The sequence below is a fragment of the Ruminococcus sp. AF31-8BH genome (assembly GCF_003460605.1).
GTDB lineage: Bacteria > Bacillota > Clostridia > Lachnospirales > Lachnospiraceae > Blautia_A > Blautia_A acetigignens.
Genome location: NZ_QTVN01000024.1, coordinates 1 through 48,352, shown reverse-complemented (window position 1 = coordinate 48,352; position 48,352 = coordinate 1). Strand labels below are relative to the sequence as shown.

Below are 48,352 nucleotides of genomic sequence, written 5' to 3'. Positions count from 1 at the left end.
GCCACACGGTTCATAATTACATTGGCAATCAGTACCTTGCCCTTAATATCCTCGGTTCCTGCCTCTGCCTCCACAATATGGAGCAGATTGTCGTAGTCCGAATCGGACATCATCTTGGCACTTGAGGAAACAGACACGGCTGCGTCAAAGCTGTCCACGGTGTCCGCCATGGAATCTCCTACATCCAGCTCGTCCGCATTTCCTGTTACCTTTTTCACACGCTGACCTACCATTACGTTCTCACAGGAGGTTCCGATCCGTGTTACAGCAGATCCGGCCAGAGGGGTATCTGCAACACTTGTCACCATACCTGCAATTCCTGTAGGCAGGGTATACTCCAAAGTTCCCGAAACGATCCCGGCAAGCTCGGTCTCGTTCTCTGCATCCGAAGCTGCGTATACCTGGCTTCGTTCCCCGGACCCTGCTGCCTTTGATCCAACTGCCAAAATCATCGCCAACGCGGCACAGGCACTAAGAGCTACAAAATTATGTATGGGAGAATGATCCGGCTTTTCCAAAGGAATCTTATTATCCTCATCAGTTGTTACATCATGTAAACTTCTTTTTAATTTCATATTCTTCTTTCCTTGCACTTTTGTTATGTTTTGATTTCTTTAATTATTTATTTCGTAACATTTTTGTAATGTATGAGAAAATTATATTTAATAAAGGCTAAAATGTCAAGGTTTTTTTATTACAAATGTATTATACCCTGTGATTTTCTTTCTGGTCAACGCTTTTCCATCGTATTATTCAGACAAAAAAAGCCACCGCAGCTTCCTTTTTCGGGAAAATCTGCGATGGCTTTTCTTCTTATTATAATAATACGACAGCGTCCGTCAATATTTTCAGCGATTGTTGATGGCTGTTACAAGTGCGTCAATGGAGGCACGGATGATATCCGGGTCTACGCCTGCGCCCCATGCCATGGTGCCGTCTGGCTTCTTGATTCCAACATAGGCAATGGCCTTGGAACTGGAGCTGCGCTCTAAGGCATGCTCCTGATATACTTCCAGGGTATATTTCAGCTCGTATGCTTTCTTCAGTGCGTTGCTTACCGCGTCAAGACGGCCGTTTCCAGTGGCTTCTGTTGTAATGGTCCTGCCGTTAAATGTGGAGGTAACCTTAGTTGTGATTCCAACCTCTTTCTGCTGGAAATGAACCTCGTTGATGCTGTACGGCTGTGCCACGTTCTCGAAGGTTTTCTTAAACAGGTCAAAAATCTCATCCGGGTGAAGCTCTTTGTGAAGGTGATCGGAAACACCTTTGGCTGTGTAGCCCATTGCCTCACGCATTTTCGGAGGAAGGTTCAGGCCGTATTTGGTCTCCAGAATGTAGCCTACGCCGCCTTTACCGGACTGGCTGTTGATACGGATAACGTCTGCATCGTAGTTGCGGCCAACATCGGTCGGGTCGATCGGCAGATAAGGAACGGTCCAGCGGTTCGGGTCTTTTTCCTCGATCCAGTGCATGCCTTTTGCGATGGCATCCTGATGGGAGCCGGAGAAGGCTGCAAATACAAGAGCGCCGCTGTATGGGCTTCTCTCTCCTACTGACATTCCCGTGCAGTGCTCGTATACCTCGCAGATATGCGGCATGTCGGAGAAGTCAAGCTTCGGATCAACGCCCTGGGAATACATGTTCATGCCAAGGGTTACAATATCAACGTTACCGGTACGCTCGCCGTTTCCAAATAAGGTTCCCTCAATACGGTCTGCGCCTGCTAAGATTCCCATCTCGGAATCTGCTACGCCGCAGCCTCTGTCGTTGTGCGGATGCAGGGATACGATCACGTTCTCACGGTGCAGCATATGCTTGCACATGTACTCAACCTGGCTTGCGTATACATGAGGCATGGAATGCTCTACGGTTACCGGAAGGTTGATGATGCATTTGTTCTCCGGGGTCGGCTGCCATACATCGATGACTGCGTTGCACACTTCGAGAGCATATTCCGGCTCGGTTCCGGTGAAGCTCTCCGGGCTGTACTCAAACTGGAAGTTTCCTTCTGTCTGCTCAGCCAGCTCTTTTAATAATTTGGCACCGTCTACAGCGATCTTTAAGATTTCTTCTTTGGATTTTTTGAATACCTGTTCACGCTGTGCAACAGATGTGGAGTTGTATACGTGGACAATGGCTTTTGGAGCACCTTTGACTGCCTCAAAGGTCTTGCGGATGATGTGCTCTCTGGCCTGAGTCAGTACCTGGATGGTAACATCCTCCGGGATCAGGTCGCGGTCGATCAGGGTACGAAGGAAGGTATACTCTGTCTCGGAAGCTGCCGGGAAACCAACCTCGATTTCTTTGAAGCCAATTTTTACAAGAAGTTTAAAAAACTCAACCTTCTGCTCCAGGCTCATTGGGATTACAAGTGCCTGGTTGCCGTCACGAAGGTCTACGGAACACCATGTTGGTGCTTTGTCAATGTAGTCCTTCTTTGCCCAGTCCATGCAGGTTTCCGGTGGAAGGTAATACTGTCTTTTGTACTTGCTTGCGTTCATCATTTTTCTGTTCCTCCATATTGTAAATTTAAGATCTGGCTTTTGCGGATTTTTCGTGAATGTCAAATATAATCTGCTTACTTGGGAAAAATATTCTCGTCTTACAGGAAAGCAGTTTCTGTAAACAAAAAAGTCTTCCGCCCCGCACATATCTGTGCAAGAGACGGAAGACATTATGTCCTACGCGGTACCACTCTTATTTCATGAAAAATCATACACTCAACGGATACGGGATCACTCCTTATATCCTCTCCTGGTAACGGTGGAAGCCGTCTGCGTCTACTCTTGCCGACAACCGAAATATGTACGGGCAATTTCAAGCAGCTGCTCCAAGGCGAGTTCTACAGATTCCTTCCGCTGTCTTACACCGACCGACAGCTCTCTGCGCTCTGGTTCCTGTATACTATTCCTTATCAAAGCATTTCTCTTATTATCCTGTGGTTAATACATTAACATTTTTGCCGCATTTTGTCAATGAGAAATTTAAGCGGCCGGTTGGCAGTCAGGGCGATTCTTTTTTCCCTGACGCTGGCGTAGGTAGCTTCCATGACAAACAGCTTGATGATGCTGGCCGGGTACATGCTGGTGTCGTTGATGGTGAATGAAGTGTTGGTCTTTAAGTCTTTTACATAGACAGACCAGCCGCTGCCGTAGCTGTTCAGTACGGACTGAACGTTTTTCTTCAGGGTGCCAAGGTAGTTTTCCAGTTGGTCCAATTCCGTAGTTCACACCGCCGACCCGATACCATCCGTACTGCTGATGAAGTCTTCCATTCACTTCCCCGAAACAGTAAGTTCCCTTGAAACGTGTGCTGCCAATTCTGGTATTCAGGTCATGAAAGGTTCTTCTTCTGTCAAGCCTTCCCTGGGTATTAAAGTAATAGTATCCAGTGGTGATTTTACATCCCTTCGGAGTCTGCAGATGAACAATTCGTCTCAAATAATTGAGTCTCTTGAAATTCACTTTACTGCAGTTAAGATACCATTGTGTTCCATCCAAAGTCAGGGTTCCGCTATATTTCTCATTTACCTTGACTTTCCAGGTGGTCGTGTTCTTGGTGGCTGCCTGCGGTGTTGCTGTTGGCATGAAAAACAGAACCGTAAGCAGCGCAGCCAGACCCACAAACCACTTTTTCCATTCCTCTCCTGTAAAATATGTATACGAACCATATTTTACCGCAAAGAAATAGAAATTTTAATTTTTCTCGAGAATTTTCGACATTTTTAGTAATTTTTCGTTACGATCTACTGACAGCATTTTTGTTTTATGTAATTTTAGAAAATAAAAAAGAACCTGAAGTCAACTGCTCCAAGTTCTTACATCTCTGCTTCTAATCGGGGCAACAGGATTTGAACCTGCGACCTCACGGCCCCCAGCCGTGCGCGCTACCAAGCTACGCCATACCCCGAAACGATTAATAGTATATCAAATTCCAAATAAGATTGCAACTATTTTTTTCAAAACATTAAATATTTTTACATAAAACGTGAAGCCCATTCCTGGAACTTCACGTTTTATAGTTGATGTCATGGGACAAACCGCCACATTCTCAAAAAGGGGCAAAACGCCCATCCTCCAACCATGCATCAATTCAATTATCAAGGAGAATTTCAAAATCAATAAAACTACAATTTTATTCAGTCAAAAGCCGCATTTTTTCGCTCCATATATCTGTTTCTTAATTCCTGAAATTCTTTTCCGTCAATCCCTTTCCAATCACCTCCATCATTCTGCCATGTCAATAAACTGCTATTGGCAGCTTAAATGGCTGTGGCAATTCCGCCTACCATATTTGCAGCTGCCTTTGTTACAAGTCACTAATCAATTTCATCAAATAATTCGTCAAAAGTAATCTTTATCTTGGGAAAATGTAATAATTGTAACTCGTCTTTGTTTTCTTCCGTAATCGTTTTTAAAAGGTAGTATTTTGGAGTCTCTCCCTCATAGTCCAGCTCATAAATTTCAACTGTTCTTTTACGCCAGTCAACAATCCAATATTCTTCAATCTCCTGCTCACAATACAACTGCATTTTCTCTGTTCGGTCATAATTTTCTGTTGATGGTGACAAAACCTCCATAACAAAACGCGGCGCATCTGTAAATGTATTTCCACGCCTTGATTTTGTACGGCAATTTATGGAAGCATCAGGCATTACAATCTTGTCCCTACCCTGATTATCTTTGAAACGATATTGAACATTATCCGAATATACATAACATGTACTGTTTCTTAACTGGTGTCTGACTGCTGCAACAAAGTTTACAATTACAGAAGAATGTTCTGGCGAAGCTCCTGCCATATCTGTTATTTTAAGATTCCAATCCATATTTCCACATCCCTTTTCGTTTTTGATAACATAAATATTTATTTGTGTCTGTTTTATTGTATTGAAGTTTCTACATTTCAGGAATATCCGGGACGATTGGACATTCAAAAATTGTCATGGGATCAATATCAATACACTCATACTCATTCCGCTTTCCAGCTATGTCCCACGCAACTGTCCCATTCAATACGGTCAGCGTATTTTTAAATACTGTTTCATCCTCGATCTTCTTGAAAATACCGCCTTGCTTTATCAGCGGCTTAACATCAAATTCTCTTACGCTTCCATCATTCATATAGGCATAGACTGTATAGTTTTCTCCTGCCACTGCCTGGTAAACTTCTGGATAGAATCGTTGATCAAGTTTATTATCACCCATTCCATTCACCCCTTTTAGATTAACGGATTTATTCTGTTTAATGGCTTGCCATCCTTTGACAATTCCCAGTTCTGCATTAATTCGTCTTTATGGATTTCCGTCCATGCCAGAACAAATTTCAGCTGACGGCTGGGTAAATAACCTTCACTGATTACTCCATCTTCTATCAATACCACAGCTTTATTATTTCCGTATTGTGCATGAAAATGTGGCGGATTGTGATCGTTCCAATCCATCGTAATGCGTATTCCATAAAATAAACTAATCTCAGGCATTGGATAATCCCCCCTTATATTGAATGCAATTATTTATTTTAGTCTACTCTATTATAACATCATTCCCATTGATTAGAAAAGTAATTTTTATCCGCCTCCTGTATTGGTATAATTTACTATCGATTTTGCCCGGTTTGCGGTATAATTAGGGTACTGCCACTAATTCTTATACCATTACAGGAGGTTTATTATGGACGCTAATTCAGTACTTATTGACGCATTAGATTCATATTCACTGAATCTTGGAGATTACAAAGGGGACACTGCTGCTATAGCCAATGCCATTTCTAAATGTAAGGATTATCTATCACATAATACTGTCACTACCGATTGGGTAAAAAGGAACTGGGGTAACAGGCTGAATATTATATTTTATCCCCTTATATAGAGCTATTTAAAACGTTTCCTAATTTCCTCCATTGAGTTAAAAACATGGAAATCTGTGCCGTTTCGGATTCGCTCCACAACACGTTTTTGTCTGTCTGTTAATGGCTCTTTATAGCCGTGGTCTTTGATTGTAAATGCCGCCATCTTTCTTGCTTCCTTCGCAGCATCTACTTTATAATCCCTGACTGTCCACTCTTTTCTTGGTTTAGGGTTGCGGAAATTCCGTATGATGTAACCGAAATACTCCGTAAACGGCACATCCTTTGGGATTTCCTCACCTATGTGTTTATACTTTTGGAGGCAATCTAAATGCCGCCACATGTCTTTATCATATTGCTCAAGCTCTTTTTCCAGTTCTTTTAACTCGGCATCTGATAAATCGTCTATTTCTCTTCGGTTGTCGATTATTTGGATGGGTGGTTCTGCCACGACTTCTGTGTTACTTGTTTCTAATTTCTTATTTTCTTTCATTGGTTGATCCTCTCTTTTCTGTTTTTGCCTTTTATGTTTTGTCCAAGAGAATCGTTTTTCCTATTATTTTCTTTCACCAAAAACTCGAATCACTTAAATTATTTCAATCTTAAATGGGTACGAGAAAATAATTTTTAATTTTTCTTCTGAGGTCAAATTTTTGCACTCAGGCATTGCTTTTATCTTGTCCGCAAATTTGTAAATTTCTTCTATGTTTGCGATTATTGCTTTTTTCGTTTCCGCCATTTTTCTCCTTATAGAAAAAGACCTTGCACCTAGTAAAACTAGGTACAAGGTCAATATGTGAGGCTGTGGAATTTGCCCCTTAACAGGATATTTTACTTTGCCTGTTGACAAAATATTAGTGCTGTGCATTAATATAATTTACAAGTCCCTCTGCCTTAATAATCTTCTGCATAAATTCCGGGAAGGCCTGACCCTTGAACTGGGTTCCTTTGGTACGATTGTAGATCATACCAGAGTCGAAATCCACTTCCACCTGATCTCCGTCATCAATTCCCTTGCTCGCTTCCGGGCACTCGATGATCGGAAGTCCGATATTGATGGCATTTCGGTAAAAAATTCTGGCAAATGTCTCAGCGATTACACAGCTTACACCAGCTGCCTTGATAGCGATAGGCGCATGCTCACGGGAGGAGCCACAGCCAAAATTCTTGCTTGCTACGATAATGTCACCCTTCTGCACTCTCTTCACGAAAGTGTTGTCGATGTCTTCCATACAATGGGTTGCCAGTTCAGCCGGATCTGAGGAATTCAGATAACGGGCCGGGATAATAACGTCTGTATCTACATTGTCTCCATATTTAAATACTCTGCCTTTTGCCTGCATGATGGGTACTCCTCCTTATAATCCTAATTCTTCCGGTGCACAAATATATCCGGTTACAGCACTTGCAGCGGCTACTGCCGGGCTTGCAAGATAAACTTCAGAATCCACATGTCCCATGCGGCCTACAAAGTTACGGTTGGTAGTGGAAATGCAGCGCTCTCCTGCCGCAAGAATTCCCATGTATCCGCCAAGACACGGTCCGCAGGTCGGTGTGCTTACCACTGCGCCAGCCTCAATAAAGATCTTCAGAAGACCCTCTTCCATTGCCTGCAGGTAAATAGCCTGAGTAGCCGGGATCACGATGCAGCGAAGTCCTTTCTTCACTTTGCGTCCCTTCAGAATCTCTGCGGCAACACGAAGGTCATCAATACGGCCGTTTGTACAGGAACCAATCACAGACTGATCCACAACAACCGGCTCTTTGATCTCGGAAATGGTCTTGGTATTCTCCGGTAAATGCGGGAACGCAACTGTCGGCTCAAGTGTACTGAGGTCGATGGTATACTCAGCCTCATAAACAGCATCCTCATCTGCTTCATATGCAGAAAACGGACGTTTGGAATGCTCTTTCATGTATTCAATGGCAAGGTCGTCAACCGGAAAAATTCCGTTCTTTCCGCCTGCCTCGATAGCCATGTTGGCAATTGTGAAACGGTCATCCATAGACAGGTTCTTAATGCCCTCGCCTACGAACTCCATAGATTTGTAAAGGGCTCCGTCTACACCGATCATTCCGATAATATGAAGGATCACATCCTTACCGCTTACCCATTTCTTAGGTTTGCCCACAATATTGAATTTGATTGCGGACGGAACCTTGAACCATGCTTTACCGGTAGCCATTCCAGCTGCCATATCAGTACTTCCAACACCTGTGGAAAATGCTCCGAGAGCTCCGTATGTACAGGTATGGGAGTCTGCTCCGATGATCACATCGCCAGCTACCGTCAGGCCTTTCTCCGGAAGAAGGGCATGCTCGATTCCCATCTGTCCTACATCAAAATAATTGGTAATATCGTGACGACAGGCAAATTCACGGACACATTTGCAGTGTTCTGCAGACTTGATATCTTTATTTGGAATAAAATGATCCATAACAAGTGCAATTTTATCTTTATCAAATACAGTATCTACGGTCATCTTATCCATCTCATGGATTGCAACCGGAGAAGTAATATCATTTCCAAGAACAAGGTCAAGCTGTGCCTCTATAAGCTGTCCTGCTTCTACATGATCCAGGCCTGCATGAGCCGCCAGAATCTTCTGAGTCATTGTCATTCCCATTTTTATATTCCTCCTAGTTATTGTATAATGGTATGATACCAAGGGCAAAAGGTCAAAAAGCCTTTTGACCCCAACATCATGGTATTTTTCAGCAAATATATACCGCGAGGTGATTCTTTCCTTCTTTATCACTGTATGTTGCTATTTTAGCACATTCTCTGTTATAATAACAATACATATTAATCATATTTATTATAACCAGTAGTTATATTAATATGAATAAAAAAGGGAGAATCACATATGCAGGAAAATCTATCGCTTTATCATATTTTCTATATAGTCAGCCGCACAGGAAATATTTCCCAGGCTGCCAAAGAGCTATACATCAGCCAGCCGGCTATCAGCCGCGCCATCAAAAAATTAGAAGATAATCTGGACACTATTCTTTTTAAGCGCAGCTCCAGAGGTGTCACTCTCACTCCGGACGGACAGCTTCTGTATGAAAAAGTAAAAGCAGCCTTCGAGCTTCTTTCGGAAGGAGAAGACTCCATTTTGCACAATCGTTCCAGGGAAATTCCAAGACTGCGTATTGGTGCCAGCACCACACTGTGTAAATATGTGCTGATGCCAAGGCTGAAAAATTTTATTTCTGCAAATCCGCAGATGCGCATTACTATTTCCTGTCAGTCTACTTACCAGACACTGCGCCTTCTGGAGGAAGACAGAATTGATATTGGTCTTATTGGACGTCCCGGAAAATTATCCGGATATGAATTTCTTCCTCTGCTGCAGATCCAGGATACCTTTGTAGCCACAAAGCAATATCTGGAAAATCAGCACAGGCTTTTCCCTTTGGAGCCTCTGTCCCATACTGCAACGTTCATGCTTCTTGATGAACAGAATATTACAAGGCAGTCCGTAAATATCATGCTTCACGACCATCAGCTCCAGCTTGGGCATATTCTGGAGGTTTCATCTATGGATCTTCTGATCCAGTTCGCCCAGGTAGGTCTTGGAATCGCATGCGTAATCAAGGAATTTGTGCAAAAAGAGCTGGATGAAGGCACCCTTGTTGAAGTACCGCTGGGACTTGTTTTCCCCTCCCGTGAAATCGGCTTTGTCTGCCGCAGTGGAGCAAAAGCACAGGAGCTGGTGACCTCCTCCCAAAGCCTGTTCATATAATTTGATGATACCAGGGTCAAAAGGTCAAAAAACCGATGCAATGTTTTGAATGTAACAGGAAATTACACCATGAAGCTTCTGTTATATAAAAAAATCCGGGTCGCCCCGGATTTCTTTATAGTTAAAATTAGTTGTTGATCAGCTTATCTTCGCCGTTCCAGCTGTAAAGCTTACGAATCTCTTCGCCAACCTTCTCTGATGGATGCTCAGCAGCTTTCTTTCTCATGGCTTTGAAGTGAACCTGACGTCCAGCTGGGCTCATGTCAAGCAGGAACTCTTTTGCAAAAGTACCGTCCTGAATGTCGGAAAGGATCTTCTTCATAGTCTTCTTGGTCTCTTCTGTGATAAGCTTCGGTCCTGTGATGTAATCGCCGTACTCAGCTGTGTTGGAGATAGAGTATCTCATTCCAGCGAAGCCTGACTGATAGATCAGGTCTACGATCAGTTTCATCTCATGGATGCACTCGAAGTAAGCGTTTCTTGGGTCGTAGCCAGCCTCGCAAAGAGTCTCAAAACCAGCCTGCATAAGTGCGCAAACACCGCCGCAAAGAACTGCCTGCTCACCGAAAAGGTCTGTCTCTGTCTCTGTACGGAAGGTTGTCTCAAGAACACCAGCTCTTGCTCCGCCAATACCAAGTGAATATGCAAGTGCAACGTCAAGAGCTTTTCCTGTATAATCCTGCTCAACAGCTACCAGACACGGAACACCTTTGCCTGCCTGATACTCGCTTCTTACTGTATGTCCAGGTCCCTTAGGAGCGATCATGGTAACATCTACGTTCTTTGGCGGAACGATACATCCGAAATGGATGTTAAAGCCATGAGCGAACATAAGCATGTTGCCTTCCTCAAGGTTTGGCTCGATATCTTTCTTGTACATATCAGCCTGTTTCTCATCATTGATCAGGATCATGATGATATCAGCTTTCTTTGCAGCCTCTGCTGCTGTATATACTTTAAATCCCTGCTCTTCAGCTCTCTTCCAGGATTTGCTGCCTTCGTAAAGACCGATAATGACATCGCATCCGGACTCCTTCAGGTTCAGTGCGTGAGCATGTCCCTGGCTGCCGTAGCCGATAATTGCGATTGTTTTTCCATCTAATAAAGAGAGATTACAATCTTCCTGGTAAAAAATTCTTGCTGACATTTTCGTTTCCTCCTACTGTATTAAAACTTAAAAATATATATCGTTAAGGGAATAGATATGCATATTCCGTGTATGTATATTCATTCTCCAAAATACGCACCCCTTAGCAAACTATAAGAACTTCACTCCGTGAGAGCCTCTCTCAAGTCCCATAACACCGGCTCTGGCCAGCTCTAAGATCTCGTAGTCTCCCATCAGATCAATAAATGCTTCCAGCTTGGTCTTGCTGCCTGTCATCTCTACGATCAGGGAATCCTTGCTTACATCCACAACCTTAGCGCGGAAAATATCTGCAATAGAAACAATTCCCTGGCGCTGCTCCGGTGCTGCCGCAACCTTCACAAGAACGGTCTCGCGGACTACGCTGTCTGCCGGGTCAAGGACCTTGATATCCCTTACATCCACAAGCTTGGCAAGCTGTCTCACGATCTGGTCGAGAATGGCATCATCCCCGCTGCACACCACAGTAATACGGGTGTAATTCACATCTGCTGTAACTCCAGCAGTGATACTGTCAATATTATAACCACGACGGCTGAACATTCCGGCAACCCGGCTGAGCACGCCTGAAGTGTTGTCAACTAATAATGATAAAATCTTATTCTGCATAAAATAATCCTGCTTTCGTGCTTCAGATTGATATGCTTACCATTATAACAATTTAATTTTTTTTGTCAATGCTACACACTAAAAAAATTTTAATGTTTTATTGTATTAAAGCATATTTATACATAATTATACCGTTCCAAAGAGGCTTCTGCAATTTTTCAGATCAGATATTTGTTCTGCATATCGGAAACGGTCTTTGGATTCAGGTACAATCCCCTGCGCAAAAAGCGCTCCACCTTGCCATACTCTGCATAGATGGCTGCAAACAGCCGGTCCAGATATTCTTCCTTTACCTTAAACAGCGCGGATACCTTGTTTACATTATCAATGCTGTCCAGCTTATTGGCCTCCAGGTAGCGGAGCATATAATCCAACTCTCCTGCCAGACAGATATTGGAGCGCATAAAATCCTCCCGGATCTCGTCCCTGTGCACCCCAAGAACGCATAGAAGAAGGGCTGTCATCACCCCTACCCGGTCTTTTCCAAGACTGCAGTGCCATAATACAGCACCGTTATCATGGTGGAAAAGCACATCCATAAATCTGGCGCACTGCTTCACGGAATACTGATCCTTCACGAAATTCTCGTACTGCTTCCCGATCAAAGCCTCAATGTCCCCGTCATATTCCAGGATCTGGCGAAGCCTTGTGCTTCCCTGTAAAATGCCAAGGGTACTTTCCGGCATGTCCGCAACAGTCTCCTCATCGATCATGGGGATGTGATAATATTCCACCCCCTTCATCACGGCATCCGGCTTTTCCTTTTTCTCCGTCTGGTCCCGAAGGTCGATCACAGTCTTCAGGCGATAATCCTCCAAAAGAAGGTTCTGATCCTGCAAAGAAGCGTGATACAGGTTTCCGCTTCGAAGAAGCCTGCGGGGAATAATATGCCGTCCGTCCTTTGTGGCAAGGGCGCCAAGGTCCCTTGTATTGGGCAGGTTCAGAAGCGGCAGCCTGCCCCCTCTTGGAAAGCCGGTGGCCATGTCCGGATTCAATATTTTCAAAAGGCGTAGGCAGTCCTGGGCCTCATGCTCTGTCATCTCAAAACGATATCGTTTCTTTCTTCTGGTTATGATCACAAGATAATTGGAAATCATCTGCTTCACAGCAGCTTCTGCGTTTTCGCCTTCCCGATGGATGTATGCCCAGACAATGTCCCTGCATGGGAGATTGTTCTGTATCATATGCCTGAGAAAGATCAGGTTGCCATCTTCTATGCGAATTTTACCGTATCTCATAATTTTCCTCCATTCGTCCCCCCGTTTGTTATAAGATACCACAGAAAACAATATTTGACAATTATAGGAAAGGGTTTATAATCAAAAAAGATATTTCGCAGTTACTGTTCATAGGTAATATTCCGCGAGGTGTTTTTTGTGAACAAAGTTCACAGAAAACCCGAGGATTGCGGCGCGAAATCATGTTTTGCATGATTTCTGTGCATCGCGAAGCGTGTTACTGGGCACGGAGTGAACAGTAACATTTCGCACTTTATTGCGGCAATTTCAGAAAGGTGTTTTTGATTATGGAAAATCTGGTTTTTTGTCTTAATGCTACTATCCCTATTTTTATAACTTTAATGCTGGGATATCTTTTTCGGAGAATTGGACTTTATGATGACTCCTTTGTGTCCCAGATGAACAAGTTCGCATTTAAGGTTGCCCTGCCTGCCATGTTGTTTCTGAACATTGCAGAGGCAGATTTCTATGAAGTGTGGGACACCAAAATGGTCGTCTTCTGCTTTGTGGCTACGTTTTGCAGCATCGCCATTTCCATTGGGCTTTCCTTCCTTTTGAAGCCCAGGGATATCCAGGGGGAATTCGTACAGTCCTCCTACAGAAGCAGCGCCGCCATTCTGGGAATGGCTATTATCCAGAACCTTTACGGGAACGTGGGAATGGCTCCGCTTATGATCATTGCCAGCGTGCCTCTTTACAACGTGATGGCAGTTGCGGTGCTTTCCTTTCTGAAGCCGGGAAGCCATGGGATGAGCCGGCAGATGGTTATGAGGACCCTGAAAGGAATTGCTGCCAACCCGATCATTCTGGGAATTGTGACAGGGCTTGTGTGGTCAATGCTTCGCCTGCCCCTTCCAACCATTCTTTACAATACAGTAAACAATCTGGGAAAAACAGCGACGCCTCTTGGTCTTATGGCAATGGGCGGTGCCCTTCATTTTGGAAAAGTATTTTCACGGCCGAAGGCGACCATTGCATGTACTTTCTTGAAGCTGGTTGGATTCTGCGCCATCTTCCTTCCTATTGCCATCCATCTTGGGTTCACCCATGACAAGCTGGTTTCCATTTTGATCATGCTTGGCTCTGCCACCACAGTGACCTGCTACATTATGGCGAAAAACATGGGACATGAGGGTTCCTTTTCTTCCAGCGTGATCATGCTCACCACCCTGCTCAGTTCTTTTACACTTACAGGATGGCTGTTTATCTGCAGAAGTCTGGGGCTGATTTAATAACATAGAAAACAGAATATTTTTAAATCTAGGTGTTATTTCATAACAATATTATCAAAAAGCCCGTGCATGTATCATTGAGCTATACATGCACAGGCTTTTCTTATCTCGATATTGACTTATCTGCATTTTCATATACCGCAAAACGGGGCGTGCAGATTGCTGGAATGATTTTGGGAGCACGCGCCAGAGCGTACTCCCACAGCTGCCGACCCCATTGGTTTCTCTTTGCCGAATCAGTTCTCTTCTTCCCTGGAAATTCCCGCAAGGATTTCGTACAAAGCTTCCAGACTATAAGGCAGCACCGCCTCGTCAATCTGGAATTTGGGATGGTGAAGGGGATAAGTTTTTCCTGGAAGCCCAGCGAGAAATACGCTGAAAAGTCCCCTGGATTTCTGGAAATACCTGTAGGCATTATCCCCGGACAAAAACAGCTGGTTCTCATCTTCCAGGATAAAATGTTCCCCAAATACCTTTTTCCCGGCGGCAGCGGCAATCCGGGTAAGGCTGGCATCATTGGCAAAAGGAAGCACCGCAGGCTTAGGATATTCGATCTCAATCCTGGTTCCGGTACGCTTCTCAATTTCCTGCAAAACTGCCTGCATTTTCTCATCCAAAGCCTGATAGTCCTCTTCATAGGCAGCCCGGATGTTTCCCCGCAGGGTCACAAGATCCGTGATAATATTGGAATACTCCCCGCCATGAAAGGTTCCGATTCCCACCAGACAGGGACCTTTTCCCTGATAGGTTTCGTTCAGGTCATGAAGCGCCTGCACCACCAGCGAGGCGGCATAAATGCTGTCGATTCCCTGGGATGCCTGGCACCAGTGGCTGGACTTTCCGTGAACCCGGATTTCCATGCCGTTGATCATGGCTGACGCCTGTCCTTCATGAACCGCCATTCCAAAGGGCATATCCACTGCATAGTGGAACATCAGAAAGGCATCCGGCTTCGGCTCAAGGGCCCCAGCAGACAACATTCTCTTCGCCCCTTCTCCAATCTCTTCCGCAGGCTCAAAAAGGAACCGCACCTTTACAGGAAACTGCTCTTTCTCCTTTGCAAGGATTTTCGCCAGGATCAGGGCCGTTGCCACAATCCCGTCATGGCCGCAGGCGTGCATGACGCCTTCTCGCTCAGATGCAAAGGGAAGTCCGGTCTGCTCCTGTATGGGAAGGGCATCCATCTCCGACCGGAGCACTACCTGCTTTTTGTCTGCAAAGGCGGCAGTGTCCTGGCAGGGGTGCTCTGCAATCCATCCTGTAGGTTCTACCTTAGTCAGTCGATAGCCCAGTTTTTCCAGATAATCACGGATAAACGCCGAGGTCTCAAATTCCTGCAGGCCCAGCTCCGGGTGTCTATGAAGATGGCGGCGTATTTCGATCAGTTCTTTCTCGTATGGTTCAAATCTGCGCTGGTACTTTGTATTTTCCGGCATTCTAAATCCTAAACCTTTCTTTTGAGTCGCGTACACTAGAGCGTGTTTGAAAAATCATGCAAAGCATAATTTCACGTCAAGCTTCTTGTGTTTTCTGTGAACTTTGTCCACTTAAAAACACCTCGCAAAATCTCATCATTAAACCTAATATTTTCTCAAATTAATTCCAAATGCTCTAACCCATTTCGGATTCCGTAGTGGAAAATATCGCTGGTCACATAATCTGCCAGTTCCTTGATCCCTGGCGCTGCATTTCCCATGGCAATCTTGGTCTGGGCAAATTCGAACATGGAAAGATCGTTGTTGCTGTCCCCGAACACGATGGTGTCCTCATGGGCAATGTCAAAAATCCGGCATACAGCAGCAATTCCCACTGCCTTGGAAAATCCCTTTGGAATCATCTCAATGGTATCTCCCGCCAGTCCTTCTCCCACATGTCCGATAAACTCATAGTAATCTGCCAGTTCTTCACATGCCTTCTCCGGGCTGCTTCCCGGAAGGATCTTGGAGCTGACCTTGTTGATATGAAGATCCTGCTCAAAGCCTTTGATAGGGCGCCATTTATTTCCAAGTGCTTTCGTGATCAGATCCGCATACCAGTTAACTCCTGTGTGATACTCGTCCTTATCATAGTACATAAAATCCGCGCCTTCCATCACCGGAACCATGCCGTATCTGCGCAGCACCTCCACAGAATGCCATGCCTGCTGCGGAGTCATCTCCTTGTTGAAAAGGCGCTCCCCGTTTTTCTCGATGGTGCAGCCGCATGCCGTGATCATCCCGGTAAAGGGGATTTTCTCCAGGTAATCCGGCACAAAGGAACGGCTTCTTCCTGTGCACAGCCATGCCTCATGTCCGTTGTTTACCAGCTTTGTAATGGCTTCCACCGCACTTGCGGGAGTCCCTTTCTCAATGTCGCAGATGGTTCCGTCTGCATCGAAGAAAACTGCTTTTTTATGGAAATCAGGCATAAAACACCTCCGCAAGCTTCACGAAATCACAGGTATCCTTCACACCTGCAGTCTCATAAGGAGAGTGCATAGCCAGCTGGGGAAGCCCGATATCCACGGTATTTAAGGCAACCTGCGTATTGGAAATATTTCCGAGGGTAGAGCCTCCTGCCACATCGGAACGGTTCACATAAACCTGGCACGCAACTCCCGCTTCCTTACAAAGATCCTTAAACATTGCTGCAGAAATTCCATCTGTACAGTACTTCTGATTTGCATTGTACTTCACCGCAATTCCTCCATTGATATGAGGACGGTTCACAGGATCTGCCTTCTCCGGATAATTAGGATGGATGGCATGTGCATTGTCCGCAGAGATCATAAAGCTCTTTGCCAGGGAAATCAGATAATCCTCATAGCTTCTGCCAAGTCCCAGATTAATGCGAAGCAGCGTATCCCGAAGGAAAGTAGAGGCAGCTCCCTGCTTGGTACCGCTTCCCACTTCCTCATTGTCCATTACCATATGTACGCAGATGCTCTTCTCATTTTTTCCTGCGATCAGGCCTTCCATAGAGGAAAAAGCACACTGCAGGTCATCCAGTCTGGGAGCAGAAACAAATTCCTCCTCGCCGCCCCAGATGGTACCAGGCATACGGTTGTAAAGGAACAGATCATGTCCCAGAATCTCCTCTTCTGCAACGCCAGCAGCTTCTGCCACAGTTTTAAAGAAGGTTCCCTTTGCGCTCTCCAGTCCGTAAAGAGGCAGCAGATCCTTCTGCACATTGTACTTGTATCCGCTGTTCGCCTCACGGTTCATATGAATGGCCAGATTGGGAATCATCAGCATATCCTTGTCCACTGTCACCAGCTTCTCGCAGATCTGTCCGTTCTCCTTCACGATCACACGTCCAGCCACAGAAAGGGGTCTGTCAAACCAGGGTGCCAGAAGGGCACCTCCATAAAGCTCCACATTCAGCTTCACATACCCGTTCTCCACCATCTCCGGATTCTCCTTGATCTTAAGGGACGGAGAATCACTGTGGCTTGCAATAATGTGAAATACATCGCTGGAAGCCTCCGGCACCGTAAACGCAATGACAGCAGAATGATTCCGGGTCACAAAATACTTCCCGCCATTTACCAGCTCCCAGTGCTCATCCTCCTTCAGCTCTGTAAATCCATTTTCCCCAAATCTTTTCTTCATCATCTCCACTGCCTGAAACGCAGTAGGACTCTCTTTAATAAATGTAAGTAATTTCTCAGCTGTACTGTTCATTTCCAAACTCCAATTCCTTCATTTCTATCTTATTTCAGTCTTTGATAATCAGTGCCATAAACACCAGATCGGTGTTTCCAGTATTTGCAAGGCCGTGGCCTCTTCCGTCTGGGGTAAAGGTAATGTCTCCAGCCTTCACATGTCTCCAGGAAGTGCCGTTGTCATTATACTCGCCCTCTCCGGTAAGAATATAGTAAGTCTCGCTCTCCCCATAATGCATATGGAATCCCAGAGAACATCCCGGCTCCAGAGTCACCTCCGCATAAAGCCCGCACTTTCCATTCAGCTGCTTCTCATCCAGCAGTTCCTTAATAATCACATGTCCGTTACCCTCACACATATGCTCAATCCGACTGATCTTCATAACCAAAATCCTCCTTTATCTTTCGCAAAGCCCCCGACAAGAAAGAATCCTGCTTTGCAGGATTCTCCGCCTGCGGCGGGTCGCCTCAAGCGACATCTACCTTTCCGCTGCAGTGCGATCCTGCCCGGTAGGGCTTTTATGTAATAGGAGATTCCAACGGAATTTCCTATTACATAAAAAGCGTACCCCCAGCCCCGGAACAGCGATCACATCCAATCCACTGTCCCAGCCAGAGATACGCCCTGTCAGCTTTCTTCAATTATAATTACAAACTCTTGATCCTGTCAATGGCTTTCCGTGTATTCTCATAAGTGCCAAAGGCAGTCAGACGGAAAAAGCCCTCTCCGTGAGCGCCAAAGCCGGAGCCTGGAGTGCCAACCACATTTGCCTCCTTCAGAAGATAGTCAAAAAACTGCCAGGAGGTCATTTTGTCCGGAGTTTCCAGCCAGATATACGGCGCATTCACACCCCCTGAAACAGAAAATCCTGCCTTTTCCAGTTCATCGTGGATCAGCTTTGCATTTCGCATATAATAGCCAACCTGCTCCTTCAGCTGTGCCTTTCCAGCCTCAGAATAAACGGCTTCCCCTGCCTTTTGCACAATGTAAGGAGCTCCGTTAAATTTGGTGCCGTGACGTCTTGCCCAGAGACTGTGAAGGGAAACACCATCTCTTACAAGCTCATCCGGAATCACGGTAAAGCCAAGACGAACTCCTGTAAAGCCTGCATTCTTGGAAAAGCTGCGAAGCTCAATGGCACAGGTTCTTGCACCCTCACACTCATAAATGCTGTGCGGCACATTGTCCTGGGAAATATACGCCTCGTAAGCAGCATCATAGATGATCACGCAGCCGTTTTTGTTTGCATAATCCACCCATTTCTGCAGCTCATCCCTTGTGATGGCAGAGCCTGTAGGATTGTTCGGGAAGCAAAGATAGATCAGATCCGGCACTTCCTTTGGAAGCTCCGGTAAAAATCCGTTTTCCTTGCTGCAGGGCATGTAAATCACGCCGTCAAAATTCTCACGGGCAGTATTATACTCTCCTGTGCGCCCAGCCATTACATTTGTATCCACATACACCGGGTAAACAGGATCACACACAGCCACTTTATTGTCTGTTCCGAAAATTTCCTGAATGTTCCCGGAATCACTTTTGGCACCATCAGAAACAAAAATCTCATCAGCCTTAATGTCACAGCCTCTGTCCTGATAATCGTTTTTTGCAATGGCATTTCTCAGAAATTCATAGCCAAGATCCGGAGCGTAGCCGTGGAAAGTCTCCGCATGGGCCATCTCCTCCACCGCATTGTGAAGCGCCTCGATAATCGCCGGAACCAGCGGCTGGGTTACATCTCCAATTCCAAGGCTGATCACTTCTTTATCCGGATTTAATTCTTTATATGCACGCACCTTTTTTCCAATGGTAGAAAAAAGATAGCTTCCCGGTAATCTCAGGTAATTATGATTTACGGTAACCATTTCATTATCCTCCTCGTATAGTTCGTCTTAACTAATTATTGTATATACTTTTTTCTTAATGTCAATCCCAAAACGCTTATAAGCCCCGGCGCGAAACCATGCCATTGCATAATTTCATTGCATCCGAAGCATAAGCATCTTTATTTTCTCTTTTCAACCTCTGCCAGCAGCGCCTCTCTCACGCTTGCCGGGTTGGCCTTGCCCTTCATTTCCTTCATGATCTGGCCTACGAAGAAGCCCATAACCTTCTCCTTGCCGCCAAGAAGTTCAGACAGCGGTCCCGGGTTCTCATCCAGGATCCGGCTGATGGTGCTGGTAAGAAGTCCGGTATCCTCCACGATCTTCAGACCATGCTCTTCGATATAGGCAACGGCATCAATATCTTCGTCAAATACTTTTTCAAATATTTTCTTCGCATTCTGAGGGCTGATCTGTTTCTTGTCCACCATTTCCAGAAGGTCTGCAAGGTGCTGCGGGGTAAATCTTACCTTCTCAGCTTCCACTCCTTTGTCCTTCATCAGGCGAAGCACTTCCACCATAAACCAGTTTGCCGCCTTCTTCGGATTGCCGCAAAGACCGGCAACCTCCTCAAACAAAGCAGCCAGATGTCTGGACTCTGTAAGGATTCTGGAATCATATTCCGGAAGGCCGAATTCCTCCTGGTAGCGGGCTGCTTTTTCCTCGCGGAACTCCGGCAGCTCTTCCCTGATCTTCTGAATCCACTCATCAGAAATATGGATTGGAGGAAGATCCGGGTCCGGGAAGTAACGGTAATCCTTGGCATCCTCTTTGGAACGCATTGCATGAGAGGATTCCTTGTTGTCATCCCATCTTCTGGTTTCCTGGACAACGCTTCTGCCCATTTCCAGAAGCTCGATCTGGCGCTCTCGTTCTCCCTCAATGGCATGTGCAATGGCCTTGAAGGAGTTCAGATTCTTCATCTCTGTTCTGGTTCCAAGCGTATCACTTCCTGCCACACGGACAGAAAGGTTGACATCGGCACGCATGGAGCCCTCCTGAAGCTTACAGTCAGAAACGCCCAGATACTGCATGGTGCAGCGAAGCTTTTCCAGATAAGCAATTACTTCATCTGCGCTTCTCATATCCGGCTCAGAAACGATCTCGATCAGCGGAACGCCGCTTCGGTTGTAATCCACCAGGGAGCAGTCCTCCCACTCATCATGAATCAGCTTACCTGCGTCCTCCTCCATATGCATCTCATGGATCCGCACCTTTTTCTTTCCTGCTTCTGTCTCAATTTCTACAAAGCCATCATGGCAGATTGGCAGATACAGCTGGGAAATCTGATAGTTCTGCGGGTTGTCCGGGTAAAAATAGTTTTTACGATCAAACTTGCAGTACTGGTTGATGCTGCAGTTTGTGGCAAGTCCTGCGCGAAGGGCAAACTCTACCACCTTTTTATTTAATACAGGAAGGGAGCCTGGCATACCGGTGCACACCGGACAGGTGTGGGTATTGGGTGCTCCTCCAAACGCAGTGGAACAGCCGCAGAAAATCTTGGTTCTGGTGGCAAGCTCTACATGGACTTCCAGTCCGATTATGGTCTCATACTGTTTCATGCTTCCCTGCCTCCTTCTTCTGGTGTTCCGAAATCTCCTCTTGCTTTTTCATAAGCGTGGGCTGCGCGGAGAATCTTTTTCTCCATAAAGCAGTCACCGATCATCTGGATTCCGATTGGAAGACCGATTTTATCTTTTCCGCAGGGAACGGTAATTCCCGGAAGGCCGCACAGGTTTACGGCAACGGTGTAAATATCGCCAAGATACATTGCCATAGGATCCTTTAAGCTTTCCCCAAGCTTCGGTGCTGTATACGGAGCAGCCGGCGCAAGAAGAACGTCATATTTCTCAAATGCCTCATCAAATTCTTTCTTGATCAGGGCTTTTGTGCGCAGTGCTTTCAGATAATAGGCATCATAGTAGCCGGAGCTTAAAACAAAGGAACCAAGCATGATACGGCGCTTTACCTCTTCACCGAAGCCCTCTGTCCTGGTGCGCTTGTACATGTCGTGAAGGCCGTCATACTCAGCAGCACGATAGCCGTATTTCACGCCGTCAAAACGCTCTAAGTTGGAGCTTGCTTCCGCACTGGCAATGATATAATAAGCAGGAATCATATACTCCATAGTCTTTACGGAGAAAAATTCCACAATAGCACCCATCTGGGTAAGCACCTTCAACGTCTCCATAAAAGCATCCTTTACATCCGGGGAAAGTCCCTCTGCCAGATATTCCTTGGGCACGCCGAATTTCATTCCTGCGATCTTGTCTGTCATTTCTTTTCCAAAGTCAAGATCATGTCTGTCTATGGAAGTACTGTCTTTTGGATCATGGCCTGCAATCACTTCCAGAAGCGCTGCACAGTCTGCCACATCCTTTCCCACAGGACCGATCTGATCTAAGGAGGAGGCGTAGGCAACCAGGCCGTAACGGGAAACGGTACCGTAGGTTGGCTTCAGGCCGGTAACGCCGCAGTAGGAGCTTGGCTGACGGATGGAACCGCCGGTATCAGAGCCAAGTGCCAGATAAGCCTCCCCTGCTGCCACAGCCGCACAGGAGCCGCCTGAGGAACCGCCAGGAACATGTTCTTTGTTCCACGGGTTTCTGGTGACACCGTAAGCAGAAGTTTCTGTGGTGCTTCCCATGGCAAACTCATCCATATTTGTTTTTCCAATAATGATCATTCCCGCCTTCTCAAGACGGTCGATAACCTCTGCCTGATACTGGGGAACAAAGCCCTCCAGGATCTTAGACGCGCAGGTGGTTGGCTTTCCCTGTACGCAGATGTTGTCCTTTACCGCAATGGGAACGCCGGCAAGAGGGCCTGTGTAGATTCCCTCGTCAATGCCTTTCTGCACCTCTTTTGCACGGGCATAGGCTTCTTTTTTGTAGGTGTCCAGGTAGGCGTGGATCTGTCCGTCCTTTTCCTCAATCTGGGAAAAGACCTCTTTTACCCCGTCCAGGACACTGATCTCATGTTTTTTTATTTTATCAGCCAGCTGCAAGGCTGTTAATTTCGATAATTCCATGTGAATGTCTCCTATCCTATGGTCTTTGGAACCTGATACTGTCCTTCTTTGGCTTTCGGCGCGTTTGCAAGCATCTCCTTACTGTTGTCGCCGTTTGTAACCACATCCTCACGGAATACGTTCTGATCCCCGAAAATATGGGACATGGGCTCTACGCCAGAGGTGTCCAGTTCATCCAGTTTATCTACATAATCCAGCATGTCCTGCATGTCCTTTTTGGCCTTTTCTTTCTCCTCTTCTGTCAGGGAAAGCTTTGCAAGAATGCAGACATTTTCCATGGTTTCGTCATCTATCTGTTTTGCCATTTCCTCATCCTCCTGAAATATTTGTTACGGCTCCAGACGGTTCAGATCTCTTGGGAACAGGCATGCTTCGCGGACATTTTCCTCACCAAGAAGCTGCATGGTGAGACGCTCCAGGCCGATTCCAAGACCGCCATGAGGCGGCATACCGTATTTGAAGGTATCCAGATACTGTTCCATTCCTTCTGTCTCCATGCCTCTGTCCTCGATCTTTTTCAGAAGGGCGTTGTAATCGTGGATTCGCTGTCCTCCTGTGGTGATCTCAAGGCCGTGGAAGAGAAGGTCAAAGCTTAAGGTAAATCTGGTGTCTTCCGGATCGTCCATTGCGTAGAAAGGACGCTTCTTGGAAGGATAATGGGTAACAAATACGAAGTCTGCGTCATACTCTTCCTTGAAGTACTGACCGATCAGGGCTTCCTCTTCCGGCTCTAAATCAAATGGGTTGCGGATCTGGCGGTTGTATTTCTTTGCCACCAGCTCCTTTGCCACATCAAAGCGGACTGCCGGGATTTTGGATGCATCGGGAAGCTGTACCTTCAGGATTTCCAGCTCCTTCCCATAGTTTTCCTTCAGAAGCTTCATGGCATACTGTAAAAATCCGGTTTCCATTGCCATGATCTCCTCGAAACTGTCAATATAGCCCATCTCGAAGTCAAGGCTTGTGTATTCGTTTAAGTGTCTCTTTGTGTTGTGCTTCTCTGCGCGGAAAACAGGTCCGGTCTCAAATACCCGGTCAAAAACACCCACCATCATCTGTTTGTAGAACTGGGGGCTCTGAGCCAGTACCGCCGGCTTGTGGAAATAGCTTAATTTAAACAGGTTTGCGCCGCCCTCTGCGCCTCTGGCACCGATCTTCGGGGTATGGATCTCGGTAAAGCCATTCTCATAGAGATAGTCGCGGAACACTCTTGTCAGGGCTTCCTGGATCTTGAATCTGGCGCGTTCCTGAATATTTCGGAGGGAAAGGGAACGGTAATTTAATTTGGCTTCCAGGGAAGTATTTAATTTCCATTTGTCAATGGCAAGAGGAAGAGGCTCTGCAGGTGCGGATAACACCTGGATTTCACGGATGCGGAGTTCTCTGCCATGAGGGGCTCTTTCTTCTTCATTTACAATTCCTTTTACTTTTACGGTCATGCCTTCCTTCAGGTCGTGAATGGAGAAATTTACTTCTTCATTTACAAATACTGTCTGGAACAGACCTTCTCTTTTTCTGATGATCACAAACGCAACATCACCCATGTTGCGGATACTGTGAATGGCACCTTCCAGGATGGCTTCCTGATTCAGAAGTTCCTCTCCCATCAGTGCATCCCAGCTGCTCACTTCTTTTTTCCAGCTTCCATCCAAAAACTCCATTTCCTCATCCTCCATTTCAAAATTCTTTCTATACTTCGTCATACAACAGCATCAGAACCATCTGTGCTGTCTCTGCCATATTGGTACCGGAATCCATACTGCATTTCTGAATATACCGATGCGCATCCTCTTCGCTTAAATGGTTTCGTTCCATGAGAAGAAGCTTCGCATTGGAAATATAATTCTGTTCCTTCCAGGAGCGGGCTTTGGGCTTCTTTTTCTCCCTGCGCAGCCGCCGTTCGATCTGGGAAAGCATCATGTCCACTGTGTTTACCAGATCACTTGCCTTCATAGGCATTTCCACAGTCAAAACGGAGGTTGGTGCTTCTGCGATCACCCTTCCGGATGCCAGCAGAAGCATTTCAAAGCAGGGAGGAAGATCGTCCAGCACATCCCGGTAATACCGATCCGGCAGCTTGTATCCGCAGATCAGGATACCGCTGTCCAGCTCACTCATGCTGGCAAGTGCTGTTGAAGCAGTTGAACATACCGCAGCTACCGGAAAACCGTGCCGATTCAATATGGTACGTATTTTCTTTGCGTCATCTATTTTCGGTAATGCAATTACAATGCTGCTGTTCATATGAGTGCCACTCTCTTCATCTTAAATCTTGTACAGGTATTCGCTGATTTCCCATTCACTTACCTGTCGCATATAATTCAGCCATTCTTCTTTCTTGGCTGCTGCATATTCTTCGCAGAACTTCTTTCCAAGAATGGACTGGATCCAGGTGCTGTTTTCAAAATGCACAAGTGCATCGTACAGGTTCTCCGGAAGATTTCCAATATTCATTGCCTTCTGATCGGACTCGGAAAAAGAACGGTCAGATGCTTTGGTTGGGTACAGCTTATGATGGATTCCATCCAGTCCTGCTGCCACGCACACTGCAAAAACAAGGTATGGATTTGCAGCTGCATCCGGGCTTCTCAGCTCAATGGCAAGGCTGTCTTTTCTTAAATTGGAAATACGGATCAGGGAGTTCTGGTTGTTCTTTGTCCAGGTCAGCTCCGTCGGCGCATCGTAGCCAGGTACCAGTCTCTTATAGGAATTTACAAGAGGATTGGTGATGGCTGCCATCTCCTGGCTGTGTGCCAGAAGTCCGCCGATAAAATGATAAGCATCCTCGCTGAGTCCGTTTACATCGGAAGGATCTGCAAAAATATTTTTGCCGTCTTTATATAAAGCGAAATGAATGTGCATACCGGAACCATTTACCTCTGCACGGGGCTTTGGCATAAAGGTTGCATGAAGACCGTGGCGCTTTGCGATGGTACGCACTGCCATCTTGAAGGTCATGACACAATCTGCCATCTCGTTTGCTCCTGTGAATTTGAAATCGATCTCATGCTGCGCCGGAGCAGTCTCATGATGGGAAGACTCTACCTCATATCCCATATCCTCCAGAGTCAGAACCATATCACGTCTTGCATTTTCTCCAAGATCAAGTGGGCTGATATCCAGATATCCGGCTTTTTCGTGTGTCAGTGTGGTCGGCACTCCGTTGTCATCTGTGTGGAACAGGAAAAACTCACATTCCGGGTCTACCTCGCAGATATAGCCTTCCTCTGCGGCCATATCAACCACCTGCTTCAGAATGTATCTCGGGCTTTTCTCAAGAGGGGTTCCGTCACAGCGGTAGATATCGCAGATCAGTCTGGCTACTTTTCCCTGCTGCGGACGCCACGGAAGAATGGTGAAGGTATCGTAGTCCGGATGCAGATACATATCCTGCTCCTTTTCTCCGGCGATTCCTGCAATGTAGGAGCTGTCTACCACATACTCATTGTCAAGTGCCCGGGGGAGCTCCCTCGCGGTAATCGCAATATTTTTTAAGGTACCGAACATGTCGGTAAACTGAAGGCGAATGAACTCTACATCTTCGTCTTCTGCCATCTGTAACACTTCGTCTCTGGTGTAATTCCCCATAATGTGCTCTCTCCTTTTCATTTTATTTCCTCATCCTGATTGAACATTGGGAAGATCTGTCCGGTAGGACAAATCCCTATAAAAACAAAAAAGGCGCACTTCAGAAAGATACCCTTCTGAAGAACGCCCTTGTTCATGCAGGTTATTATAGCAATCTGGGTTAGGTTTGTCAACTGGTTTTTTAACGCTTTACCATGGTTAAGTGAATATTATTGTCTTTTGCGGTCTGATTCGTGGCAGGCTTTGCTGTTGGCTCATAGGGAGGCAACTGCTTCATGGCTTAATTTGTTTAAATATTGCTTTGAGCCACTGTACGTCTTCTTTTGTTACTTCACGGAAACCGTAGCTGGCATTTAATATCAGGGCCTGCAGGTGGCTGATGGCCTCGTCTGGCACAGACGGACAATTTTTCTGCAGATAATCTGCCATGCTGTCGTCTGCATTGGAAGGGTAACCCATCTGAATACAGATGAGAAAACGGTCCAGCTGGGGCTCCGGGAGCATCTGGGTTCCGGCAGAGCCAATAGGGTTCTCAGTGGCAATGACCACGAAGGGATCCAGCACCTGGCGGGTGACGCCGTCTACGGTTACCGTGCCCTCTTCCATGACTTCCAGAAAGGCGGACTGGGTCTTGGCGGAGGTACGGTTGATCTCATCGGCAAGGAACAGGTTGCACATAACTGCACCGGGCTGGTATACGAAGGTATCCTTTTCTTTTATGTACATGGAAATACCTGTGATGTCGGATGGGAGAACGTCCGGGGTGAACTGGACACGGTTCTGGGTCAGGTTCATGGCACGGGCAAAGGCAAGAGCCATGGAGGTTTTGCCTACGCCGGGGATGTCCTCGATGAGGACGTGTCCGCCTGCCATCATAAACAGGAACCAGGGCCATACATCTACCAGTCTTCTGGCCATTGCAGCAGGCTGAAGCTGGGAAACGGTTTTGGACTTTTCTTCTCCTGTGTATTCCACTCTGCGGCCGCGCACCAGAAGCCTGTGGGTGTTCACCGCGTAAGGGGTGCAGGTCACAAGGGTCACATAGTCCTGCCATCTTCCCTTTCTTCACCTCATTTCGGTTGCCCATCGTCATACGGTTGCCGTACATAAAATATATCGGAATCATCAGTCTGCGCCAACTCGCAGAACGACCAAAAAAACTGCCCCAAAATCCACCTTCCCCTATGCGGTTTCCATAGCACAAAAAGACCGGCAGCCCCAAAAGACCACCGGCACACTCGATCACTTCCCCTGCCCAAGGAGTCCTGGTCTCTGATTTTTTGACTTTCCGGACAAAAAAATAGACCTGCTGTCATCTGCAGATCTCTCCACAGACAGCAACAGGTTTCCCCTAATGCATTTATTTACTTTACCATCCGTTCAGTACCATCGGTCATACGGATTCCCTCGCACCTTCTTTGTCTCTGGTGCTTTCTCAATACTCTTCTCAGCCTCTTCCCTCGTTGCAAACAGCCTGTGAACCTTCACCTGTATTCCGCCGCCCGTATCTGTAAAACGTACCAGGAACATCCCGCCGGAACACCTGCGGATCTCCACTTCTCTCACATACCTGTTTGATTCCACAATATATGCAGTATCCCCGACTTTCATAAAATCACACTCCTGCACTCAAAACATCCTTCATCCTCACCAGAACAGGAAGCACCTGCCCGTCAGCAAATCTCCGTTCAAAAGAACCATTGGAAAAATGATCTTCTCTCAGCAGCATTGTCAGCAATGCTGTACAAAGCTCATAATCCGCACCCGAAATTCGTTCCAATTCTTCATCACAGTCAATCGGCTCCGTAATCATATAATCCCCATAATTTGTTTTCAGATCTCCCATTGTCTTCAACAGATCCACATACAGATCTCCACGGGAATCCTTCAATTCCAGTATTCCCTGAATCTTTCTTATCTTCTCTGCTTTTGTCAATGCTATGCACCGCCTTCCATCAATCGTCCAAGAATCGAATATATGTTCTTTTATTTTAACATACCTTATATAATTATTCCAGTCCCCAAAAAACATAAGGATTTTCACAGCCTGCTTCTTCTAAGGAATAAAAAAACAGACCATATAACAACTCTATATGCTCTGTTTTCTATTCCTACAAATCTTCGTGCAGTTTTACATCGCTATTATCTGCCATGCATTTTTTTAAAGCAACAATCATTTTTTCCGCATCCAATGGCTTTGCAAGATGTGCGTTCATTCCTGCTTCCATACACCTTTCGGCATCTTCCCTAAATGCATTTGCAGTCATAGCAATGATAGGGATTGTTTTTGCATCCTGCCGTTCCAGGGATCTTATTGTTTTTGTGGCAGTAAGCCCATCCATAACCGGCATCATGACATCCATTAAAATAACATCGTATGTTCCCGGTTCGGAAGCTTCAAAATGCTGAACAGCTTCTAACCCATTTTTCACTGTTTCTACTTTAGCCCCATTTTCCGTCAGCATAAATTCTGCTATTTCCGCATTCAGCTCATTATCTTCAACCAATAATATCCGGACACCTGATATATCTGCATTGAAATCTTCTTTTTCTTCCGGCCGTGCATTCGTATCAATTTTAAATGGAAGTATTACAGTAAAACAGCTTCCTTCACCAAGCTTGCTTTCAACTGTTATGGTTCCACCCATCTTTTCTACAAGTTGTTTCACAATAGGCATTCCCAGACCTGTCCCATTATAATCAGAACGTGGGGAATTATCTGCCTGTACAAATGGAGTAAACAATTCATTTTTTATAAATTCTTCTGACATTCCAATTCCATTATCTTTTATTTTAAATTCACATGTCATGCGATCTTCTGATCTTTCAATCGTTCTCATACTCATGTAAATAAAACCATTCACCTTATTGTACTTCATACTGTTTGTAAACAAATTCATCAATATTTTTTTCAGATGAACTGCATTGCTCCAAACATATATACCACTGTAATCATCATGTTCTCCTATAACATGAAGTCCTTTTTCTTCTGCCTGAAAAGATAGTGACTCCGTGATTTCCTGACATACCTGATCCAGATTGATGGATTCATCACTAAAAACCACGGTATCTGATTCTAACTTTGCCATATCTAAAACATCATTTATCAATGATAGTAGCAGTTTCGATGACTCATGTATTTTATTCATGCAATCCTTTGCCCGCTCAGCATCATTTCCGCTTTTCTCAAGAATCGTAAGCATGCCCATAATGCCATTGATCGGTGTCCTGATGTCATGAGACATGTTGTTTAAAAAGGAAGTCTTAGCCTTATTGGCACTCTGTGCTTCTACAAGTGCATTTTGTAATTCCTGCTGTTTTTCTTCAAGCTCCTGATTCAGCTTCAATGCTTGCTCAGCAGACTTCTTGGATTTTTCTTCTGCACGTTTTGATTTTTTCAAAGAATCAAGAATTATACACAGGACAACCAAAATAGAGATTCCAACTATGAGTGAGACAGCCAGTAAATTGTCCTGAATAAAATCCTTCGCCGTAACTTTTCGTGAAGAAGCATTATACGAAACTACCGCACCTGAAAATTGAGTTGTAGGCATAGATGTCAGTGTTTTATTCAGAATGGACAAAAGAACCGGTTCTCCCTGCTGAACAGTAAATGAAACATCGGCTTCTTTTGTCAGGAAAACACTATGAAGCTTATTATTTTTCAAATAGTCAGAAACAGTACCTGAATTGCTTACAATACAATCTGCCTCCCCTTTCTGCATTGCTTTTACTGCTGCATCTGATGTCTCATATTCCATAACCTCCCATTGTGGATAATTGTATGAAAGATATGCTTTCAATACAAAATTATCTTTTTCAACGGCAACTATATTCTCTTTATTTTCATCAAAAGAATCCTTTGCCGTAATTGCTGCCATATTGAGAGTCAATAGCGTATCCGACAAAGCAAATCCATTTGTTTCTGCAAAGTATGGATTCTGGTTTGCATGAAAAATCAGGTCTATTTTTCCATCCTGCAATGCCTGAAGCAGTTCACTTCTTGTATCATATCCATTTAATTCAAATTCCAGAGTCTGACCTTGCAGACAATTTTCTGCAAGATCCACATAATCTGTAATAACACCTGTCAGTTTACCTGTTGATGGATCTACACTGCTGATACCTCCATCCTGATTCAGATACCCTATCCGGATTGCACCATGCTGCCCGATCCACTCGCTTTCTTCTTTTGAAAGAAACGAGCTGCTCTGTGCAGAAAGATAACGCCTGTAGAGATCATCTGTGTAAAATGGGTTGTCATCCTTGATTCTGCGCATAGCACTATCCAGTGCTTCTTTGATATCCGGACGTTCTGGATTTATAGCGAAATAGATTTCTGTCTCTCCAATACTTGTAAGCGGTGAAATATCCGATTCTTCCCAACGGGATTCTTCTACCGAAACGAAGCAGTCAATTTCATGTTTCGACAGTTTGTCCATAACTTCTGCGGTATTAGAAACATTGACATGCTGCATATGCAGACCATACTTTAACTCCCATTCGTTAAGCACATCCTCCGTTATATTATCTTTAAACACACCAATATTTTTTCCCTCAAAAGAATCCAGATTTCCTGCTGTAAGATCTATATTGGATGCATCCGTATAGATGTAATATTTCTCTTCCCCCATAGGCATATCGGAAAAAAGCATATTTTCAGCACGTTCGTCTGTATAGGAAATGCCACCAAGAATATCAATCTCTCCATTTTCCAACTGTGTAAAGCAGTTTTTCCAATCACTTGTTATGTATTTATATGTCCATCCTGCATAACCTGCAATATCTTGAAGATACTCATAACCATAGCCGCTTCTTTCTCCCTTTTCATTGACTACATTATAAGTTTCCTCAAAAGATCCTACCCGAATAACATGATCAGAATTTTCTTGGGCAGATGTGGAAACAGGAAAAACAACCAAACATATCATTGTGCAAAATATAAAATAACAAAATTTGAAATTTCTTATATTCTGTACTAATTTGCACTTCTTCATCTTTCTCCCACCCTCCAGGCTACAGTTGCTTGCTTGCTTGCTTGCTTGCTTGCTTGCTTGCTTGCTTGCTTGCTTCCAGATTTTAATTTTGCATTCATTAATGTTCAATACCCCCACAACATTTTTATAAATATCTTTGCGACAGCTTCTGCTGTACTTTTACTATAATTATACTCTACAGCCAACTTGTGTCAATTTACTGACAGAGTAATTACATTCTTTTACTCTTTATTATATAATTCAATTGTATGTTCACAAATCGTTTTTTTCACTTTTTCAATATCCAAAGGTTTAGCTAAATGTGCGTTCATTCCTGCATCTAAACATCTTTGTACATCTTCTGCAAAAGCATTGGCGGTCATTGCAATAATCGGAATTATTCCTGCATCTGGTCGATTTAATGCCCGGATTGCTTTAGTCGCTGTCAATCCATCCATTACCGGCATCATAATATCCATAAGTATTGCATCAAATGTACCCACCGGATTATTATTAAATAATTCGACAGCCTGCTGTCCATCATTAACCATTGTAATTATTGCACCTTCATCTTCTAAAAGTATTTCTGCAACCTCGGCATTCAACTCATTATCCTCTACTAACATGAGATTTAAACCGTGAATGCTATTCTCTTTATCCGCCTCTTCTTTCTTAGATTTTTCTGGTGCAGCTCCCATTTCAAAAGGCAATTCAACTACAAAAGTGGATCCCTTTCCCACTTCGCTGGTAACAGAAATCGTGCCTCCCATTTTATCAATCATTTTTTTCACAATAGCCATGCCAAGTCCGGTTCCATGATAATTGCTCCGGGCATCAGCTCTTTCTTGTGCAAACGGTTCAAAAATATGTTTCAGAAATTCTTTGCTCATGCCAATTCCTGTATCAGAAATTATCCATCGATAGGTAATTACATTATCCTTTTCTTCTATACATTCCTGTTTTGTCGAAATTTTCCCACCAGAATTTGTAAATTTAATGCTGTTGCCATATATATTCAAAAATATTTGTCGCAAATACAGCGGATTCGTTATAACGTACGGATGTACCCAAATACTATCTTCTGAAAAATCCACTGAAATTCCCTTATCCAGAGCACTTCCATCTATAATAGCTTTCATATCATAGAAAACATCAGGTAAACAGACTAATTCTGATGATAATTCTTCCCTGCCATCCTCCAATTTACTCATTTGTAGGACATCATTAATCAGAGATAACAGATGGTTTGCCGCCTTTTCCATTTCTTTGTAATTTTCACGTACAAGTTCCTCATCATCACTGTGTGCCATATTGATCTTTAGCAGACCCATGATTCCATTGAGTGGTGTGCGAATGTCATGACTCATATTAAGAAGAAATGTAGATTTTGCCCGATTCGCAGCGTCTGCTGCAATTAATGCTTTACGCAGCTCATCCTGCTGCTCAAGCTCTTTCTTCTTTTGTTTTTTCTCTGATTCAAGTTTGGCAATCTTATGCTCTGCCTGTCTATTTGCTTCTTGTAAATTTCCGACAAGAATAATATTAGAAATAACTCCCAACACAATCACGCACAGCTTGTCACGATTAATCGGCGTATAAAAGATCCAACTGTGATCTGTGGAAAAAAAGAATGCTGAATATAAAACAGCAATAACACCACTTATTATCCCTGCCAAATACCCGGATTGTACTATTGACGCTGAAAGCACAACAAATAACACAATATTCGGATTTGGAATATTAAATTTATATACAATAAGACAGGCAAAAATTTGTATTATCCCTGCCGATATACTTCCTTTTAGCTTTATAATTTTATTCATGAAATTATTTTTTCTCATCTATAATATCTCCCACTGATGCAACATACTTCTTATTTCGATATATCCCAAAATAATATCACCAATCAAGAGATATATCCAACAATTCCTATATATCCATCTTTCTTTAAAGGAGACCATAAGGTATGCAGTTTAAGATCATACATCTGCCTTTTATTTTCCACCTTTGCCATCAACTTCAATGAGATTTCTTTATTCTGTATTGATGTCTGCTCCAGTAACTCTCTGATATGTTGAATATCTTCATTGCTTACTTCAAACAATTTGAATATATCAAACTTCGAATCATCTCTTTGACACAGTATCTTCCGGTTACCGTTAATTATAGTCATCCGGCCTGAAATTGCATTATACTCAATGGAAATTTTGCCACTGTCCGTTTTAAAGAACTCTATCTTTTCCTGCATGAGCTCAATGACACGCTGCGAATAATTTTTACGGGGTAAAGACTTTTCCTTCAGTATTTCGTCAGAGAGCCTCTGTGCTTCATAGTACTGTTTATTATCATCCGTTTCATTCGTAAACATCTTGGAAAACTGAAGGCTTAGTTCTTTCAGGCACTTAAGAAGAATCGGATTGAACTGTCCGCATTGTCCTTCCAGGATCATTTTGACCGCTGTATCATGATCAAATGCTTTCTTATAACATCTTTCACTGGTAAGCGCATCATAAACATCAACAATGGATACTACCTGTGCGGAGATTGGTATCTCCTCACCTTTCAGACCATCTGGATAGCCCTTCCCATCCCATCTTTCATGGTGCCACCTGCAGATTTCCCATGCAGTATGAATCAATGGTTTACTTTCCGAGAAATTCATGTCCCTGATCAGTGATGCGCCTATTTCACTGTGTGTTTTCATGATCTTAAACTCTTCATCAGTCAACCTGCCCGGTTTGTTCAGTATTCCTTCCGGAATGCCAATTTTACCGATATCATGAAGGGAGGATGCCGTTGTGATCATAGCAATATCCGTCTCTGTCAGATGATAGACATCCGTTGTTTTTACCAACTTTCTCAACATCATTTCCGTTGCTGTACGAATATGTAAAATATGTTCGCTGCTTTCGCTGTTACGAAATCCCAGTACATTACTCAATATTCTGATCATAATACTACTATTTTCTTCTTTTTCATAAACCTGATCTACAACCACACTGATCAGACGCTTTTGATTCGCATAAAGTTCCAGGGTATTCTGAACCCTTTTCTTTACAATAACAGAATCAAAAGGACGTGTGATATAATCTGTAATTCCCATTTCATATGCTTTACGCATAGCATCAACAGATCCTTCGGAAGAAATCATAATAACAGGAGTTTCATCAATCCAATGGAGCTGGTTCATCCATTCCAGAACTTCAAAGCCGTTCATCTGCGGCATATTAACATCCAATAGCATCAGGTCAATTTCCGGATTTTCTTCTAAAATCCGGATTGCCTGAATTCCATTTTCCGCTTCTAAATAGCTATAGGCTTCTCCCAGAAATTCCTTCAATATCTCCCTGTTAAATTCTGCATCATCTACAATGAGTATTTTTTGTCTTTTATCCATTATGATTCCTTCCTCTTATACCTTCCTCTTATACCTTCCTCTTATACCTTCATCGATATAGTTTTAGTGAATATATCTTAAAATTGTTTTTATAACTTCATCAATCACAATCGGCTTTGACAAATGTGCGTTCATTCCTGCATCCAGTGATGCCTGAATATCTTCTGCAAATGAATTAGCTGTCATTGCTATAATAGGAATGTTTTTTCCATCCGGTCTGTCATTCATTGCCCTGATTGCTTTTGCTGCTTCATAACCATTCATTTCAGGCATCATGATATCCATCAGGATTACATCAAATGTGCCTTCCGGATGATTTCTGAAAATCTCAACAGCATTCTTTCCATCCACAGCTCTTTCTACATTCATCCCAAACTCTTCCAACTGCACGGCAGCAATCTCTGCATTCAGTTCATTATCCTCTGCAAGAAGGACATTCACACCTGTAAGATTTACCTTTTCAGAAAAACCTGTGTCTGACTTATTACATTCCTTATCTGTAATTTCCAAAGGAATATCCACAGTAAATGTGGTTCCCTCATGCTTTTTACTCTGCACGGAAATGGTTCCACCCATCATATCTACATACTTCTTTACGATAGCCATCCCCAGTCCAGCTCCATGGTACTGCGTTCTCACATCGGAATCTTCCTGTGCAAATTCCTCAAAAACTTCTTTTGTAAATTCCTCACTCATGCCAATACCAGTATCCGAAATGCGGTAATGCATATTTATATATCCATCCCCGCCCTTTTCCTGACACCGGGCTTCAAATGTAATCGTCCCTCCATCCGGAGTGAACTTCACGGCATTGCTCAGAATATTAACCAGCACATCTCGCAGACGTACAGGATCCACAAGTACATTTGGGATCTTTGCTTCTTCACGCTGGATCTTAAAGCTGATATCCCTGTTCGTAAGAAAGCCTTTTGTAATATCCAGTGCAGAATCTGTGATACTTTTCAAATCTGCCGGTACCGGATTGTATTTCACTTTTCCACTTTCCACGCGAGTCAGATCTAATACATCATTGATCAGCGACAGTAAATACTCTGAACTTTCATCAATCTTTTCCAGACAATTTTTCACTTCGTCTGAAGGATTTTTTTTCATTGCAATACCGGTAAATCCCATGATTGCATTCATCGGTGTTCTCATATCATGGGACATATGTGACAGAAATGCTGTTTTTGCCTTGTTTGCAGCCTGCGCATGCTCTGCCAGTTCCGCCATTTCCTCAGCCGTCTCCTGGGCTGCCTTCTGAGCTTTTTCTCTTGCACTGAGACGCATTGCTATCACAGCCATAGTAGTCAGCAGCCATCCGAAAATAAGAAGAACCCAAACAGTAACAACAGGATGCAGACGGATCCAGTCAACAAATGTCAGATCTGCTGCTTTGTATGTGGTATACCGGGCTGCAAGATCTTCGACAAGATTTTTTGGCATGGCATACATTGCTTTCGTCAGGATGCCAGCCAGTGCATGGTTCTCTGTTGATGAGATTACCATGCGGTAGGTGTATGTAGGCTGTTCCAGCAAAGTATATGCCATGGTGCCTGTGGTGTCACTATTCACAAACGCCTGTGCCATATAATAGTAGACGAAGGCAGCATCGGCTTTTCCCTTACGGACAGCCTCCATCATTTCCTGTCGGGTACTGCACATCAGTTTTTCTGCACCGGGTGCCATTGCATCTTCAATGGAATTTGATGCTGTCTGGTCAACAGTAGTAACAACATTAATTTTTCCATCAAAGTCACGCCGTGTCACCCTTGCCAGCTGCATCGTAATGAAAGGTGCAGTAATCCCCCATTTTTTCGTCTCAGCATAGTTATCTGTTTCCAGGCGTGCATCGATGCTCATATCTGTGGTTTCCGTATTTTTCTGATAAGCAATATACTCATCTCTGGTGGCAGGTGTAAGAAACTCATAGGAAATCCCGGCATAGTCTGCAATTTTCCGGAAGTAATCCGGGATAATCCCCTTCATCTCACCATTTTCATTATAAGAATATGGATAACGGGTCGGATCACACAGAACATGAAGCGGGTTGTCCTTGGAATACTGTGAAATAATACTTTTTTCTTTCTCCGTATATTCCAGATTCTTAGTTTCTATGCTTTCATAATTTTTATTGTAAAGCGTCGTTTTCCAGTCACCCTCAACCGCATTCATCTGATCGATCGCATAATTGATCTCATTCAGTAATTCTGTATTGCCCTTTTTAACAATGACATAGAAATCGCTGCTGCCAAATTTCTCCACGATTCGCTCATTGTTTGTTTTTCTCAGAGAACTGGTAACAATCGCATCAACTTTTTCGCTCTGAAGGGCTTCCTCCATCTCTGCGGTCGTATCAAAATAAGATGGAACATATGTAAATCCTTTGTTGTCTGCAAAATCCGCAAACTCTTCATTCCGGGTGTTTCCGTTCAAAAGCGCCACACGCATACCGTTGTAAGTGCTGTAATTGCCGTCCACAATCGTGCTGTTGTCACTGCGGACGGTCAGCATCCCATAATTGGTTCCGATCGGACGTGAAAAATCAAACTTTTCTTCTCTGTCCGGTGTTTTGCGGGCAGATGTTACCATGTCGATCTCGCCATCTTCAAGCATCTGCTGCATATCATCCCAGCTCTTATCATATCCGATATATTCGTAATCTACATCCCAATAACGGGCCATCAACCGAAGAAAATCATAGCCATACCCACTGCGGTTGCCTTCTTCATCCATCACATGATAACCATCCATGGCAAAGAAACCGACTTTGACAGTTTCATGCTGCGAACTGTCCTCGGCCGCATATGCAGTCAGGGGAGAAAATATCATACACACGCATACAAAAACCAGTAACACTGCCACATATTTCTTTGCTCTCGAAATCATATTAAATCTCCTGTTCGTCTGTCTGTCTGTCAAATATATTTCTCTATACATCTCTTTGTCAACCTTCTGATTTAATAAAATTACACTACTGTATCAAAACCATTTGTCACTGTTCAATGCCCTGCGGTTCGGTGCCCCCCCCCGCCGGATTTTATGCTTCTGATCGTCTTCTCCAGTACCGTCATCTCAACCGGTTTTGAAACATGTGCATTCATACCGGCTGCCAGAGAATGCTGGATATCCTCTGAAAATGCATTGGCGGTCATGGCAATGATCGGAATCTTCTTTGCCAGTTCATGGGAGCTTCTGCGGATTGCCTTTGTTGCCTCATAACCATTCATAACAGGCATCTGCACATCCATCAGGATCATGTCATAATCCCCCGGAGCAGACTGTTCAAATGCTTTCAAAACCTCTTCACCATTTTCACAGATGGTACATTCTGCACCTTCAATCTTTAACAGTTCCGTCAGGATCTCAGCATTCAGCTCATTATCCTCTGCACACAGGAACCTCATTCCCTGCAGAATATTACCATCCTGCTCATCTGTGTCTTCTTGTGCCGCCAGAGCAACTGTTCTATCCTCTGCAATTCTCAGCTCTATGAGAACCTCAAAACAACTTCCCTGTCCCAGTTCACTCTCCACATCAATGGTACCTCCCATTGCTTCAACCAGATTTCTGGTAATAGCCATTCCAAGACCGGTTCCCTGGATCTTATTCGTCACAGAATTTTCGGCACGGGTAAAAGCATCAAAGATTTTATCTTTGAAATCTGCTGACATTCCTATTCCATTATCCCTGACTAAGAAACGGTACTTTGCATAGACGGATGAATTTGTTTCACATTCTTCTACCAGAAACTGAATTTTTCCACCTTCCTGCGTATATTTTATGGCATTAGACAGCAGATTACTGAAAATCTGCATCAAATGAACCTGATCCCCATTCACCCACTCATGCTGAATATTTTCTTTTATAATTGTAAGTGTCTGCTTCTTTTCATATATTTGAGAATGAAATATAGTGTCAAGTTCCTGCACAAAATCCAGAATAGAAAAGTCAGAATACTTGAAGACTGTTTTTCCTGCCTCAATCTTGCTCATATCCAAAACATCATTGATAATTCCTAACAGGTGCTGTGATGAAATATCTATTTTTTCTGCATACTCTATAACTTTTGCTTTATTACCTGCATCATGTCTGATCAAAGATGTGATACCAATGATTGCATTCATAGGTGTGCGAATATCATGTGACATATTAGACAGGAAATCCGTTTTCGCCTTATTTGCATTTTCAGCTGTCTGTAAAGCCTCTGTTGCAACGTTCTTTGCCTTTTTCAGTTTTTGATTGACTACTTCCATTTCCTTCATTGTTTGTAAATGAAGTTCATTATTTCTTTTTTCATATTCTGCTCTTTGATCTGCAAGACTAAGTCTGGAAATACTGTAGAATAATCCGGCAAAAAGTAAAAGTATAAAACCTGCCATGAGTATTGTTGTAAACAGCACCGTTTTCTGGTAATCCATCAGCACATTGTCAACAACTCCCTTTGCCACAATGCATACCAAAATGGTGTTGTTGCTTTCTATCGGGCAATACCCCAGATAATAGGGGTTCTGTTTTCCCAAAAGTGCAACTCCGGATTCTCTGTTATCAAACTTCTTTTTGAACAAATCAGCCTCTTCTTCTGTAATAGCCTGTTCCCCTTTTAAATGTTTTAGCAAAGAATAATTACGCAGGTATTTATCACCACTCTGGTTCGTATACGTAATATTTCCGTCATCATCCAGCATGAACAAATATGCTTTCCCATCATAACCTTTCAGTTTTAACATGGAATCCAGTTTCGAATGATCATACACAGTTCCAATTGCCGTATAAGTTTCCCCATTGATCGTATATTCCTGACATGGAATCGCAACCAGATAACCGTCTTTTTTCTTCTGATCATAATCAAGACGCACCAGTTTTCCAATATTGTATCCATTCTTTAAGTCCAGCAGAAATTTACTTGGCATATCAATCCGCATTTTTGTTCCATCTGCGGATATTGCCTGACCATTCTCCTGAATGAATATAAGGGTGCTTTCCGATTCTTTTTCCCATGCTTCAAAGAAACTTTTGTTCGTATCCGTTTCAAGAGACAGCTCCCTCTCACGAAGTAAAAATTCCTCAACCAACTGCAACTGGCTGTAGTACCCACTCACTTGAAGATCATAGGTCTGCTGTATCTGTTCAACAACAGCTCCCATACTGCTTTTTCCATTTTCGCTGATATACTTATTAGACTTACTTATAAGATACTTTATAAAAACTAAGCTTAAAAGAATAATAAGTAGTATAAGCAACAGCCTTGTTATTTTTTTTCTTTTATTTACCGCTTGTTCTATCTCCACTTTTACTGTTCAACCTCTATATAGTCTTCCGGTGCTGACGGCTGCTGTCCTTTTGACATTGCTTCGGTCCATGCACTTGATAATGTTGTATCTTTAAGCTGCTCAATCTCACATTTCGGATTTATTTTTGTCAAAACAGACATTGTGGTGTCTGTAAGAAGAATAGAGTATTCCTTTTCTTTGTCTATTTTCTTATCATTAACTGTTAAGTCCTTTAACGAAAATCCACTTTCCTCTTGACTGACGATAATTTTCATACCGGATGCAATTGGTAATTCGTATTTATTGGTTACATAAAAATTCTCATCAGCATCAGCAAAATAATTTTCCACGAGTTCATAAACCTGTTTACCATTAATTTTTGTAACATATAATGCTGTATCTGAACTCTTCGCTGTCATCATGCCAACCCGGCTGCTGGTGCATTCTCCTTTATACATAGAGGAAGTGAAATAATAATATGGTGCCAGAGCCAGCTGTGCATCATTTTCTTCTCTGATCGTAGTTAAAATGGAAGATGCTGCATCACGGCCATTTCTATCGTTCAGTGAAATGGAATATTCATTTTCAAAATTCACCGTTGCTTTTTCTTCTGGATCTTTACGATTCATTACACTGCGCAAAGTATCATAAGCCTGTGTTTCATCCATTTCCCCTGACAGTAATCCGTGAACAGCCTCAAGACTTGCATCAAATGATTTTTGAGCGGAATATCGGATATAAACAGCATTATTGTTAATTTCCTCTTCCAGTCCAGGCACATCCTGCATCATGGTTGGAACATCTGTATTCAATGAAATAACACCGCTTCCATCCGCAATCAGTTTTTGCCCCTCTTCTGAAATCATACAATCCAGCACATCCAGTGCAGTATCCAGTTTCTCCCGGTCTTTTTCCAGGTTTTTGTTAAATGCAATGTTTAAGGACGGAGTCATGTACACATAGGATTCATCCGATGTCTGTGAAAAATAAGGAATACGGGTCAGCTCCGCATCCATCTGTTTCTGCAGCTGCTGCATAACCGTCGGATGTCCATGAAACATTGCTGATTTTCCCTCGACAAACATCTGGATTCCTGTATCGACGTCAATATTGATATCTTCTTTACCAAAGTGCGAGTCTTTCAGAAACTGGCTGGTTTCTGAAAAAATACGTTTCCATAATGCATCATCAAACTTTACTTCATCCGATGCAGTCTCTGCACCGTTTCGCCATTCAATACCATCCAGGCTTGTGAACTCACCGATTGCCGCCGCCTGGATGATCTCATTATTAGACCAGTCTTCACCAAGATCCATGGAATACGGTTTTATGCCATTATCATAAAACTGCTGACAGGCCTGTACATATTCCTCATAATTTTCTGGAATCTTTACGCCATACTGATCAAACAGTGTTTTGTTGGCAATGATCGTCTGCGGAATACCACAGATTGGCAGCCACTGGATTTCATCCTCCTCATTCTTATAATATTGCACCGCATAAGAATAGTACTTGGAAACAACATCATAAGAAGCAAAATCCATAAGATAAGGCTGTAAGTCCTGTGCATCTGTTCCAGAGAATCGACGTACTGTTATGATATCCGGTAATTCATCATGTTCTTTAAAATAACTGTATAAATCGGTATCATTGTTACCAATAATAAATTCAATATCCTGATCAGGAAACTGTTCATGGATATAGGGTGCAATATTTTTCATCAAACGATTTTCCCACAGATAAACGGTAAGATGATCATCATTTTTAGATACTTCTTTCTTTGACTGTCCACATCCAGACAAGACAGCAGATGCTACAAGTACACCTGACACCACTGCAATCAGACAACGTTTTGCCTTTTTCATACTTTTATTTTCCTCATTCTTTCCTGATAAAATCATTATTGTTACGCCTATGAAATAACACCGTAAAAAAGCACCGTCAGACAGACAGTGCACCTCATTTTATGCAACTGGCTGCCATTTTACAGGCCCTGTAGCTTTGCGTCCCAGACTTTCATCTGGTTTGCCGATTTCCTTATTATAGATATAGCTTTTAAACTTATGCAAAAAAACTAATTTTATTATACTTTAACGTTCTACTATGCACAAGAAAAACATTACCGTTTTAACGCCTAAAAACAAAAAAAAGAACAGCCGATACATATACTCGAACTGTTCTTCTACTTCCGAAGACCACGCAGCATTGACATCACTGTTTCCTGCTCATTTGTACTCAGATTGTTCCATATCCTTAAAACTTCTTTCTGTTTTTCTGTCAGATTCTCTGAATTACCTTCCTGAAAAAACTGCGATAATGTCACGCCCAAAGCTGTACATATTTTTTCAAGTGTAATCAGCGACGGCAGGTTTTCCTGCGCCATGATTCTTCCCAGTGATGACTGGGAAATTCCCGACAGCTGCGATAATCTATATTTACTGATATCACGCTTTTCACACAAAGATGTTATTTTATCCGCAATATACTTCTCTATCTGCAAGTAACTATACCTCATTTCCGCTATTACATGTTCTTATTGTACCTGTAATAATGAAAAAATATTAGTAATCAACTATGCAAGTATTCATTCCCATTATAGGAAGTATACGGATAAAAAAATATAAAGATACTTTCGTTTCCGAAAAAGTCATTTTCGCTTATATCGTTTTTATAATAGCACAGACAGTTATATTTGTCACATAAAAGTTTGAAACCTCAAACAAAAAAATAAGCCTGCCATCATCCGCAGATTTCTCCACAGATAACAGCAGGCTTCCTACTATCTCATCAACTCATTCACTTTTCTCTGCACTGCTCCATAATCATATCCCGCAGCCTGCAGTTTCTTCTTCCTATCCTCACCATTTCCCCACTTTCCGGCAATAACTTCCTTTGCCACAGCTTCCACACTCTTTTTCCCACTGCCTTTCACCAGCTCATTCACCTTCGCCTGCACTGCCCCATAATCACATCCCGCAGCCTGCAGTCTCTTCTTTCTGTCCTCGCCGTTCCCCCACTTTCCGGCAAGCACTTCCTTCACCACAGTTTCTACACTCTTCTTTCCGGTACCAGGCTTCCCTCCGGTTCCGTTCACAGCCTTCTCATACCGCGGAGCTGCATATCCACGGATATATCCCCATCCCAGGGGAATCACCCTTCTGTCAACCTTTTCACCCCGGTTACCTTCAATAGCAGTTACCTTTCCGCCGGAAACCTTCTCCACAAAACCAATATGATCACTGTACCCATCATTCGGCTGTGCTGCCTTATCCCAGTTATAGACAATCACGTACCCCGGCTCCGGCGTGATGGTACCATCCTCAATCCAGATCCCCAGCTTTTTAAAAATCTTCACATGCTCCTCAACGCCGCACTCCCTGCCGATCAGCTCACTGCATCCCGCCTTGATCCCTGCGGCAGACACACAGGTATCACACCATTCATCTGAATACTGCACTGCATATCCTCTGGGAAGCGGCTTCACACTGTTATACAAGTCAATAATCTCCTTAAACTTTCCATTGGCCTCACTGAACCCCAGCCAGCCCCTCATCACATCCAGAACACTCTCAGCAGTCTTTGCCATAGTCTCACATCCTCCTTCATCAAATCTTGTCAGTTCATACTGACGGATCACCTTCATGCAGTTCTCTACATAGGAAAAAGAAGTGGCATACCCGTCAGCACGGATGGTTTCCAGATATTCCTGCGGATCCCGGATCCCCTGCAGGTTCCGGTACCGTTCCAGCTGGATAAACTCAAAATAGCCCTTCACGCCCTCTTCCATGGAATCAAACACCCGGAAATTATCACGGATGGAAGCCAGCGTCCCTTCCCTGTATTCTTCCTGTGTACGCATATTTACAGACCTGCCAGTCCATCTGGTGCCGCATTTCAGTCCGAAATAATTATGGTACTGACTGGCCAGCCTGCTCTCACCCCATCCGGATTCCAGCACTGCCTGTGCGATCACAGGCGAGAACACCAGAATCCCATACAGTCCTGCATACTTCTTCACATATCCCGCAATATCTGCGATAAATTTCTCCCTTGCAATTCTCATTCCCCTTCGCTCCCCTCTCCTCTGTCATGCAGCTGTTCCAGCACATCTTTCATTTTCTGCGGAATCGGAAGCCCCAGATGCCCTGCATTCTCCAGCAAACTCACACCCTCATTGGAAATATAGAAAAAGATCACCGCCGTTCTAAGCACAGATCCGTTCCCAATCACAGCCACATCCAGAATATTCGCCATTCCCACTAGCAAAAAGATCAGCACCTTTCTGCAGATTCCCCGGAATCCCACCTCACTGGAAAGCGTATGGTCCGCAAAAGCACACATCACCCCGGTCAGGTAATCGATCACCACAAAAGCGATCAGGGCATACAGAAGCCCGTCACAGCCTCCCATAAACCAGCTCAGCCATCCGCCTACAGCCATAAAAACCATCTGAATAAAGTTCCAAAATTCCTTCATGCCAGAATCCTCCTCCCATGAAAAAAGCAGCCCCCATTTCTGAGAACTGCCGTAAATAAGTTTTCTATCTTCATGCCTTGCGGCAGAAAGACCTATATTGTTTCCTCCGTCAGCGTATACGTGATCTTCATGGTCTTGTCCGTATTCTTCACCACTGCTGATGAAAGATTATTAATACTTGCCAGATAAGGCGTCAGAAGATAAGCACACCTGTGCTCCTTTCCGTAACTGCCGCCCCACATAAACACAAAGTTCTTATACTGGAACAAAGGCGTTGCCATGGCTTCAAACCTTGCGCTCCCCTGCGTCTTGATCACCCTGTCATCCGCCGTGATCTGGAAATCCCCTGCCACGATCATGTCCCCGAGAAGTGTCATATACACCTCACAGGAACCGGCCTCGCCTAAGGATTTCAGCTTGGAAGTAAAGCCCAGCGGGATCAGTGTCACATCCGCTGAATTTGCAGTATTGATCTTATAAACTCCCTTCTTATCATAAGAAGGCACATACAGATACCCCTTCCTCACACAGCATTTTACATTCCGTTCCGGATAGGAACCGTCCTTTGCCCTTGTGCCCACTTCCGAAAGCTTCGCCTTGGACAGTGTCCAGCTTCCCTCCGTAAAGGAATAATCCTTTTTGGAGATCCGGATCCACACCATCTTCGCATCCCCGGAAGAATTCGGCTCATTGGAAAATCCATACCAGTATCCGTCATGCCCGTCCATAAACTCCCCGTACTTTGTATAATCCCCCAGGAACGTAAAGCTTTCCGTTGTCAGTGTCTGCTCTTCCAGTACGGTATAAGTGGTATCATCCAGCTTCTCATTCAGCCCGATGTTAAACACCGGGATCCTGATCTTCGTAATGGTCACACTGGAAGTCCCAAAGGTAATGGAATACAGCAGGTTCTTTTCAAAATCCAGTTCCACTGCCTCAAACAGTGTCATCTGCTTCGCCTTCGGGATATCCCCGATATCCACCTTTTTCAGAAGCAGAAATGTGCTGGCATCCCCTGCCGCACTGCCAAAAGCATTCTGCCCGCCCAGGGCACTGGTCAGTGCCACAGCTGCAATATTCCCGTTTCCCTGGCTGGGAGTGAACTCCCACACAAACTTATATCCATTGTCCAGTTTCCTGCTCTCCGTCTGGTTCAGGCTTCCCCTCGCCACATTGGAACCGGAATTAACATTGTTGGAAGCATAAGCCACCGGCAGGTTCTTCCCCTGCTCGTAAATATGATCCGCCTTTTCTTCCAGCACTGCCGGAAACAGCAGGATCCCCCCGATCATGTTCGGGCAGATGGGAAGCAGCCTCCCGTTCCACAAAACAGAATTGTCATACTCCCCGCTGGCTTTCAGATAAATCCCCATGGGATTCAGCCCCAGAATATTATTCACTGCCTCCGTGATCATGTTCGTCTCCTGAACTGTCTCCACCGCACCCGTATTCGTATCGGTCAGTTCAATGACCATTTCACCTTTCAACTTCATCACACACCCTCCATTTCTACCGGCCTGCAGAAACCGCTGATTCCCGCTCTCTCAGCAAAATACACTTCAAATCCTCTGTTCACCGTCTCCTTCATCTGCATGGACAGCGATTCCCGGAAACCATTCACATCCAGTCCTCCGCCAATGGCAAATCTCGTGGTATAATCTTCCACCTCAAGCTTTCCATCCCAGGCTTCCCCAGCCGCCATTGCCTGTCCGCTGACAGAAGCAATGCAGTCTCCCACATCAACCGTCCCGCTGCCATACTCCATCCAGAGATACACATTGAATGTATTCGTATAATTAGCAACGATCTTCTCAATGGGATAATACAGCGACAAAATATGTTTCCCGGAATGCCAGGTCTCCACCGGACAATGCTCCACAATCTCCTCATTGTTAAATTCAAAGACCACATGGCAGACCGCCTGTCCGTCCTCCTGCCACTTCACCGGCAGGCTCACATCCACAGAAACCTCCGAACCACTCCCGGTTCCGGTTTCGGAATCCGAGCCACCAGCGACATCATCCGTACTCCCTGTATTCTCATTCCCAGAAGTATTTCCAACTTCATTCCCTGCCGCATCATTTTCAGAACTTCCTGCATCCGATGTCTCCCCGGTTCCATCAGAGCCACCCGTACCACTTCCAGTTCCACAGCCGCTTCCGCCCGGAAACGGAATCACCACAGTCCCGGAAGCCTCCGCAGACCGTTCCACCGGATCCGCAGCCACATCCACTATAACCTGTGCAAAAAACTGCATATGGTTCTCTTCGGAAGAAGCAAACTGGATACTGATCAGCTTCACTCTGGTCTGCCCGATCTCATGTGCGGAAGCATTGGTAAACGTATGGATCCCTATCTTCCCGGTCTTCGCATTGTCTTCAATCTGGTTCAGCAGCCCCGAAATATTCTTGTCATTCCTCGACTTCGCCTGAGCCAGCCTCGGGTTCTTTCCCACGCATTTCAGGCTCTGCTTTCCCCCGATCTTCTGCCGGATGGAAGTGATACAGGTGATCTGTCCCTCATCCGCCTGTCCTCCTGCAAATGTCAGCACATCCCCCGGATCCAGGGCAGGGTTCCCGATGGTATCCGAATCAAACGGCACATACCGGATCACCGACAGATCTGCCAGGATATTCCTGCACAGCATTTCCCTGGTCTCCTTTAACCCAAACTGCAGAAGCGGATTCACCCCTAGGTTCATGGTCAGCCCGTTATCCGGATCCAGCGCATAATATTCTGCAATCTGCGTCTGCTTATTGGTAGAACTCACTGCTGTATACCTGGTGATAAAATCCGAAAAACTGGAAGAAAACCGGTGTCTCTGCTCCACCTTCATCACAGGATCCTTCCCGTACTTTCTCAGTTCCAGTTTTCCCTCCCTGTTGATAATAAAGAAACCTCCCAGAACCTGTGCCACATAAAACAGCACATCCCGGCAGGTCTCAATATCATTTTCAGTATAAACAGAAAGCGTCACCCCGCCATTCGGCATGGCATCAATCTCCGCCCTCTTATTCGCAAACTCCACCTTGCATCTCTTACAGCACAAAGCAATAAAATCATAAGCAGTCCCCACAGTCTCAAACCCGTTGAAACTCCGGTCAAACCGCAGCATAAAATCATATGCTTTCAGTTCCAGACACTTTGCCAGCCGGTTCGCCTCACTGACCTCAAAAACTCCCATCGGCACATCTTCCACCGAACCATCCGCCAGCACCAGATGAAACACCAGCGTCACCTGTGCATCCTCCAGCGTATACCGGTCAATATCACTCAGAAGCGTGATCCCCATCTCCGCCGCATACACCGTCCCCAGTTCAATCTCGGTACTTCCGCAGCACTGCCTGGAAATATACCCGGAGCCCTTCACAATCTCCTTTGCCCCGAACTCATACGTCATTCCGCCCTTGGTAACGATCGTACCCGTCCAAAAATATTTCCTCGTATTACTTCTGATCGCCCTCAAAAAAGCATCCGACACCGGATACATCCCGCCACCTCCATTTCCCCACGAAAAAAGCACCAGCCAACTCAATGACTGATGCTGTGTTATGTTATTGTTTTTCACTACAACCTGGAATTTTCAAATTAGTCTTTGCAAACAACCTTTGAACCTTCACCATCAATTACAATTCCCTGACGGTTGTTAATTGGGGATAGATTCAAATCCGAAAATTCAGTCATTATTTTCTCAGTAACTTTCTTAAATGGTGCTGTAAGATAATGCGGAAGAACATAGAAATCAATCAAATCAAGCCCTGCATCATCTTCTTGTGAGTAGTCCTCCGGCTTTTCATCCATTTGTTCAATATATTGGATAGTTGGAGCGCATATAATCGCACCTGCCGATTCACCGATCATCAGTTTTCCCTTTTCCAATTCCTTCTTCAATAGCTCATCCGTTCCCGTTTTACGGAGCTGGTCCATAAGGAAGAAAGAATTTCCACCAGTAAAATATATCACATCCGCATCTTCAAAAACAGACTGTATCGTTAAATAAGCCTCCGTTGAAATATCAATTTCAGTTACGGCTGCTCCCAGTTTATTGAATAGCTTTCGAGCCGAGCCGACATAACCGGTATAGCCTTCACGCAGCGAAGCTGTGGGAATAAATGCGACTTTCTTGTTATCAATTTCTTCTTTTATCAAACTTCCTACACTTGAAAAGTGCGAACATAAAAACAGTTTCATCCATATCCTCCTTAATAAATTCCGATTGAACAAAATCGCTGCGCGATGGCCTGCCAAGGCTGTGGCGCAGTTTT

42 protein-coding genes, 1 tRNA gene, 1 pseudogene, 1 riboswitch and 1 other annotated feature are annotated in these 48,352 nt (G+C 44.3%); of the genes and pseudogenes, 3 read left to right on the top strand and 41 right to left on the bottom strand.

Annotated elements, in window-relative coordinates; all coding sequences use genetic code 11:
• The 8 genes from DWZ38_RS22400 to DWZ38_RS20590 all read right to left on the bottom strand — a co-directional run.
• On the bottom strand, positions 1–575 hold a 575-nt coding region (locus DWZ38_RS22400; RefSeq protein ID WP_243000449.1), incomplete at its 3' end, for a cell wall hydrolase.
• A 273-nt stretch (positions 576–848) separates the two neighbouring features.
• Entirely contained in the window at positions 849–2,504 is a 1,656-nt protein-coding gene (locus DWZ38_RS20615; protein WP_173767228.1) for a 2-isopropylmalate synthase, read from the bottom strand.
• Between the two features lie 153 nt (positions 2,505–2,657).
• Positions 2,658–2,927: a binding site (T-box leader), on the bottom strand.
• A gap of 23 nt (positions 2,928–2,950) precedes the next feature.
• A complete protein-coding gene (locus DWZ38_RS20610) occupies positions 2,951–3,217 on the bottom strand; it encodes a serine hydrolase (RefSeq protein WP_117855144.1) in 267 nt (88 codons plus the stop codon).
• 618 nt (positions 3,218–3,835) lie between these two features.
• Positions 3,836–3,909, bottom strand: a tRNA-Pro gene (locus tag DWZ38_RS20605).
• 17 nt (positions 3,910–3,926) lie between these two features.
• Positions 3,927–4,103, bottom strand: coding sequence for a hypothetical protein (locus DWZ38_RS22550; RefSeq protein WP_178105401.1), 177 nt, complete (start codon positions 4,101–4,103; stop codon positions 3,927–3,929).
• A 215-nt stretch (positions 4,104–4,318) separates the two neighbouring features.
• Positions 4,319–4,828 (bottom strand): Uma2 family endonuclease, encoded by a 510-nt coding sequence (locus DWZ38_RS20600; protein ID WP_021924974.1) that lies wholly within the window; start codon positions 4,826–4,828, stop codon positions 4,319–4,321.
• A 70-nt stretch (positions 4,829–4,898) separates the two neighbouring features.
• The gene (locus DWZ38_RS20595) at positions 4,899–5,207 is read right to left on the bottom strand and encodes a DUF2442 domain-containing protein (RefSeq protein WP_021924975.1); all 309 of its coding nucleotides are present in this window, start codon (positions 5,205–5,207) and stop codon (positions 4,899–4,901) included.
• Between the two features lie 14 nt (positions 5,208–5,221).
• Positions 5,222–5,482, bottom strand: a complete 261-nt coding sequence (locus DWZ38_RS20590; protein ID WP_021924976.1) for a DUF4160 domain-containing protein — start codon at positions 5,480–5,482, stop codon at positions 5,222–5,224.
• 190 nt (positions 5,483–5,672) lie between these two features.
• Between DWZ38_RS20590 and DWZ38_RS20585 the strand changes: the two genes are divergently transcribed.
• Positions 5,673–5,870, top strand: coding sequence for a hypothetical protein (locus tag DWZ38_RS20585; RefSeq protein WP_021924977.1), 198 nt, complete (start codon positions 5,673–5,675; stop codon positions 5,868–5,870).
• A gap of 2 nt (positions 5,871–5,872) precedes the next feature.
• Here the strand turns inward: DWZ38_RS20585 and DWZ38_RS20580 are convergent, their stop codons facing one another.
• The 4 genes from DWZ38_RS20580 to leuC all read right to left on the bottom strand — a co-directional run bounded on the left by DWZ38_RS20580 (position 5,873) and on the right by leuC (position 8,474).
• On the bottom strand, positions 5,873–6,340 hold the full coding sequence (locus tag DWZ38_RS20580) for a hypothetical protein (protein ID WP_117855141.1): 468 nt from the start codon (positions 6,338–6,340) through the stop codon (positions 5,873–5,875).
• A gap of 93 nt (positions 6,341–6,433) precedes the next feature.
• Positions 6,434–6,697, bottom strand: a complete 264-nt coding sequence (locus DWZ38_RS21995; protein WP_147343043.1) for a hypothetical protein — start codon at positions 6,695–6,697, stop codon at positions 6,434–6,436.
• A gap of 4 nt (positions 6,698–6,701) precedes the next feature.
• A complete protein-coding gene (gene leuD, locus DWZ38_RS20575; protein WP_021924979.1) occupies positions 6,702–7,190 on the bottom strand; it encodes a 3-isopropylmalate dehydratase small subunit in 489 nt (162 codons plus the stop codon).
• 15 nt (positions 7,191–7,205) lie between these two features.
• Positions 7,206–8,474 carry a 3-isopropylmalate dehydratase large subunit gene (leuC, locus tag DWZ38_RS20570; RefSeq protein WP_021924980.1) on the bottom strand — a complete coding sequence of 423 codons (1,269 nt, stop codon included), beginning with the start codon at positions 8,472–8,474 and terminating at the stop codon, positions 7,206–7,208.
• 240 nt (positions 8,475–8,714) lie between these two features.
• Between leuC and DWZ38_RS20565 the strand changes: the two genes are divergently transcribed.
• The gene (locus DWZ38_RS20565; protein ID WP_117855139.1) at positions 8,715–9,596 is read left to right on the top strand and encodes a LysR family transcriptional regulator; all 882 of its coding nucleotides are present in this window, start codon (positions 8,715–8,717) and stop codon (positions 9,594–9,596) included.
• 127 nt (positions 9,597–9,723) lie between these two features.
• Here the strand turns inward: DWZ38_RS20565 and ilvC are convergent, their stop codons facing one another.
• The 3 genes from ilvC to DWZ38_RS20550 all read right to left on the bottom strand — a co-directional run bounded on the left by ilvC (position 9,724) and on the right by DWZ38_RS20550 (position 12,590).
• Positions 9,724–10,743: a ketol-acid reductoisomerase gene (ilvC, locus tag DWZ38_RS20560; RefSeq protein ID WP_117855136.1), complete on the bottom strand. Its 1,020-nt coding sequence runs from the start codon at positions 10,741–10,743 to the stop codon at positions 9,724–9,726.
• A 111-nt stretch (positions 10,744–10,854) separates the two neighbouring features.
• On the bottom strand, positions 10,855–11,352 hold the full coding sequence (ilvN, locus tag DWZ38_RS20555; protein WP_021925577.1) for an acetolactate synthase small subunit: 498 nt from the start codon (positions 11,350–11,352) through the stop codon (positions 10,855–10,857).
• A gap of 158 nt (positions 11,353–11,510) precedes the next feature.
• Entirely contained in the window at positions 11,511–12,590 is a 1,080-nt protein-coding gene (locus tag DWZ38_RS20550; RefSeq protein WP_021925578.1) for a tyrosine-protein phosphatase, read from the bottom strand.
• 287 nt (positions 12,591–12,877) lie between these two features.
• Here DWZ38_RS20550 and DWZ38_RS20545 point away from each other — a divergent pair, with 287 nt between their 5' ends.
• Positions 12,878–13,822: an AEC family transporter gene (locus DWZ38_RS20545; RefSeq protein WP_117855134.1), complete on the top strand. Its 945-nt coding sequence runs from the start codon at positions 12,878–12,880 to the stop codon at positions 13,820–13,822.
• Between the two features lie 236 nt (positions 13,823–14,058).
• Here DWZ38_RS20545 and DWZ38_RS20540 read toward each other — a convergent pair whose 3' ends face one another.
• From DWZ38_RS20540 to DWZ38_RS20410, 26 genes and pseudogenes are all read right to left on the bottom strand, one after another.
• Positions 14,059–15,258, bottom strand: a complete 1,200-nt coding sequence (locus DWZ38_RS20540) for a M20 family metallopeptidase (RefSeq protein ID WP_117855131.1) — start codon at positions 15,256–15,258, stop codon at positions 14,059–14,061.
• 155 nt (positions 15,259–15,413) lie between these two features.
• Positions 15,414–16,229, bottom strand: a complete 816-nt coding sequence (locus DWZ38_RS20535) for an HAD-IIB family hydrolase (protein ID WP_021925419.1) — start codon at positions 16,227–16,229, stop codon at positions 15,414–15,416.
• Positions 16,222–17,484 (bottom strand): M18 family aminopeptidase, encoded by a 1,263-nt coding sequence (locus DWZ38_RS20530; RefSeq protein WP_021925418.1) that lies wholly within the window; start codon positions 17,482–17,484, stop codon positions 16,222–16,224. The genes DWZ38_RS20535 and DWZ38_RS20530 overlap by 8 nt, the downstream gene beginning before the upstream one ends.
• Before the next feature lie 34 nt (positions 17,485–17,518).
• The gene (locus DWZ38_RS20525; RefSeq protein WP_021925417.1) at positions 17,519–17,848 is read right to left on the bottom strand and encodes a cupin domain-containing protein; all 330 of its coding nucleotides are present in this window, start codon (positions 17,846–17,848) and stop codon (positions 17,519–17,521) included.
• Positions 17,849–18,113: 265 nt separating this feature from the next.
• Positions 18,114–19,328, bottom strand: coding sequence for an LL-diaminopimelate aminotransferase (locus DWZ38_RS20520; protein ID WP_021925416.1), 1,215 nt, complete (start codon positions 19,326–19,328; stop codon positions 18,114–18,116).
• A gap of 140 nt (positions 19,329–19,468) precedes the next feature.
• Positions 19,469–20,908 carry an Asp-tRNA(Asn)/Glu-tRNA(Gln) amidotransferase subunit GatB gene (gene gatB / locus DWZ38_RS20515; protein ID WP_117855129.1) on the bottom strand — a complete coding sequence of 480 codons (1,440 nt, stop codon included), beginning with the start codon at positions 20,906–20,908 and terminating at the stop codon, positions 19,469–19,471.
• On the bottom strand, positions 20,905–22,377 hold the full coding sequence (gene gatA, locus DWZ38_RS20510; RefSeq protein ID WP_117855127.1) for an Asp-tRNA(Asn)/Glu-tRNA(Gln) amidotransferase subunit GatA: 1,473 nt from the start codon (positions 22,375–22,377) through the stop codon (positions 20,905–20,907). Before gatA ends, gatB begins: the two co-directional genes overlap by 4 nt.
• 11 nt (positions 22,378–22,388) lie before the next feature.
• On the bottom strand, positions 22,389–22,682 hold the full coding sequence (gatC, locus tag DWZ38_RS20505) for an Asp-tRNA(Asn)/Glu-tRNA(Gln) amidotransferase subunit GatC (RefSeq protein ID WP_117855125.1): 294 nt from the start codon (positions 22,680–22,682) through the stop codon (positions 22,389–22,391).
• Positions 22,683–22,706: 24 nt separating this feature from the next.
• A complete protein-coding gene (gene aspS / locus DWZ38_RS20500; RefSeq protein ID WP_117855152.1) occupies positions 22,707–24,038 on the bottom strand; it encodes an aspartate--tRNA(Asn) ligase in 1,332 nt (443 codons plus the stop codon).
• Positions 24,039–24,066: 28 nt separating this feature from the next.
• Positions 24,067–24,621, bottom strand: a complete 555-nt coding sequence (locus tag DWZ38_RS20495; RefSeq protein WP_021925411.1) for an ANTAR domain-containing protein — start codon at positions 24,619–24,621, stop codon at positions 24,067–24,069.
• 21 nt (positions 24,622–24,642) lie between these two features.
• Positions 24,643–25,965 carry a type I glutamate--ammonia ligase gene (gene glnA, locus DWZ38_RS20490; RefSeq protein WP_021925410.1) on the bottom strand — a complete coding sequence of 441 codons (1,323 nt, stop codon included), beginning with the start codon at positions 25,963–25,965 and terminating at the stop codon, positions 24,643–24,645.
• 444 nt (positions 25,966–26,409) lie between these two features.
• Positions 26,410–26,841, bottom strand: a pseudogene (locus DWZ38_RS20485) (AAA family ATPase); the annotation flags it as partial.
• 504 nt (positions 26,842–27,345) lie between these two features.
• Positions 27,346–27,576, bottom strand: a complete 231-nt coding sequence (locus tag DWZ38_RS20475; protein WP_021925408.1) for a hypothetical protein — start codon at positions 27,574–27,576, stop codon at positions 27,346–27,348.
• 4 nt (positions 27,577–27,580) lie between these two features.
• Positions 27,581–27,901: a DUF6508 domain-containing protein gene (locus tag DWZ38_RS20470; protein ID WP_021925407.1), complete on the bottom strand. Its 321-nt coding sequence runs from the start codon at positions 27,899–27,901 to the stop codon at positions 27,581–27,583.
• 175 nt (positions 27,902–28,076) lie between these two features.
• Entirely contained in the window at positions 28,077–30,896 is a 2,820-nt protein-coding gene (locus tag DWZ38_RS20465) for a transporter substrate-binding domain-containing protein (RefSeq protein WP_243000447.1), read from the bottom strand.
• 287 nt (positions 30,897–31,183) lie between these two features.
• Positions 31,184–32,782, bottom strand: coding sequence for an ATP-binding protein (locus DWZ38_RS20460; RefSeq protein WP_117855120.1), 1,599 nt, complete (start codon positions 32,780–32,782; stop codon positions 31,184–31,186).
• Positions 32,783–32,847: 65 nt separating this feature from the next.
• Positions 32,848–34,338 carry an HD domain-containing phosphohydrolase gene (locus DWZ38_RS20455; protein ID WP_117855117.1) on the bottom strand — a complete coding sequence of 497 codons (1,491 nt, stop codon included), beginning with the start codon at positions 34,336–34,338 and terminating at the stop codon, positions 32,848–32,850.
• 63 nt (positions 34,339–34,401) lie between these two features.
• Complete coding sequence (locus DWZ38_RS20450; RefSeq protein WP_178105400.1) at positions 34,402–37,227, bottom strand: transporter substrate-binding domain-containing protein; 2,826 nt, start codon at positions 37,225–37,227, stop codon at positions 34,402–34,404.
• 113 nt (positions 37,228–37,340) lie between these two features.
• Positions 37,341–39,485: an ATP-binding protein gene (locus DWZ38_RS20445; RefSeq protein ID WP_117855113.1), complete on the bottom strand. Its 2,145-nt coding sequence runs from the start codon at positions 39,483–39,485 to the stop codon at positions 37,341–37,343.
• A 146-nt stretch (positions 39,486–39,631) separates the two neighbouring features.
• Entirely contained in the window at positions 39,632–41,476 is a 1,845-nt protein-coding gene (locus tag DWZ38_RS20440; protein ID WP_117855149.1) for an ABC transporter substrate-binding protein, read from the bottom strand.
• Positions 41,477–41,575: 99 nt separating this feature from the next.
• Positions 41,576–41,651, bottom strand: a riboswitch (cyclic di-GMP riboswitch).
• A gap of 142 nt (positions 41,652–41,793) precedes the next feature.
• Positions 41,794–42,072 carry a helix-turn-helix transcriptional regulator gene (locus DWZ38_RS20435; RefSeq protein ID WP_243000445.1) on the bottom strand — a complete coding sequence of 93 codons (279 nt, stop codon included), beginning with the start codon at positions 42,070–42,072 and terminating at the stop codon, positions 41,794–41,796.
• A 318-nt stretch (positions 42,073–42,390) separates the two neighbouring features.
• Positions 42,391–43,674 carry a glucosaminidase domain-containing protein gene (locus tag DWZ38_RS20430; RefSeq protein WP_178105398.1) on the bottom strand — a complete coding sequence of 428 codons (1,284 nt, stop codon included), beginning with the start codon at positions 43,672–43,674 and terminating at the stop codon, positions 42,391–42,393.
• Positions 43,671–44,087: a phage holin family protein gene (locus tag DWZ38_RS20425; RefSeq protein ID WP_117855108.1), complete on the bottom strand. Its 417-nt coding sequence runs from the start codon at positions 44,085–44,087 to the stop codon at positions 43,671–43,673. Before DWZ38_RS20425 ends, DWZ38_RS20430 begins: the two co-directional genes overlap by 4 nt.
• A gap of 92 nt (positions 44,088–44,179) precedes the next feature.
• Positions 44,180–45,580 carry a hypothetical protein gene (locus tag DWZ38_RS20420; RefSeq protein ID WP_117855106.1) on the bottom strand — a complete coding sequence of 467 codons (1,401 nt, stop codon included), beginning with the start codon at positions 45,578–45,580 and terminating at the stop codon, positions 44,180–44,182.
• Positions 45,580–47,577 carry a hypothetical protein gene (locus DWZ38_RS20415; protein ID WP_117855103.1) on the bottom strand — a complete coding sequence of 666 codons (1,998 nt, stop codon included), beginning with the start codon at positions 47,575–47,577 and terminating at the stop codon, positions 45,580–45,582. The genes DWZ38_RS20420 and DWZ38_RS20415 overlap by 1 nt, the downstream gene beginning before the upstream one ends.
• Before the next feature lie 98 nt (positions 47,578–47,675).
• Entirely contained in the window at positions 47,676–48,278 is a 603-nt protein-coding gene (locus tag DWZ38_RS20410; RefSeq protein ID WP_062808204.1) for a Type 1 glutamine amidotransferase-like domain-containing protein, read from the bottom strand.
• Positions 48,279–48,352 lie beyond the last annotated feature (74 nt).

Bases quoted from the DNA above. Each gene is read 5' to 3' on its own strand.
- DWZ38_RS20615 (WP_173767228.1), bottom strand. From the start codon at position 2,504: ATGATGAACGCAAGCAAGTACAAAAGACAGTATTACCTTCCACCGGAA.
- DWZ38_RS20600 (WP_021924974.1), bottom strand. From the start codon at position 4,828: ATGGATTGGAATCTTAAAATAACAGATATGGCAGGAGCTTCGCCAGAA.
- DWZ38_RS20595 (WP_021924975.1), bottom strand. From the start codon at position 5,207: ATGGGTGATAATAAACTTGATCAACGATTCTATCCAGAAGTTTACCAG.
- DWZ38_RS20590 (WP_021924976.1), bottom strand. From the start codon at position 5,482: ATGCCTGAGATTAGTTTATTTTATGGAATACGCATTACGATGGATTGG.
- DWZ38_RS20585 (WP_021924977.1), top strand. From the start codon at position 5,673: ATGGACGCTAATTCAGTACTTATTGACGCATTAGATTCATATTCACTG.
- DWZ38_RS20580 (WP_117855141.1), bottom strand. From the start codon at position 6,340: ATGAAAGAAAATAAGAAATTAGAAACAAGTAACACAGAAGTCGTGGCA.
- leuD (WP_021924979.1), bottom strand. From the start codon at position 7,190: ATGCAGGCAAAAGGCAGAGTATTTAAATATGGAGACAATGTAGATACA.
- leuC (WP_021924980.1), bottom strand. From the start codon at position 8,474: ATGGGAATGACAATGACTCAGAAGATTCTGGCGGCTCATGCAGGCCTG.
- DWZ38_RS20565 (WP_117855139.1), top strand. From the start codon at position 8,715: ATGCAGGAAAATCTATCGCTTTATCATATTTTCTATATAGTCAGCCGC.
- ilvC (WP_117855136.1), bottom strand. From the start codon at position 10,743: ATGTCAGCAAGAATTTTTTACCAGGAAGATTGTAATCTCTCTTTATTA.
- ilvN (WP_021925577.1), bottom strand. From the start codon at position 11,352: ATGCAGAATAAGATTTTATCATTATTAGTTGACAACACTTCAGGCGTG.
- DWZ38_RS20550 (WP_021925578.1), bottom strand. From the start codon at position 12,590: ATGAGATACGGTAAAATTCGCATAGAAGATGGCAACCTGATCTTTCTC.
- DWZ38_RS20545 (WP_117855134.1), top strand. From the start codon at position 12,878: ATGGAAAATCTGGTTTTTTGTCTTAATGCTACTATCCCTATTTTTATA.
- DWZ38_RS20540 (WP_117855131.1), bottom strand. From the start codon at position 15,258: ATGCCGGAAAATACAAAGTACCAGCGCAGATTTGAACCATACGAGAAA.
- DWZ38_RS20535 (WP_021925419.1), bottom strand. From the start codon at position 16,229: ATGCCTGATTTCCATAAAAAAGCAGTTTTCTTCGATGCAGACGGAACC.
- DWZ38_RS20530 (WP_021925418.1), bottom strand. From the start codon at position 17,484: ATGAACAGTACAGCTGAGAAATTACTTACATTTATTAAAGAGAGTCCT.
- DWZ38_RS20525 (WP_021925417.1), bottom strand. From the start codon at position 17,848: ATGAAGATCAGTCGGATTGAGCATATGTGTGAGGGTAACGGACATGTG.
- DWZ38_RS20520 (WP_021925416.1), bottom strand. From the start codon at position 19,328: ATGGTTACCGTAAATCATAATTACCTGAGATTACCGGGAAGCTATCTT.
- gatB (WP_117855129.1), bottom strand. From the start codon at position 20,908: ATGAAACAGTATGAGACCATAATCGGACTGGAAGTCCATGTAGAGCTT.
- gatA (WP_117855127.1), bottom strand. From the start codon at position 22,377: ATGGAATTATCGAAATTAACAGCCTTGCAGCTGGCTGATAAAATAAAA.
- gatC (WP_117855125.1), bottom strand. From the start codon at position 22,682: ATGGCAAAACAGATAGATGACGAAACCATGGAAAATGTCTGCATTCTT.
- aspS (WP_117855152.1), bottom strand. From the start codon at position 24,038: ATGGAGTTTTTGGATGGAAGCTGGAAAAAAGAAGTGAGCAGCTGGGAT.
- DWZ38_RS20495 (WP_021925411.1), bottom strand. From the start codon at position 24,621: ATGAACAGCAGCATTGTAATTGCATTACCGAAAATAGATGACGCAAAG.
- glnA (WP_021925410.1), bottom strand. From the start codon at position 25,965: ATGGGGAATTACACCAGAGACGAAGTGTTACAGATGGCAGAAGACGAA.
- DWZ38_RS20475 (WP_021925408.1), bottom strand. From the start codon at position 27,576: ATGAAAGTCGGGGATACTGCATATATTGTGGAATCAAACAGGTATGTG.
- DWZ38_RS20465 (WP_243000447.1), bottom strand. From the start codon at position 30,896: ATGATATGTTTGGTTGTTTTTCCTGTTTCCACATCTGCCCAAGAAAAT.
- DWZ38_RS20460 (WP_117855120.1), bottom strand. From the start codon at position 32,782: ATGAGAAAAAATAATTTCATGAATAAAATTATAAAGCTAAAAGGAAGT.
- DWZ38_RS20455 (WP_117855117.1), bottom strand. From the start codon at position 34,338: ATGGATAAAAGACAAAAAATACTCATTGTAGATGATGCAGAATTTAAC.
- DWZ38_RS20450 (WP_178105400.1), bottom strand. From the start codon at position 37,227: ATGATTTCGAGAGCAAAGAAATATGTGGCAGTGTTACTGGTTTTTGTA.
- DWZ38_RS20445 (WP_117855113.1), bottom strand. From the start codon at position 39,485: ATGGGAGCTGTTGTTGAACAGATACAGCAGACCTATGATCTTCAAGTG.
- DWZ38_RS20440 (WP_117855149.1), bottom strand. From the start codon at position 41,476: ATGAAAAAGGCAAAACGTTGTCTGATTGCAGTGGTGTCAGGTGTACTT.
- DWZ38_RS20430 (WP_178105398.1), bottom strand. From the start codon at position 43,674: ATGAGAATTGCAAGGGAGAAATTTATCGCAGATATTGCGGGATATGTG.
- DWZ38_RS20425 (WP_117855108.1), bottom strand. From the start codon at position 44,087: ATGAAGGAATTTTGGAACTTTATTCAGATGGTTTTTATGGCTGTAGGC.
- DWZ38_RS20420 (WP_117855106.1), bottom strand. From the start codon at position 45,580: ATGAAGTTGAAAGGTGAAATGGTCATTGAACTGACCGATACGAATACG.
- DWZ38_RS20415 (WP_117855103.1), bottom strand. From the start codon at position 47,577: ATGTATCCGGTGTCGGATGCTTTTTTGAGGGCGATCAGAAGTAATACG.
- DWZ38_RS20410 (WP_062808204.1), bottom strand. From the start codon at position 48,278: ATGAAACTGTTTTTATGTTCGCACTTTTCAAGTGTAGGAAGTTTGATA.